General features: G+C 63.4%; 40 protein-coding genes and 1 pseudogene (1 of these 41 cut by a window edge). 27 read left to right on the top strand and 14 right to left on the bottom strand.

Going from position 1 to position 46,559, the window contains the following annotated elements; translation table 11 throughout:
• From R3E49_RS15160 to R3E49_RS15150, 3 genes and pseudogenes are all read left to right on the top strand, one after another.
• Window positions 1-495 (top strand): annotated as a pseudogene (locus tag R3E49_RS15160) (hypothetical protein); the annotation flags it as partial.
• Between the two features lie 3 nt (window positions 496-498).
• Window positions 499-1,401, top strand: a complete 903-nt coding sequence (locus tag R3E49_RS15155; RefSeq protein ID WP_371295812.1) for a hypothetical protein — start codon at window positions 499-501, stop codon at window positions 1,399-1,401.
• The gene (locus tag R3E49_RS15150) at window positions 1,377-2,225 is read left to right on the top strand and encodes a class I SAM-dependent methyltransferase (protein ID WP_371295811.1); all 849 of its coding nucleotides are present in this window, start codon (window positions 1,377-1,379) and stop codon (window positions 2,223-2,225) included. Before R3E49_RS15155 ends, R3E49_RS15150 begins: the two co-directional genes overlap by 25 nt.
• Before the next feature lie 11 nt (window positions 2,226-2,236).
• Here the strand turns inward: R3E49_RS15150 and R3E49_RS15145 are convergent, their stop codons facing one another.
• Window positions 2,237-3,013, bottom strand: a complete 777-nt coding sequence (locus tag R3E49_RS15145; RefSeq protein ID WP_371295810.1) for an SDR family NAD(P)-dependent oxidoreductase — start codon at window positions 3,011-3,013, stop codon at window positions 2,237-2,239.
• A gap of 102 nt (window positions 3,014-3,115) precedes the next feature.
• Between R3E49_RS15145 and R3E49_RS15140 the strand changes: the two genes are divergently transcribed.
• Entirely contained in the window at window positions 3,116-3,871 is a 756-nt protein-coding gene (locus tag R3E49_RS15140) for an SDR family NAD(P)-dependent oxidoreductase (RefSeq protein ID WP_371295809.1), read from the top strand.
• On the opposite strand, the gene dapE is transcribed toward R3E49_RS15140, so the two are convergent.
• From dapE to map, 8 genes are all read right to left on the bottom strand, one after another.
• Window positions 3,860-4,987: a succinyl-diaminopimelate desuccinylase gene (dapE, locus tag R3E49_RS15135; RefSeq protein ID WP_290744538.1), complete on the bottom strand. Its 1,128-nt coding sequence runs from the start codon at window positions 4,985-4,987 to the stop codon at window positions 3,860-3,862. The genes R3E49_RS15140 and dapE overlap by 12 nt on opposite strands.
• Window positions 4,988-5,002: 15 nt before the next feature.
• Entirely contained in the window at window positions 5,003-6,022 is a 1,020-nt protein-coding gene (gene dapD / locus R3E49_RS15130) for a 2,3,4,5-tetrahydropyridine-2,6-dicarboxylate N-succinyltransferase (RefSeq protein ID WP_371295808.1), read from the bottom strand.
• 42 nt (window positions 6,023-6,064) lie between these two features.
• A complete protein-coding gene (locus R3E49_RS15125) occupies window positions 6,065-6,421 on the bottom strand; it encodes an ArsC family reductase (protein ID WP_371295807.1) in 357 nt (118 codons plus the stop codon).
• A gap of 661 nt (window positions 6,422-7,082) precedes the next feature.
• Complete coding sequence (locus R3E49_RS15120; RefSeq protein ID WP_371295806.1) at window positions 7,083-8,459, bottom strand: RHS repeat-associated core domain-containing protein; 1,377 nt, start codon at window positions 8,457-8,459, stop codon at window positions 7,083-7,085.
• Window positions 8,460-8,483: 24 nt separating this feature from the next.
• The gene (gene nth / locus R3E49_RS15115) at window positions 8,484-9,140 is read right to left on the bottom strand and encodes an endonuclease III (protein WP_290744532.1); all 657 of its coding nucleotides are present in this window, start codon (window positions 9,138-9,140) and stop codon (window positions 8,484-8,486) included.
• A gap of 3 nt (window positions 9,141-9,143) precedes the next feature.
• Window positions 9,144-10,334, bottom strand: a complete 1,191-nt coding sequence (dapC, locus tag R3E49_RS15110; protein WP_371295805.1) for a succinyldiaminopimelate transaminase — start codon at window positions 10,332-10,334, stop codon at window positions 9,144-9,146.
• Window positions 10,335-10,340: 6 nt separating this feature from the next.
• The gene (glnD, locus tag R3E49_RS15105) at window positions 10,341-13,049 is read right to left on the bottom strand and encodes a [protein-PII] uridylyltransferase (RefSeq protein WP_371295804.1); all 2,709 of its coding nucleotides are present in this window, start codon (window positions 13,047-13,049) and stop codon (window positions 10,341-10,343) included.
• Window positions 13,036-13,809 (bottom strand): type I methionyl aminopeptidase, encoded by a 774-nt coding sequence (gene map / locus R3E49_RS15100; protein WP_371295803.1) that lies wholly within the window; start codon window positions 13,807-13,809, stop codon window positions 13,036-13,038. Before map ends, glnD begins: the two co-directional genes overlap by 14 nt.
• 389 nt (window positions 13,810-14,198) lie before the next feature.
• Between map and rpsB the strand changes: the two genes are divergently transcribed.
• From rpsB to R3E49_RS14995, 21 genes are all read left to right on the top strand, one after another.
• Window positions 14,199-14,948, top strand: a complete 750-nt coding sequence (gene rpsB, locus R3E49_RS15095; protein ID WP_371295802.1) for a 30S ribosomal protein S2 — start codon at window positions 14,199-14,201, stop codon at window positions 14,946-14,948.
• Between the two features lie 112 nt (window positions 14,949-15,060).
• Window positions 15,061-15,918: a translation elongation factor Ts gene (gene tsf / locus R3E49_RS15090; protein WP_371295801.1), complete on the top strand. Its 858-nt coding sequence runs from the start codon at window positions 15,061-15,063 to the stop codon at window positions 15,916-15,918.
• Window positions 15,919-16,061: 143 nt separating this feature from the next.
• Window positions 16,062-16,787, top strand: a complete 726-nt coding sequence (pyrH, locus tag R3E49_RS15085; protein ID WP_290744520.1) for a UMP kinase — start codon at window positions 16,062-16,064, stop codon at window positions 16,785-16,787.
• A gap of 30 nt (window positions 16,788-16,817) precedes the next feature.
• Window positions 16,818-17,375, top strand: a complete 558-nt coding sequence (gene frr / locus R3E49_RS15080; protein WP_290744518.1) for a ribosome recycling factor — start codon at window positions 16,818-16,820, stop codon at window positions 17,373-17,375.
• 13 nt (window positions 17,376-17,388) lie between these two features.
• Window positions 17,389-18,159 carry a polyprenyl diphosphate synthase gene (gene uppS, locus R3E49_RS15075; RefSeq protein WP_290744516.1) on the top strand — a complete coding sequence of 257 codons (771 nt, stop codon included), beginning with the start codon at window positions 17,389-17,391 and terminating at the stop codon, window positions 18,157-18,159.
• Window positions 18,152-18,988 carry a phosphatidate cytidylyltransferase gene (locus R3E49_RS15070; RefSeq protein WP_371295800.1) on the top strand — a complete coding sequence of 279 codons (837 nt, stop codon included), beginning with the start codon at window positions 18,152-18,154 and terminating at the stop codon, window positions 18,986-18,988. The genes uppS and R3E49_RS15070 overlap by 8 nt, the downstream gene beginning before the upstream one ends.
• Window positions 18,982-20,202 (top strand): 1-deoxy-D-xylulose-5-phosphate reductoisomerase, encoded by a 1,221-nt coding sequence (gene ispC / locus R3E49_RS15065; protein WP_371295799.1) that lies wholly within the window; start codon window positions 18,982-18,984, stop codon window positions 20,200-20,202. Before R3E49_RS15070 ends, ispC begins: the two co-directional genes overlap by 7 nt.
• Complete coding sequence (gene rseP, locus R3E49_RS15060; protein ID WP_371295798.1) at window positions 20,202-21,557, top strand: sigma E protease regulator RseP; 1,356 nt, start codon at window positions 20,202-20,204, stop codon at window positions 21,555-21,557. The genes ispC and rseP overlap by 1 nt, the downstream gene beginning before the upstream one ends.
• Window positions 21,558-21,626: 69 nt before the next feature.
• Window positions 21,627-24,224 (top strand): outer membrane protein assembly factor BamA, encoded by a 2,598-nt coding sequence (gene bamA, locus R3E49_RS15055; RefSeq protein WP_371295797.1) that lies wholly within the window; start codon window positions 21,627-21,629, stop codon window positions 24,222-24,224.
• A 27-nt stretch (window positions 24,225-24,251) separates the two neighbouring features.
• A complete protein-coding gene (locus R3E49_RS15050) occupies window positions 24,252-24,770 on the top strand; it encodes an OmpH family outer membrane protein (RefSeq protein ID WP_371295796.1) in 519 nt (172 codons plus the stop codon).
• Between the two features lie 6 nt (window positions 24,771-24,776).
• A complete protein-coding gene (gene lpxD / locus R3E49_RS15045) occupies window positions 24,777-25,790 on the top strand; it encodes a UDP-3-O-(3-hydroxymyristoyl)glucosamine N-acyltransferase (protein ID WP_371295795.1) in 1,014 nt (337 codons plus the stop codon).
• A gap of 24 nt (window positions 25,791-25,814) precedes the next feature.
• A complete protein-coding gene (fabZ, locus tag R3E49_RS15040) occupies window positions 25,815-26,243 on the top strand; it encodes a 3-hydroxyacyl-ACP dehydratase FabZ (RefSeq protein WP_027948594.1) in 429 nt (142 codons plus the stop codon).
• A 3-nt stretch (window positions 26,244-26,246) separates the two neighbouring features.
• The gene (gene lpxA, locus R3E49_RS15035) at window positions 26,247-27,017 is read left to right on the top strand and encodes an acyl-ACP--UDP-N-acetylglucosamine O-acyltransferase (RefSeq protein WP_371295794.1); all 771 of its coding nucleotides are present in this window, start codon (window positions 26,247-26,249) and stop codon (window positions 27,015-27,017) included.
• Window positions 27,017-28,171: a lipid-A-disaccharide synthase gene (gene lpxB / locus R3E49_RS15030; RefSeq protein WP_371295793.1), complete on the top strand. Its 1,155-nt coding sequence runs from the start codon at window positions 27,017-27,019 to the stop codon at window positions 28,169-28,171. Before lpxA ends, lpxB begins: the two co-directional genes overlap by 1 nt.
• Window positions 28,168-28,776 carry a ribonuclease HII gene (rnhB, locus tag R3E49_RS15025; protein WP_371295792.1) on the top strand — a complete coding sequence of 203 codons (609 nt, stop codon included), beginning with the start codon at window positions 28,168-28,170 and terminating at the stop codon, window positions 28,774-28,776. The genes lpxB and rnhB overlap by 4 nt, the downstream gene beginning before the upstream one ends.
• A 9-nt stretch (window positions 28,777-28,785) precedes the next feature.
• Window positions 28,786-32,274, top strand: coding sequence for a DNA polymerase III subunit alpha (gene dnaE / locus R3E49_RS15020; protein WP_371295791.1), 3,489 nt, complete (start codon window positions 28,786-28,788; stop codon window positions 32,272-32,274).
• Between the two features lie 152 nt (window positions 32,275-32,426).
• A complete protein-coding gene (locus R3E49_RS15015) occupies window positions 32,427-33,218 on the top strand; it encodes an SDR family oxidoreductase (RefSeq protein ID WP_290744496.1) in 792 nt (263 codons plus the stop codon).
• A gap of 16 nt (window positions 33,219-33,234) precedes the next feature.
• Window positions 33,235-34,449 (top strand): MFS transporter, encoded by a 1,215-nt coding sequence (locus R3E49_RS15010; RefSeq protein WP_371295790.1) that lies wholly within the window; start codon window positions 33,235-33,237, stop codon window positions 34,447-34,449.
• 10 nt (window positions 34,450-34,459) lie between these two features.
• Window positions 34,460-35,482: a TIGR03617 family F420-dependent LLM class oxidoreductase gene (locus R3E49_RS15005; protein ID WP_371295789.1), complete on the top strand. Its 1,023-nt coding sequence runs from the start codon at window positions 34,460-34,462 to the stop codon at window positions 35,480-35,482.
• A 70-nt stretch (window positions 35,483-35,552) separates the two neighbouring features.
• Window positions 35,553-36,683 carry a helix-turn-helix transcriptional regulator gene (locus R3E49_RS15000; RefSeq protein WP_290744490.1) on the top strand — a complete coding sequence of 377 codons (1,131 nt, stop codon included), beginning with the start codon at window positions 35,553-35,555 and terminating at the stop codon, window positions 36,681-36,683.
• A gap of 23 nt (window positions 36,684-36,706) precedes the next feature.
• Complete coding sequence (locus R3E49_RS14995; protein ID WP_371295788.1) at window positions 36,707-36,994, top strand: DUF1244 domain-containing protein; 288 nt, start codon at window positions 36,707-36,709, stop codon at window positions 36,992-36,994.
• Between the two features lie 170 nt (window positions 36,995-37,164).
• Here R3E49_RS14995 and R3E49_RS14990 read toward each other — a convergent pair whose 3' ends face one another.
• From R3E49_RS14990 to R3E49_RS14975, 4 genes are all read right to left on the bottom strand, one after another.
• Window positions 37,165-37,434, bottom strand: coding sequence for a hypothetical protein (locus R3E49_RS14990; RefSeq protein ID WP_371295787.1), 270 nt, complete (start codon window positions 37,432-37,434; stop codon window positions 37,165-37,167).
• 193 nt (window positions 37,435-37,627) lie between these two features.
• Window positions 37,628-40,759: an efflux RND transporter permease subunit gene (locus R3E49_RS14985; RefSeq protein ID WP_290744484.1), complete on the bottom strand. Its 3,132-nt coding sequence runs from the start codon at window positions 40,757-40,759 to the stop codon at window positions 37,628-37,630.
• The gene (locus tag R3E49_RS14980) at window positions 40,760-41,926 is read right to left on the bottom strand and encodes an efflux RND transporter periplasmic adaptor subunit (protein ID WP_371295786.1); all 1,167 of its coding nucleotides are present in this window, start codon (window positions 41,924-41,926) and stop codon (window positions 40,760-40,762) included.
• Between the two features lie 166 nt (window positions 41,927-42,092).
• A complete protein-coding gene (locus R3E49_RS14975; RefSeq protein WP_290744480.1) occupies window positions 42,093-43,775 on the bottom strand; it encodes an aminotransferase class V-fold PLP-dependent enzyme in 1,683 nt (560 codons plus the stop codon).
• Between the two features lie 165 nt (window positions 43,776-43,940).
• Between R3E49_RS14975 and R3E49_RS14970 the strand changes: the two genes are divergently transcribed.
• Window positions 43,941-44,399: an Lrp/AsnC family transcriptional regulator gene (locus R3E49_RS14970; protein WP_371295785.1), complete on the top strand. Its 459-nt coding sequence runs from the start codon at window positions 43,941-43,943 to the stop codon at window positions 44,397-44,399.
• Window positions 44,400-44,432: 33 nt separating this feature from the next.
• On the opposite strand, the gene sodB is transcribed toward R3E49_RS14970, so the two are convergent.
• Window positions 44,433-45,014, bottom strand: a complete 582-nt coding sequence (gene sodB, locus R3E49_RS14965; protein ID WP_371295784.1) for a superoxide dismutase [Fe] — start codon at window positions 45,012-45,014, stop codon at window positions 44,433-44,435.
• A gap of 281 nt (window positions 45,015-45,295) precedes the next feature.
• On the opposite strand from sodB, the gene R3E49_RS14960 reads away from it, so the two are divergent.
• Window positions 45,296-46,559 carry the 5' portion of an acyl-CoA dehydrogenase gene (locus R3E49_RS14960; RefSeq protein WP_371295783.1) on the top strand. 1,142 nt of this gene lie beyond the right edge of the window, so the window shows 1,264 of its 2,406 coding nt (coding positions 1-1,264); the start codon lies at window positions 45,296-45,298; the stop codon falls past the right edge of the window.

Here is a 46,559-nt window from a genome sequence, read left to right as displayed (position 1 = left end):
CAGCAGATTCTGATCGGGCACTTCGAAACCGCTGGGCGCGCGGTAGAGGGCGGGGCGGCAGTGGAGCGCATCTATGCGCCGGCCTTCATCAGCCAGTGCAACGAGGGGCTGGTTGCGCTCCACGGCATACAGTTTGCCGGCAAGACGCTGCAGGGCCTGCAATGCCGCCTGTCCGGTGCGGGCAGTGGCGATGATCGTCGCGCGGTGCGTCGCCTGCTGATCACCGACAAGCACGGACTGTCCCGCCACGCCTACAATCTCGAGTTCACTCTCGAGTTCGAGGACCGTACCCTGGCGCTGGGGCTGGCCGAGAGTGCCCTGGCGGAAGATCCTCCTACAGCCATCGCTGCACCACCGGCGGCCCTGAGCAGCCTCCACAACGGCACATCGCAGCATGCCACTGCGATACAGGAACCTACGCTACAGGAGCAGGTTGAAGAACTGGCGTCATTACTGCAGGACCGTTTCGAGCTCGAACCGCGGGAGAATGGCTGAATTGTGATGTCGTCCCCGGCCGAACAGCAACGCCGCGACATCACCGGGCAGGTGGCACTGGGTGACCCGTCTGCTGTGATGTCTGAAGTGCGCGCTATCCTCGAAGCGCACTGGCCGGACGGCGACTGGTCGCCGCTGGACACCCTCAGCGAACTGTTTTGCGTGCTGTATGCCGGTGAGCACCCCGAGTACCACGGTTGCGACGCGGGCTATCATGATGCCGAGCACGTGCTGGACGTCACCCTGGCGATGACGCGGTTGATGGCAGGGCGCGAAAAGCGCTGGCCCGGTCCCTGGGCGTTTGACGCCGACCTGGCCCTGGCCGGGGTCGCCAGCGCGCTGTTTCACGATGCAGGCTATCTGCGCCGCCGTGGGGATCGCCGGCACAGCACGGGCGCAGCCTACACGCGCACCCACGTGCCCCGCGGTGCCGCCCTGATTCGCGCGCAGTTCCCGGCGGTGGGGCTGGCTGAACTGGCGCCGGTCTGCTCCCGGCTCGTGCACTTCACCAATTGTCACCGCAAGCCCGAGTACCTGAACGTGCGCAGCCGTCAGGAATGGCAGCTCGGCGCCCTGCTGGGTACGGCTGATCTGCTGGCGCAGATCGCCGCACCGGATTACCTCGAAAAGTGTCGCCAGGCCTTGTACGACGAGTTCGTCGCCAGCGGCATTGCGGTGGGAGAACACACACCGGAGCCAGCCCGCTGTCACTATCGCTCGCGGGATGACTTGATTCAGCGCACTCCCGGCTTTGTGCACGGGGTTGCCGGTTCCCGTCTGGAGCGGGATTTTGCCGGCGCCTACCACTACGCCAGCAGTTATTTCGGTGGTGACAATCCCTACCTCGACGCGGTCGTCGCCAATTGCGCGCGGCTGGAGCAATGGCTGGCGCCGTCCCGGGCCTGACTGCCATGCAGCCACATCACAGCGCGCCCCTCGGCAAAATCGCGGTAGCCGCGCAGGACAGTGCGCAGCGTGATCGGGCGCAGGCACTGGCACAGCAGTTGGGTACGCACTGTGTGGAACCCGGGCAGGCACACGCTCCTCCCGCTGTGCAGGCACTGTTGTGGGTGGGCGCCGATGCGCTTTCCCTGCAGGCGGTGGCAGCAGGTGGTCGCTCCCCCGGGCCGATCAGCGTCGACTTTGGTGGCGCGGCCATGCGGCACCGGCGTCGGGGTGGTCAGAATGAGCTGCTGGGCAAGGCGGTGGGTATTGGCAAGAAGCCCGCGCTCGCGGTGCTTGATGCAACCGCCGGGCTGGGGCGCGACAGCTTCGTGCTGGCAGATCTCGGTTGCGCGGTTGTCCTCGCCGAGCGTGAACCTGTCGTGCTGGCGCTGCTGGATGATGGCCTGGAGCGCGCAGCGCGGGCAGAAGACGCCTGGCTGAACCGCGTCGCAGGGCGCATGACACTGCATCACGGGGAAGCCTCCACCCTGACGGCCGCAGTGCTGAATACACTGGACGTGATCTACCTGGACCCGATGTTTCCGGAACGCGACAAATCTGCAGCGGTGAAAAAGGAGATGGCGCTGTTCCAGACGTTGTTCGCCGGGGGCACGACAGCGGACGACGCCGCGCAGTTGCTCGACTGGGCCCTGGGCTGCGACGTCGCCCGGGTGGTGGTGAAGCGCCCCCTGCGGGCCCCTTGCCTGACTCTGCAGCAGCCCTCGCACACCATTGCCGGCAAGGCCGTGCGCTATGACGTCTACGTGCTACGCAGTCTGCGTTAGGCCCTCGGGGTTCAGTGGCGCGCGGCCATGCGGAACAGCCGGCGGGTGAACACGGACTGCAACAACGGGTCCAGCCAGCGGTAGAGACGCCCAGACAGGTAAACGGGTTTCCCGCGCTCCACAGCCTCCAAGCCCTCGCGCACCACCACGTCCGCGCTGTACCAGACGAATCCTGGCATGCCGTCTTTCATGTCCTGTAGCCCCGCTGTGCTGTGGAAATCGGTATGGGTGTAACCGGGGCACAGGGCGCACACCTGGACACCGCTGCCCTGCAGTGTGACTGCGAGGTCCTCCGACAGGGCGATCAGGTAGGCCTTGCTGGGGCCGTAGTTGCAGCCACCGGCGCGGGGAATGCGCCCGGCGACGGAGGCGACATTGATCACCCGGCCGAAGCCGCGCTCACGCATTGCGGGTATGAACAGATGGCAGAGTTGTGCCACCGACAGCATCATCAACTGGAAAAATGCCTGGTGATCTGCCCAGTCGCGATCCTGCAGGAGGTCGGAGCCGGCGATTCCGGCGTTGTTCACCAGATAATCTATCTCGATGCCCTGCGCCGACAGGCTGTTGTAGAGCGCGTCCGGGGCGGCGGGGTCCGACAGGTCCGCCACCTCCACCAGCGTAGTGCAGCCGTGCGCCTGCGCCAGCTCCGCGGCTAGGGCCTGCAGCCTGTCCCTGCGCCGCGCCAACAGCACCAGGTTGTAGCCCTGGGCTGCCAGCTGGCGGGCAAACTCTTCACCGAGCCCTGCGGATGCCCCGGTAATCAATGCGGTGCGCTTGCGCGTCATCGGTTTTCTCCTCAAGATGTTGGCCGTTGCCACCGGCATGGTACGCCACACCGCTCGCGCTGTCTGCGCGCCGCCCAACCTCAGGAACAGGGACATATTACGATGCAAAACACAGGGATCGCGCTGGTCACCGGCGCCACCTCCGGACTGGGCGCAGAATACTGCCGCCAGCTTGCCCGCCAGTGCAAAACCATCATTGCCGTGGGGCGGCGCGGCGATCACCTGCAGGCACTGGGTGCCGAGCTGGATGGGCTGACGCGCATTCATCCCGTGGTTGCGGACCTCAGCACGGTGGAGGGTGTAACGCGCACGGTGGAGGCACTGCGCCAGCAGGGCCCCGTGGATCTGCTGATCAACAACGCGGGCTTTTCGACGCTGGGCGACTTTGCCGACAGCACGCTTGAGGTCGAGCTGCAAATGGTGCGCCTGCAGATTGACGCGCCACTGGAGCTGGCGCGTGCCGCGCTGCCCTTCATGCGTGAGCAGGGCCGCGGGCAGATCATCAATGTGGCCTCTGTCGGCGCCTTCGTGGAACTGCAGAAAACCGCGGTGTACGGCGCGTGCAAGGCATTCCTGCTGGCCTTTTCAAGGTCGCTGCAGGCAGAGGTGGCGGGGCAGGGTATTCGCGTGCAGTGCCTCTGTCCTGGCCTCACGCGCACCGAGATTCACGATACACCGCATTTTTCCGGCTTCGACAAGGGGCGTTTTCCGGAATCGATGTGGATGGAGGTGGACGCGGTGGTGGCCGAGAGCCTCACTGCCCTGGCGGGTGACGAGGTGGTGGTGATTCCGGGGCAGGTCAACCGGGATATCGTGCGCGGCGCTGTGCAGCGACAGCTGCAGGCGCTACAGCACTAGGCGCTCCAGCACGCCCTGGTAGAGGCGGGCCAGCCGCGGCAGGTCCGCGGCGCGCACACACTCATTGCGTTTGTGGATGGTGGCATTCACTGGGCCGAGCTCGACGATCTGTGCCCCGGTCGGCGCGATGAAGCGTCCGTCGGAGGTGCCGCCGGCGGTGGACAGTTCGGTGTCCAGGCCGGTCTCGGCACGGATGCTCTCCACCACGGCGTCCACCAGGCTGCCGGCCGGGGTCAGGAAGGGCTCCCCGCTGAGCTGCCAGTCCAGGGTGTAATCCAGTTTGTGGGCCTGTAGCAGGCGTTCCGTGCGTCGTATCAGGTCGTCTGCCGTGACTTCCGTGGAGAAGCGGAAATTGAACATGACCTGGAGCTCGCCGGGGATCACGTTGGTCGCGCCGGTACCACTGGTGATATTCGATATCTGCAGGGAGGTCGCCGGAAAGAAGGCGTTGCCCTGGTCCCATACCTGACAGGTCAGGGCGTGCAGGGCGGGCAGCGCCCGGTGAATGGGATTGTCTGCCAGCTGCGGGTAGGCGATGTGGCCTTGAACGCCGCGCACCGTGAGTACGGCGCCCAGTGAGCCGCGCCGGCCGTTCTTCACCACATCGCCCAATTGCGCGCTGCTCGAAGGCTCGCCGACCAGGCACCAGTCGATTGTCTCACCCTGCTGCTGCAGGTAATCCACGACCTTGACTGTGCCATCGTGGGCCGGGCCTTCCTCATCGGCAGTAATCAGGAAGCCGATGCGGCCGCTGTGCCGGGGGTGGGCGCTGACAAAGTCTTCGCAGGCCACGAGCATGGCCGCGAGGCTGCCTTTCATGTCGGCGGCGCCGCGGCCATAGAGCATGCCCTCGCGCAGTGTGGGTTCGAAGGGCGGGCTATCCCAGCCGGATTCGGGGCCGGTGGGCACCACATCGGTGTGCCCGGCAAACACCAGCAGGGGGCCGCTGTCTCCGCGCACCGCCCAGAAGTTCTCGACGTCGCCGAAACGCAGCGGTGTGCAGCGGAAGCCCAGGCGGGCCAGGCGGTCCATCATCAGTGCCTGGCACCCGGCGTCTTCGGGCGTGACTGACTGGCGTCGAATCAGCTCACAGGTCAATTCCAGCGTGCGTTCCATGGTGCGGCCCCGTGGCTAGTTGTGCGCGTGCAGTTCGGCGTTGAGTTCTACCGCCGTGCGGTTGGTCAGGCACTCGACGGCACCGGTGGCGGAGTTGCGCCGGAACAATAACCCGGACTTGCCGGCCAGCTCCCGCGCCTTGAGGGTCTCCACCGCGTGACCGTCGGCGTCCAGCACCACCACCTTGGTGCCGGCGGTCACAAACAGGCCCGCTTCCACAGTGCAGCGGTCGCCGAGGGGAATGCCGATGCCGGCGTTGGCGCCGATCAGGCACTCGCGGCCCACGGAGATGATGATATTCCCGCCGCCGGACAGGGTGCCCATGGTGGAGCAGCCACCGCCCAGGTCGGACCCGCTGCCCACCGTCACCCCGGCGGATATGCGGCCTTCAATCATCCCGGGGCCGTCGGTGCCGGCGTTAAAGTTGACGAAGCCCTCATGCATGATGGTCGTGCCTTCACCCAGGTAGGCGCCGAGACGCACACGGGCCGTATGGGCAATGCGTACCCCGGTCGGTACCACGTAGTTGGTCATCTTCGGGAATTTGTCGACGCAGCTGACCTCCAGCGTGTCGCCGCGCAGCCGGGCGGCGAGTTGCCGTGCCGGGAGCTCGCTGATGTCAATGGCGCCCTCGCTGGTCCAGGCCACGTTGGGGAGTATGGCAAACAGGCCCTGCAGGTTGGTGCCGTGTGGCTTCACCCGTCGGTGCGACAGCAGGTGCAGTTTCAGGTAGGCCTCGGGCACTGAGCCGGGTGCGGCGTCCGCCTGCAGCAGCACCGCAACGGCGGGCGCCTGGCTGCTGGCCAGATGCGCGGCAATCTGCGCCTGTTCGGTCTGGCCCGCCGCCGCAAGCGCGGCTTCCAGGGCCAGCAACTGCTCGCGGGAGAGCGTGCCCGTGTTGTCGGGTGCGCCAAAGGCCGCAACCAGTTCGCTGGAGGGTGACAACACCGGGTGAGGGAAAAAGACCTCCAGCCACTCTCCGCTGCTGTTCTGAGTGCCCAGACCAAGGCCCAGGGCATATGCCGCATGGTTCATAAAACGTAATTCCTGACGAGGCCCGCCTGCGGCGGGGTGGGTTCAAAGAGTATGCCGCAGCAGCAGTGCTTCCCAGGCGGGCGCCGAAAAGCCGCAGTGGCGTTCGTGGCCGATGTCGAGCAGGGGCCGCTTGATCAGCGTGGGCTGCTGCAGAATGGCCGCCAGCGCCCGGTGGTCATCCATCTGCTCACGCTCTGCCGCGTCCAGCGCTTTCCAACTGGTGCTGCGTCGGTTGACCAGTGTTTCCCAGCCGAGTTCCTGCAGCCAGGACTGCACCTGGCTTTTGTCCAGGCCGTCGCTGCGCAGGTCGTGAAAGCGGTACTCGATCGCGTGCTGTTCCAGCCAGCGCCGCGCTTTCTTCACGGTGTCGCAATTGCTGATGCCGTAGACGGTAATCATGCCTGCCTCGCTGCGGCTCTGTGGGGTGCGCAAGGATAGCAAAAAAATTGTTCTTCCGCAGATTTGCGGCAAGCCATTTCATCATCCGTTCGCCCTCCAGGGAGCCTGCGATATGGAGGCGCGAGGATATGAAACACATGTAGTCAGTGACAGTGTAGATAGCCAGGTATGTTGGGGGTATGACGAGTAGCCTGGCGACCAGAAAGCAGAATCCAGTCAGGGCTGCCACGGAGAGCGAGACCTCCGTGTAGCTTAATTGGACCCGGCGATAGAATCGGCTCGCGTAAATGAAATTCTTTTTCGGTCTTTATCCTCTACCTCAACTGGCATACCCACCATATATGTGCTTTTCCCCGCAGGCGTCTAACCACGTAGCCCAAACGGTATGGTGTACAGTACAACCAAAAACATGAGTACAGCTACGAGCCGAAAAACAGGATTCCTTCCATGGTGTAAAGTCATGTTAAAATAGCTAATTTCCTTCTTCGAAATCCACAGGTAAACACCTATCCAGCCTCCCATACTCAATGTTATCCAAAGAACTGTCTTGCCAAGCGGTTGGCTGTGGACGTAACCATGTACCCCAAGTAAAAGACTGTAGATAAACCATAGGCCTCGGAATATCCAGACAAGCCATATACTCTCACCAGAGGTTTTCATCTCAATTTGACTCTATGTCTATAGTGGTCATACCGCTGATGTAAGAGAAAACTTGAGTAACTCTGTTCATCGCTGCCGGATTATTGCGCAGGATCGGGACACCATTCAAAGCCACTTTGATAAGCTGCTGAGTTGTCAGATACGCCGAGGCCACATTGGCCTTATCAGCCTCATCCGCAAAGTGCAGTGCGCCGATTGATACAACGGCGAAAACTGTCGCTCCAGCACCTATTACACCAACTTGGCTGAAGAACACACCAGCGCCGGCAAAGCCAACCGCCGCATTCCCCGACCGACGAGCCAAGTCCTCCCAGAACAACTGGTCCATCTGCACTTGCTGTAGGAAGCGTTGATAGTTGGCCAGGGTATTTTGGAGATTCTCCGCTGTCGTTGGAGCCGTGCATTCTAGGTTATTCTCGCCACATACCCGTGTTGACTGGGTGTCATCCCGCTCCACCTCAGCCACCGGATTCCCAGTATCTGTCATATTGTCCCCGGGTTCTGAGCTGGGAAAGGTGCTGCCGCTGCTACCAAGCACCAAACTCGACGAAGTGAACCCGCTGAAGAAGCTGGCAGTCGACGATACTCGTGAAGCAGTGACGCTGACATGACTCATCGGTCCTGGCAATTTAACGGGATCGACTTTCTGTATCTGCGCATCGTTACTCGGTGAAAATCCCGAGGGATCCGTATACCTCAGCGGATTATTCAGCACATAACTATAGCGGTTGTATCCTTGAGCATCCTCAGGCGCGAAGGTCAGCGGATCAGGACTCAACATCCGCCCAAGGCTCGGGCTGTATAACCTCCCGTTCATATGAATGATCCCCACGTCATCCAGATGCTCGTGGCCCGTGTAGCCGCGTCTCTCAAAGCTGGTGACCGGGCCGGGCTGCCAGGTGGTCGGGTTGCGGCGCAGGCCCCAGGCATCGTAGCTGTAGCGTGCAACGACCGCACCGGTGGCCTCATCGGTCAGGGCGGTGATGCTGCCCAGGTGGTCCCTGTGCACGTAGCGGTGTGTAACCGCGCCGTTTACGTCTTCCCGGATCATGATCACGCGTCCGTTGGCGCGGACGTAGTGCCGGTGTGTGTCGAAGCCCACGCCGCTTGAGTTGATGGCCTCGAAGTCTTTACCCACGTAGTGCGTGGTCTGGCCATTGTGTACCTTGCGGTAGCGGGCCCGATCGGGACCGTAGTCAAAGCCATAGGTCACCGAGGCGGTGGTGATCGCGACGGGTTTGTCGTAGCTGGACCAGGTGATCATGGGGCTGCCGTCCAGCGTATCGAGATTGCCGTTGGCATCATAGGCGGAGGTATGGGACGGCAGGCCCCCACCCACCACAGCAGACACGGCATGTGGCTGGGCCAGGTTGTACATCGACGGCTGCCGCCACGCACTTGTTCAGGCTTTATGAGTGCGTTTGGGGTGTTTACGCTCCGGGTAGCAGGTGCGGCAGATGTCGCACACACGGCCATCGCAGCCGCGTGCTGAGCAGAACTCGCGCCCGTAGAAGATGATCTGCAGGTGTAGCCGGTTCCAGGCCGCGCGGGGGAACAGTCGCTTCAGGTCGCGCTCGGTCTGGACCACGCTTTTACCGCTGGTAAGTCCCCAGCGCTGGGCCAGTCGGTGAATATGCGTGTCGACGGGAAAGGCGGGCACACCGAAGGCCTGCGACATCACCACACTGGCCGTTTTGTGCCCGACCCCCGGCAGGCGCTCGAGTGCCTCCATGTCGGCGGGTACCACACCCTGGTGTTCAGCCAGCAGGATTTCACTGAGGCGCTTGATGGCGGCGGATTTCTGCGGCGACAGGCCGCAGGGGCGGATGATCGCCCTGATCTCCTCGACGGTGAGCTGCGCCATGTCCTGCGGATTGTCGGCGCGGGCGAACAGCGCAGGCGTCACCTGATTGACCCGCTCATCGGTGCACTGGGCGCTGAGCAGGACGGCAATCAGCAGGGTATACGGGTCGCTGTGGTCCAGTGGGACAGGCGGCTCGGGGTAGAGTTCCTGCAGGCGTTGCTGGATAAAGGCAACGCGCTGGGCTTTTGGCAGCATGGCCTAGCGCTGCTCCAGCACGTTGACGATACGCTCGGCGGCTTCCACGCAGTCCTCCAGCGAGGCCACCAGCGCCATGCGCACCCGGTTGCTGCCGGGGTTGCCCCGGGGCGTCTCGCGGGCGAGAAAGCTGCCGGGAACCACGGTGATGTGTGCCTGTTGATACAGCAGCCGGGCAAACTCGGTGTCAGGCAGCGGGGTTTCCGGCCAGAGATAGAAACCGGCATCTGGCCGTTCCACGGTCAGGTGCCCCTGCAGAATGGGCAGCACCGCGTCGAATTTCTGCCGATACAGCGCGCGGTTGGCGCGCACATGGTCCTCGTCGCCCCACGCCGCCACGCTGGCCTGTTGGTGATGCAGGGGCATGGCGCAGCCGTGGTAGGTGCGGTAGCGCAGGAAGTCGGCGAGTACCTCGGCGTCCCCGGCCACAAAGCCGGAGCGTAGCCCCGGCAGGTTGGAGCGTTTGCTCAGGCTGTGGAACACCACGCAGCGCCGGAAGCGGTCGTTCCCCATCGCCGCGCAGGCCTGCAACAGGCCCGGTGGGGGGCTGCTCTCGTCAGCGTAGATTTCCGAGTAGCACTCGTCGCTGGCAATAATAAAGTCGTGCCGCTCCGCCAGTTCCACCAGCGATTGCAGCGCTGCCACACTCATCACCGCGCCGCTGGGGTTGCCCGGGGTGCAGATGTAGAGCAGTTGGCAGCGCTGCCATACGGATTCGGGAACCGCGGCAAAATCGGGCAGGTGACCCGTCGCGGCGCTGGCGTTCACGAACTCGGGCTGTGCTCCGGCCAGCAGCGCGGCACCCTCGTAAATCTGGTAGAACGGATTGGGGCTCACCACGGCCGCGCCGGCGCCAGCGGTCACCACCGCCTGGGCGAAGGCAAACAGCGCCTCGCGCGTGCCGTTCACGGGCAGGATTTCGGATTCCGGGTCCACCCCCGGCAGCTGAAAGCGCTGTTGCAGCCAGCCGGCAATGGTCTCGCGCAGCAGTGCCTCGCCGCGGGTGACGGGGTAGTTGGCCAGCAGCGGGAGGTTCGCTGCCAGCGTGTCCAGCACGAACGGCGGCGAGGGATGGCGCGGTTCGCCGATGGACAGGGGAATGTGCGCCAGGTCGCCGGGTGGCTGCAGGTCGGCGAACAGTGCACGCAGTTTCTCAAAGGGGTAGGGGTGCAGCGCACCGAGCAGGGCGTTCATGGGGCGCTAGTGGTCCTCGAGTTGATCGTCAAGCTGCACTTTGATGGCATTCTGGATGGCGGTACAGAGCGCTTCGTCCTGCAGCGGCCGCTGCTCGGCATCGGTGATGAAGAACACGTCTTCAACCCGTTCGCCCAGGGTCTGGATCTTGGCGGCCTGCAGTTCCACGCCATGCTCGACGAAGATCCGGCCCACCCGTGCGAGCAGGCCGGGGCGGTCCCGGGAGGATACCTCCAGCACCGTCACCTGTTTGATCTCGTCCAGGAACATGCTGGTTTCAGTGGGCACCGGGAACGATTTGATCTGTCGTGGCGTGAGACGCTGGATATTGGGGGCGCGGTCGAAGTCCGCCGCCGCCAGGGAGCGCGCCAGCTGGTCGCGGATGTGCCGCAGGCGGGCGCTGTCGTCGGCGATGGGGCTGCCATCGGAATTGAGCACGAAAAAGGTGTCCAGGCTCATGCCGTCCCGGGCGTTGTAGATGCGTGCATCGTGCACGCTGAGCTCCAGCTGCTCCAGCTCGGCACAGACCCGCGAAAACAGCTGCGCGTGGCTGCGCGCGTGGATGAAAATCTGCGTCGCATTGGCCACGCTGGAGTCGGAGCTGTTGCGGATCAGGACCAGGGGCTGGTCGCGCTCATAATGCCCGGCAATCGCCTCGGTGTGCCAGGCGATGTCCTCGGGTTTCTCGCGCAGGAAGTAGTCCTCGCCCTGTTCGCGCCACAGGTCTTCCAGCTCTTCAACGGTGAAACCGCGGTACTCCAGCAGGTCTGCAGCCGCCTTGCGGGTCTGCTCAATCCACACCTGCTTGTCCACCGGGTTTTCCAGCCCGCGCCGCAGCGCCCGCCGCGTCCCCGTATACAGCTGTCGCAACAGGCTGCCGCGCCAGGCGTTCCACAGTGTGGGGTTGGTGGCGTTGATGTCGGCAACGGTCAGGGTGAACAGGTAATCGAGCCGGTTCAGGTCGCCCACATGGTGGGCGAACTGCTGGATCACCTCCGGGTCGGAGATGTCCTTGCGCTGGGAAACGGCGGACATGGTCAGGTGGTTGCGCACCAGCCACACCACCAGTTCTGCATCCTCCTCGCTCAGGCCGTGCTCCGCACAGAAACGCGCGGCATCCACCGCGCCCAGCTCCGAGTGATCGCCACCGCGCCCCTTGCCGATATCGTGATACAGGCCGGCGATGTAGAGCAGCTCGATCTTGGGCAGTCGCCTGGCAACGCGGCTGCTGACCGGGAAGCGTTCGTCGAACTCGGGTTTCTGAAAGCGGCGCATGTACTGGATGACTTCCAGGGTATGCGCGTCCACCGTATAGGTGTGAAACAGGTCGTGTTGCATCTGCCCCACGATCTTGCCGAACTCGGGCAGGTAGTTGCCGAGGATGCCGTAACGCGCCATGCCGCGCAGCAGTCGCGTCATGTTGTGGGGCGAGCGGAGGATCTCGAGGAAGCTGGCGCGGTTTGCCGGGTCTGCGCGGAAGGCGCTGTTCACCAGGTGTCGATGCTCGCGAATCAGGCGGATGGTGGCGGTACCCACCCCGATGATGCCCGGCTCGCGCCCGGCGAGCACGAAGACTTCCAACAGCGCGTTGGGCTGTGTGCTGAAAAGGTCGTCGCGCAGGGACTCGATGTAGCCGTTGCGTACCTGAAACCGCTCGTTGAGGATGCGCACCTCGTCCAGCTGGTCGGCCCTGAGGATGGCGTGGTCGAAGTTCTGTATCAGCAGCTCGTTCAGCTCACCCAGCGCCAGCGCCCAGCGGTAGTAGGTCTGCATGAACTGCTCGACGGCGAGCTTCTTGCCATCCTTGAAACCCCAGAGTGCCGCCAGGGTGCGCTGGTGGTCGAACAGCAGGCGATCTTCCTCGCGCCCCGCGACCATGTGCAGGGCGTAGCGCACCTGCCACATGAAATCCCGACCATGCAGCAGCATGCGGCGCTCATCCGGCGTGAGAAACTCCCCCGTGTCCATGTTCTCCAGAGAGTCGACACCGAAATGGCGTTCCGCTATCCAGGCGATGATCTGCAGGTCGCGCAGGCCGCCGGGTGAGCTCTTCACGTTCGGTTCCAGGTTGTACTCGGTATCGGCGAATTTGGCGTGGCGGGCCCGCTGCTCCTCAAGCTTGGCGCGGAAGAAGTCGGCGCTGGGCCACATCTGGTCGGGGCCGGTGCGCGCCCGAACGGCTTCCATGAGCGCCTGCGGCCCGCGAATCACCCGCGTTTCCATTAGGTTGGTGAGTATGGTGATGTCCTTGCGTGCCTTGCTACAGCACTCGCTGACGGTGCGCACACTGTGCCCGATATTCAGTCCCAGGTCCCAGAGCTGGGTGAGGAAGCGTTCCAGCTGCGCGTGGCAGGGCTCGCTGTCCTCTCCCAGCAGCACGAGGATGTCGATATCCGAGTGGGGGTGCAGCTCGCCGCGGCCGTATCCTCCCACGGCGACCAGGGCGGGCTCGACCCCGGACCAGTCGCTGCTATCCCACAGCGTGCCCAGCAGTACGTCCATGAACCATGAACGCAGGCGCAGCAGCTCGCCCACCCGGGTGCCGGCGCTGAACTGGGCGTCCAGATAGTCAGCGGCTGTTTTCAGCGCCTGTTTGCCGGCCTGCAGGGTGTTGCCCGCGGCGACGGCGGTGGCAAAGGCCGCCGGGTCGAAGAGTTCCGCGGGCAGCTGTGGGCTTTGGGCGTAGGCCGCGCCAGCGGAATCAGAAGCTTTCATCGCTGCGCCGTGTGAAGATTTCGCAGCCGTCGGCGGTCACCCCGAGGGTGTGCTCCCACTGTGCCGAGAGCCTGCCGTCACGGGTGGTGACCGTCCAGCCGTCCTTTGCGTTGAGCTTCGTGTGGCGTCGGCCGGCGTTGATCATTGGCTCAATGGTGAAGGTCATGCCTTCCTCCAGCACCAGGCCGGTGCCCGGCTTGCCGTAGTGCAGCACCTGGGGGTCTTCGTGGAACACCTTGCCGATACCGTGACCACAGTACTCCCGCACCACGGAGTAGTAGTTTTTCTCTGCGTGCTCCTGGATGACCGCACCAATGTCACCCAGCGTCGTGCCCGGGCGGACCAGAGCCAGTGCCTTGTAGAGGCATTCCTGGGTGACCTGTATCAGGCGTTGGGCATGGGGTGCCACCTCACCGACTTCCACCATGATACTGGTATCGCCGTGGTAGCCATCCTTGATGACGGTGACGTCGATGTTGACGATGTCGCCGGACTTCAGCTTTTTGGTATCCGAGGGGATGCCGTGGCACACCACCTCATTGATGGAGGTGCAGATGGAGCGCGGGAAGCCGTGGTAGTTCAGGGGCGCGGGGATGGCCTGCTGCACCCCGGTAATGTACTCGTGGCAAATCCGGTCGAGTTCGCCAGTGGTAATGCCGGGCTCGACCCGGGGTCGGATCATCTCCAGAACCTCGGCGGCCAGGCGCCCGGCCACGCGCATCTTTTCGATTTCGTCCGCTGTCTTGATCGTAACTGCCATGCATTACCTGTCGTTTTCTGTAGGGGACGAGTGCCGGTCGGCGTTGCCGATGCACCCGCGGGTAGCGGGGTATTCTACAGGATTCGCGCTCCCTGTGAGTAACCGCCGGCTGTGAACCGCCCGGGGCAGCTGAAAGGGCGCCACGCGGCGTCCGCGGACGCGTAGACGGGGTCGCGCGGGTCGACGCGGCGTCTGCCTCGCCGCTTCCCAGAGAGGCGCTCTTGTGGTATAAAGCGCGCCTTCTTTGCGGGGAGTCCTGAGACTCAGGCTGCCGCGGAGAAGAAAACCTAACGTCGCACACATATCGACACCTGCGTCAGGGTGCCGGCTCCGGCCGGTTTGGCGCAAGGGATATGTGGAGGCCTAACCCGATACAAAAGGTATTTACCATGTCGCAAGTAAGCATGCGCGACCTGCTGCAGGCAGGCGCTCACTTTGGTCACCAGACCCGTTACTGGAACCCCAAGATGGATCGCTACATCTTCGGTGCCCGGAACAAGATCCACATTATTAACCTCGAGCACACCGTTCCTGCCTTCAACGAGGCACTGAACCTGGTGCAGCGCCTGGCAGCGAACAAGAACAAGATTCTGTTCGTTGGCACCAAGCGCGCCGCCGGGAAGATCATCAAGGAGCAGGCCGATCGCGCCGGCATGCCTTACGTCAGCCACCGTTGGCTGGGCGGTATGCTCACCAACTACAAGACGATTCGCGCCTCCATCAAGCGCCTGCGCGAGCTCGAGGCACAGCAAGCCGACGGCACCTTTGCCAAGCTCACGAAGAAAGAAGCGCTGATGCGCAGCCGTGACATGGAAAAGCTGGAACGCAGCATCGGCGGTATCAAGGATATGGGTGGCCTGCCGGACGCCCTGTTCGTTATCGATGTCGACCACGAGCGTATCGCCATCACCGAGGCCAACAAGCTGGGTATTCCAGTGATTGGCGTCGTCGACACCAACAGCAACCCCGATGGCGTGGATTACGTGATCCCGGGTAACGATGATGCGATTCGCGCCATCAAGCTCTATGTGTCTGCTGTCGCGGACGCCTGCCTCGCGGGCAAGGCTGACGGTGGCGACCAGAACGTCGTGCGTGACGAGTTCGTCGAAGTTGCCGCTGCCGAGCCAGCGGCCGAGTAAGCCTCACACTCCGGGAGGCCGCCGCGGCCCATCCCGGAGTATCCCGGCCTCCCGAGCGGAGGCAATCGTTCAGGAATTCACGGCCCCTCGAGGGTTGTAGCAGGAGGAAACCATGTCTGCAGCATTGGTCAAGGAACTACGTGAGCGCACCGGCCTGGGCTTGCTCGAGTGCAAGAAGGCACTCGCAGCCGCTGACGGTGACATTGAAAAAGCCATCGAAGAGCTGCGCAAATCCAGCGGCATGAAGGCGGCCAAGAAGGCCGGCCGCACCGCGGCTGATGGTGTTGTGTCCACGCGTATCGCCGAAGATGGCAGCTACGGCGTGATCGTGGAAGTGAACAGCGAAACCGACTTCGTCGCGCGGGACGAGAACTTCCTGGGCTTCGTCGCCCGGGTGGTGAACGCGGCATTTGAACAGCGCGAAACCGACGTGGCCGCGTTGATGGCGGGTGAGCTGGAAGCGGCTCGCGAGTCGCTGGTACAGAAAATCGGTGAAAACATCAGCGTGCGCCGGATCAGCCTGGTGACGGCGGATGCCGGTGTTGTCGGTGCCTATGTGCACGGCAACAACCGCATTGCCGTTCTGGTGGAGCTCAAGGGCGGTGACCAGGATCTGGCCAAGGACGTTGCCATGCACGTGGCCGCGGTCAACCCGCAGGTGGTTTCCGCCGAGGATATGCCGGCCGAACTCATCGAGAAAGAGCGCGAAATCTACACGGTGCAGGCGCAGGATTCCGGCAAGCCGGCAGAGATCATCGAGAAGATGATCGGTGGCCGCATCAAGAAGTTCCTTGCCGAGAACAGCCTGGTTGAGCAGGCTTTCGTCAAGGACCCGGATGTCACCGTGGGCAAGCTGGTGTCGGCAGCGGGTGCATCGGTGGCGTCCTTCATCCGTTTTGAAGTGGGTGAGGGCATCGAGAAGGAGCAGGTCGACTTCGCGGCAGAGGTTGCAGCCCAACTCAAGGGCTGAGCGTCTCTCAGGTCGCTGAAAACGGGGCTACGGCCCCGTTTTTTGTGGGTATGGGTGAGGGGGCAGCCGGACTTTCTCGGGTGCGGCACTAGGGTGCGGCCGGTTTGTCCTGTATTATGCACGCAGTTCGGGAGACAACCGTTATGCCACAGGCTTCAGGCGACAAAAAGTATAAACGGATACTGCTCAAACTCAGTGGCGAGGCCCTGACCGGTAGTGAGAAGTTCGGGATAGACCCGCGCATACTCGACCAGCTGGCGCTGGAGATCGGCCAGTTGGTCGGTATTGGCGTGCAGGTGGGCATCGTTGTCGGTGGCGGCAACCTGTTCCGTGGCGCCGCGCTGCAGTCGGCAGGGCTTGATCGCGTCACCGGTGACCACATGGGTATGCTGGCAACCGTGATGAACGCGCTGGCGCTGCGCGATGCCTTGGAGCGCTCGAATATTGCAACGCAGGTCATGTCCTCCATTCCCATGAGTGGCGTGGTCGATCATTATGACCGGCGCAAGGCGATTCGCGCGCTGAGCAATGGCGATGTGGTCATATTTTGTGCCGGGACCGGCAACCCCTTCTTTACCACGGATTCGGCCGCCTGCCTGCGGGGCATCGAGGTCGATGCCGAGCTGGTGATGAAAGCGACCAAGGTGGACGGCGTGTATTCAGCTGACCCCATGAAATTCAGCGACGCGGTGAAATACCAGCAGCTGAGCTATGACGAAGTGCTGGACAAGAAGCTGGAGGTGATGGATCTCACAGCCATTTGCCTGTGCCGGGATCACCGCCTGCCTGTGCGGGTCTTCAAAATGGAGGATCGTGGCGCGTTGCTCAGCATCGTGCGCGGCGGCCAGGAAGGGACCCTGATCCAGTAGCCATATTGCAGCGCAAGGAGAGACATAAAGGTGATTGAAGACATCAAAGCCGAGGCCCAGGAGCGAATGGAAAAGAGCGTTGAGGCCCTGGTACATCATTTCAACAAGATTCGCACGGGTCGCGCCCATCCCAGCATTCTCGATGGTATTCGCGTCGAGTACTACGGCTCCGAGTCCCCCTTGAACCAGGTGGCGAATATCAGCGTGGAAGATGCGCGCACACTGATGGTGACAGCCTGGGACCGCTCCCTGACCCCCAAGATTGAGCGCGCGATTCTCAAGTCGGACCTGGGCTTGAACCCCTCCACGGCTGGCGACGTCATCCGCATTCCCATGCCCATGCTGACCGAGGAGACCCGCAAGGGGTACACGCGGCAGGCGCGGGCGGAGGCCGAAGCGGCGCGCGTATCCGTGCGCAACGCCCGGCGCGATGCCATGAGCATGCTGAAGGAGCTGGTCAAGGAGAAAGACATTAGCGAGGATGACGAGCGCCGCGGTCAGGAAGTGGTGCAGAAACTGACCGACAGCTTCACGGACCGCATTGAGAAAATGCTGGCTGAGAAAGAAGCTGACCTGATGGAAATTTGAGTCGTCTGGCCGCATGCCCAGCCGCGAATCGCCAGGCCAGCCGGAGGCCACTCCGGTTCCTCGTCACGTTGCCATCATCATGGATGGCAACAATCGCTGGGCGCGGCGCCAGTCGCTCCCCGGGCACGCAGGGCACCGCGCCGGCGTCGAGGCGGTTCGCGGCGTCCTGCGCTCCTGCCAGCAGCACCGCATCGAGGTCCTCACGCTGTTTGCGTTCAGCAGCGAAAACTGGGGGCGTCCGCGGCCTGAGGTGCGGGCCCTGCTCGCGCTGCTCTCCCGGTATTTGCGCAACGAAGTGCGCGACCTGCACCGGGATGGTGTGCGCCTGCGTTTTATCGGTGAGCGCAGCCGATTCAGCGAGCGGCTGCAGCGCCTGATGGCGAATGCGGAGCGCCTGACCCGCGACAATACGGTCGCCACAGTGGTGCTGGCTGTGGACTACGGTGGCCGCTGGGATATTGCCCAGGCGTCGCGTACGCTGGCGGCCCGGGTGCAGGCGGGCGAGTTGGCAGCGGAGGACATCAATGAGGCATCACTGGCGGAGGTGATGGCACTGAGTGACCTGCCAGCACCCGACCTGTGCATTCGCACCGGCGGCGACGCCCGCATCAGCAACTTCATGCTCTGGCAGTTTGCCTACAGCGAGCTCTACTTCACCAGCACCCTGTGGCCGGATTTCGGTGAACTGGAGTTCGCCCGTGCGCTTTCCGACTATGCCCGTCGCGAGCGCCGTTTTGGTGTGCGTGAGCCTGATGCGCTGGCATCGGGAGTGCAGGATGCTTAAGCAGCGAATTGTGACGGCGCTGGCCATGGCAGGCCTGTTTCTTGCCGCGGTGCTGTTTCTGCCGCTGCTGTGGCTGGCCTTCATGCTGGGGGTCGTTGTCTGCCTCGGTGGCTGGGAATGGGCGCGGCTCGCGGGCTGGCGCTCATCGCTGTCCCGCGGCCTGTTCGTGCTCACGTTGGGCGTGCTGCTGGCTGCGCTGTTCGTGTATGCCGAGCTGGGCCTGGCGCCGCAACGGGAGCAGGTGCAGCCCGTGCTCGGCATCGCCTGCCTGTGGTGGTCGTTTTCCCTGCTCTGGGTGAAAAGCTATCCGGCCAGTGCCGTGCTGTGGCGCAGCCGCGTGATGCGCAGCCTCATGGGACTACTGATTCTCGCCTCGGCCTGGCTGGCCGCGGTGTACCTGCTGGCATTTCCGCGCGGCGGCCTGCTACTGGTGGTCATGGTGGTCATTGTGGCAGCGACGGATATCGGTGCCTATTTCTCGGGCACCCGCTTTGGTCGCCACAAGCTCGCTGTGCATGTGAGTCCCGCCAAGACCTGGGAGGGTTTCTGGGGCGGTGTCGCCTGCGCCACGCTGCTTGCGGTCGCCCTCTGGTCCGTGTTGCCGGCGCGCATGGCGCACATTTCCCTGGCTGCGGTCATCGCCGTGGTGGTGACAACAGCGCTGGCCTCTGTGGTCGGTGACCTGACGGTCAGCATGGTGAAGCGCGAGAGCGGCGTGAAGGATAGCGGTTCCCTGCTGCCCGGACACGGGGGCCTGCTCGATCGCCTGGACAGCCTGTGCAGCGCAGCGCCGGTGTTTGCGCTCGGCCTGCTCCTGGCGGGGTGGTAGTCGTGCCTGGCATACAGCAGGTGGCCGTGCTTGGCAGCACCGGGTCGATTGGCGTCAGCACACTGGATGTCATCGCCCGCCACCCGCAGCGATTTCGCGCCTGGGCCTTGGCCGCCCACCGTTCCGTTGACACGCTGGCTGCCCAGTGTGAGGCGTTTCATCCGCGCTACGCGGTCATGGTCGATCCGGATGCTGCAGAGGCGCTGCGCAAACGCCTGGCGGGTGCCTGTGATACCGAGGTGCTGGCCGGTGCGGAAGGCCTGCAGCGGATAGCCGCACACGCCGACGTCGATGCCGTCATGGCGGCGATTGTCGGAGCCGCGGGTCTGCCCTCCACCCTGGCGGCGGCCGAGGCGGGCAAGCGCATCCTGCTGGCGAACAAGGAGTCGCTGGTCATGGCCGGCCATCTGCTGATGGCGGCGGCGCGCAAGGCAGGCGCGGTGATCCTGCCAATCGACAGCGAACACAACGCCATCTTCCAATGCCTGCCGCAGGGCAGGGATGCGACGCCGGGGCTGGAGGGGGTCAGCAGGATTCTGCTCACCGCGTCCGGCGGCCCGTTTCGCAACTGGACTGCCGAGGCCATTGCGGCGGCTACGCCGGCAGAGGCCTGCGCCCACCCCAACTGGTCCATGGGACGCAAGATATCCGTGGACTCCGCGACGCTGATGAACAAGGGGCTGGAGCTGATTGAAGCCTGCTGGCTGTTTGATGTTGCGCCGTCGCGTGTCGAGATCGTGGTACACCCGGAGAGCATCGTGCACTCTCTGGTGCAGTATGTGGATGGGTCCGTGCTGGCCCAGCTGGGTAACCCCGATATGCGGACGCCAATCGCCTACGGACTGGGTTGGCCGCAGCGAATTGACGCCGGCGTGGCGCCCCTGGATCTGGTGGCGCTGTCCCGGTTACATTTTGAGGCTCCGGATGAGGGCCGCTTTCCCTGTCTGCGCCTGGCGCGGGAGGCCGCCGCCGCGGGAGGCACCGCAATGGCCGTGTGCAACGCGGCCAACGAAGTCGCAGTGCAGGCCTTTCTCGCCGGGGGTATCGGTTTCAACGCCATACCGGCGGTCATCGAGGCGGCGCTCGCGGCCATGCCGGTGGTTGAACCCACTTCGCTCAGCGTGGTCGAAGCTGCGGACCGTGAAGCCCGCGAGATCGCGGCATTGCATGTCGCACGCTATAGTAGTCGACCCCTCGCCGGCGGAGAGAATTAATGGATCTGGCCTACACCATCGGTATCACCCTGCTGACACTCGGCGTGCTGGTGGCGGTGCATGAGTTCGGCCATTTCTGGGTGGCGCGACGTTGCGGTGTGAAAGTACTGCGCTTCTCGATAGGGTTTGGCAAGTCCATCTACACCTGGCAGGATCGGCATGGCACCGAGTTCTGCATCGCCCTGATCCCCCTCGGCGGCTATGTGAAGATGCTGGACGAGCGGGAAGGGGAGGTCGCCGCTGGCGAGCGGGAACTGGCGTTCAATCGCAAGCCGGTGCTGCAGCGGATCGCGGTTGTCGCGGCGGGCCCCATCGCCAATTTCCTGCTGGCTATCGTCGCCTACTGGTTCCTGTTCATGGCCGGCGAAAGCGGCTATGCGCCGGTTATCGGCGCGGTCAAACCCGGCTCTGTGGCGGATATCGCCGGGCTGGAGGCGGGGCAGGAAATCGTCGCTGTTGACGGCAAGGAAACGCCGACCTGGCAGGCCTTGAGCTTCCGCCTGCTGGATCGCATCGGCGATACCGGGACGGTGCAGTTCAGCGTGAAGTATCCGGACTCGGGCATGATCTATGAGTCCGAGGGCCAGCTGCAGCAATGGCTGGGAGACGATGAGTCCCCCGATTTGCTGACCGGTCTTGGCATCACACCCTATGCGCCCTCCGTGCCACCGGTGGTCAGCGAGGTGGTCGCCGACAGTCCGGCGGAGCGCGCCGGTCTGCTGCCGGGGGACCGCGTGCTGAGCGCCGACGGTACGCCCATGGCCGAGTGGCTGGAGTGGGTCGCCTACGTGCGCGACCGGCCGGGCCAGCCGATTGCCCTGGAGGTGCAGCGGGGCAATGACACAGTAGCAATGCAGATTGTGCCGGATGCAGAAACTGACAGCGCGGGCGAAACGATCGGTCGTGTGGGTATCGCCGTGTCAATGCCAGCGTTGCCCGAAGGCATGCTGCGCGAGTTTGAGCGTGGCCCCGTAGCGTCTCTGGGAGCGGCATTTGTGCGCACGGGGGATCTGGTGGGCTTTACTCTGAGCTCGATCAAGAAGATGATCCAGGGATTGATCTCGCCAAAAAACTTGAGTGGCCCCATCACCATTGCTAAAGTGGCGTCCGCCTCGGCGAAGTCGGGGCTGGAGTCCTACATCGGCTTTCTGGCCCTGCTCAGTGTCAGCCTCGGAGTTTTGAATCTGTTGCCCATTCCGGTGCTTGATGGTGGCCATCTGCTGTATTACACGGTGGAGCTCCTGGCGGGGCGGCCAGTGCCCGAAAAAGTGCAGATGCTGGGTTACCAGCTGGGCCTGTTTCTGATTCTCGGGGTCATGGCACTGGCTCTCTATAACGATTTCGCGCGCCTGTAGGGTTGGGCAACCCGGGCATTGACACATCAAGGACCTTGGGGTCGGGCCTCACCAGTGGTTGGGACTATTTTGAAAAGACGCATTAATCTGCTACTGGCACTCGCCTTGCTGCTGCTGGCTCCCCTGGGCCAGGCGCAGGACGCCTCCTTTATCGTTGCGGATATCCGCGTGGAGGGGCTGCAGCGAATCTCGGCTGGGTCGGTCTTCGCTGCCATGCCGCTCGCGGTGGGCGACCTGGTAAACGCCGAGGCTATCCGCGCCGCCTCTCGCAGCCTGTTTGCCACGGGAAATTTCGACGATATCCGCATCGGCCGTGACGGCAACGTGCTGGTGGTCATCGTTGCCGAGCGCCCGAGTATCAGCGAGATCAACATCGAGGGGAACAAGGCGATCGAGACGGAGGCGCTGCTTGACGGCTTGCGCGGCGCCGGACTGGCCATCGGCCAGGTGTTCCAGCGCTCTACCCTGGAGGGCATGCAGCTTGAGTTGCAGCGCCAGTACGTGCAGCAGGGCCGCTATGACGCCAACATCGAAACCGAGGTGTTGCCGGAGCCGCGCAACCGCGTCGCGATCAACATTGACGTCGATGAAGGCACCGTTGCTGCCATCAAGCACATCAATGTGGTGGGCAACGAGGTCTTCAGCGACGAGGAACTCACCGATCTGCTGGAGTTGCAGACGACCGGATGGTTTTCGTTCTTTACCAACGACGACAAGTATTCCCGCGAAAAACTCACGGGAGACCTGGAAAAGCTGAGCTCCTACTACCTCGACAGGGGCTACTTGCAGTTCACAATCAACTCGACACAGGTGTCGGTGTCTCCCGACAAGCGTTCGGTGTACATCACTGCCAACGTGACCGAGGGTGAGAAGTTTACCGTCAGCAGTGTCGACCTGTCCGGTGACCTGGTACTGCCCGAGAGCGATCTGCGGCGCTTCATCCTGGTGGGAGAGGGCCAGACCTTCTCCCAGCAGATGGTGACGTCGACCGAAGAATTCATCACGCGGCGGCTGGGCAACGAGGGGTATAACTTCGCCAAGGTCACCGGCATCCCGGAGATCAACGAAGAGGACAACACGGTCGGCCTCAAGTTCTTCGTCGATCCGGGCAAGCGCACCTACGTGCGGCGAATCAGTTTCGAAGGCAACCAGAAAACGGCAGATGAAGTGCTGCGCCGCGAAATGCGCCAGATGGAGAGCGCCCCGGCCTCGGCTTCCGCCATCGAGCAGTCGCGCATTCGTCTGGAACGTCTCGGCTACTTCAGCAAGGCGACCGTAGAGACCCCTGAGGTCGCCGGTCATGACGACCTCATCGACGTCGACTTCACGGTGGAAGAGCAGTCGTCGGGCAGCATCGGCGCCAGCTTCGGTTACGCGCAGGATGCGGGGCTGATATTCGGCCTGAACCTGCAACAGGACAACTTCCTGGGCACAGGACGGCGCATCGGCATCGGCCTTAACTCCTCGCGCTACCAGGATCTGTACAACTTCAGCTACACCAACCCGTACTTTACCGAAGACGGTGTCAGCCGCGGCTTCAACGTCTTCTACCGTTCGACCGACCTGTCTGAGATCAACGTGGCACGCTACACCACCGATACCCTCGGTGCGGCGCTCAACTTCGGCTACCCGATCAAGGAGACCCAGCGCCTCGGGTTCAGCTTCGGCGTCGCCAATACGGACATCACCGCCGGCCGTTTCGCGGTGCAGGAAATCAAGGCCAGCCCGCGCCTGGTAGAGGGCGTTGAGGGTTTCTTTGAAAGCAACCTCCTGCCCGACGGCACGTTCTCGGCCCCGGAGGTGTTCCGTCCGCTGGAGGAACTGCCCGATGGCGCCCTCACGATTCCGGAGGAGCCTGGCTTCCTCGACCTGAACGGTGACGAGTACCTCAACTGGACCACCTCACTGAGCTGGAATCAGTCCACCCTCAACCGCGGCATCCTGGCAACCCGCGGTGCGTCACAGTCGCTGGTCTTCGAGGTGGCGGTGCCGGGCTCGGATGCCCAGTTCTACAAACTGGTCTACCGCGGCGAGAAATTCCTGCCCATTACCGAGGAGTGGATCGTGCGCTTCCGCACGGAGCTCGGCTACGGTGATGGCTACGGCGACACCACCAACCTGCCCTTCTTCGAGCACTTCTTTTCGGGCGGTTTTGGCTCGGTGCGCGGCTTTGAAAGCAATACACTCGGTCCGCGCGGTACCCCGGCCGCCCTTTACGACATCAATCAGCCGGTCACCGGTATTGATGAGAACGGTAACCCTACGGAAGTGGGCGGCCCTGACGGCACCCAGTTTGGCTACCGCATCGACCCGGATACGGGCAAGCTGACCTTCAGCGTGCCGGATACTACCCCGGACCCGTTCGGCGGTAACGCCCTGATCGAGGGCAGTGTGGAGCTGTTGTTCCCGCTCCCGTTCCTGAAAGATCGTAGCAAGCTGCGCTCGGCCTTCTTCTTTGACGTGGGCAACGTGTTCAACACCAAGTGCTCCAGCAACCAGCTGAACTGCTTCGACATCGATGCGGGTGAACTCCGCTATTCAGTCGGTGTCGGTGTAACGTGGATAACCGGTTTCGGCCCCATGAGTTTCAGCCTTGCCAAGCCGCTCAACGAGTCCCCCGAAGATGAGCGCGAAATTTTCCAGTTCACACTGGGTCGGGGTTTCTGATCATTTTTTCTGACGTTGGAGTGTATTGTGTCTAGAGTCTTTAAAACCGTATGTTTCACTGCTGCTCTGCTGCTGCCGACTTTCGGTTGGGCGCAGGGCAAGATCGCCGTGGTCAATCTGGAGCAGGCTATTCTGCAAACCGACCACGCACAGAAGCGCCTGACCGCCGAGCGCAACAACGATGCCTACAAGTCGGACAAGGCCGAGTTCGACCGCCTGAAGGACGAGTTGGACAAGATGGTCAAGGATTACCAGAAAGACTCCGCGGTGATGAGCCAGGATCAGCAGCTCTCCGCACGCCGTAACCTGGCCAGCAAGCAGGCGGACCTGGAGCACGTAGCGGGCAAGTTGCAGCAGACCGAGCAACAGGTCGGCCAGCAACTGCTGCAGGAGATGTCGCCCAAGGTGCAGGAGGTTCTGCAGGAACTCATCACCACGGAAGGTATTGGCCTTCTTCTGCAGCGCGGTTCCGTTATCCATGCGGATGCCGGCTACAGCATCACCGCCAAGGTGACAGACAAGCTTAACCAGGCCTTCACCGAGTAAGCCAGCATGCGCACCCTGGGAGAGCTGGCTGCATTCCTGGGGGCCGAGCTGCGCGGTGATCCGTCGCTGTCAGTGACGGGCATAGCGCCGCTGGGACGTGCCAGTGCGTCCCAGCTGTCGTTTCTGGCCAGCGCGCGCTACCTGGGCCAGTTGCAGCAGACCCGTGCTGCGGCGGTCATCCTGCGTCCCGACCAGGCTGAGCGCTGCCCCGTCGCCTGTTTGCTGGCCGACAACCCCTACCTGGCGTTCGCTCGTGCCACGGCACTGTTCGTAGACGAAACGCCCGCTGAAGCCGGTGTGCATCCCAGCGCGACAGTGTCAGCACAGGCAAGGCTGGCACCCGGCGTTTCGGTGGGTGCGAATGTGGTGATTGACGCCGGCGCGGACATCGGGCCCAACGTGGTGCTGGGTGCCAATTGCGTGATCGGTGAACGCTGCCGGATCGGTGCGGGCACCCGCCTGCACGCCAGCGTGGTGCTCTATCGGGACGTGACGATTGGTGAGCACTGCACGCTGCACGCCAATGCGGTGCTGGGGGCCGATGGTTTCGGCTTTGCGCCGAGCCCCGAGGGTTGGCAGAAAATCCACCAGCTTGGGGGTGTGCGCATCGGCAACCGCGTCGAGATCGGCGCCTGCACGACCATCGATCGCGGTGCACTGGAGGATACCGTCGTCGAGGACGGTGCCATCATCGACAATCTGGTACAGATCGCTCACAACTGTCACATCGGCAAAAATACCGCGATAGCGGGTTGCACCGGATTGGCGGGAAGCACGATTATAGGGGCGAACTGCACGCTCGCGGGTGGTGTTGGTGTTGTCGGTCACGTTGAGATCTGCGACAACGTGCATATCACAGGCATGACCATGGTCACCAAGTCGATCACCGAGCCGGGTTCCTATTCCTCGGGAACGCCAATGGCCTCCACCCGGGACTGGAAGCGCAGCGCTGTGCGGTTTGCGCAGTTGGACAGCATCCAGAAGCGCCTTGCGGGACTGGAAAAACAGCAACAACAGTGATCGTGGGGGACCCGCAGCTTGATCATGGATATTTCCGAAATTCGCAACCACCTACCGCACCGCTATCCGTTTCTGCTGGTGGACAGGGTGCTGGAGCTGAACCTGGGCGAGTCCATCGTCGCGTGCAAGAACCTGACTATCAATGAGCCCTTTTTCAACGGCCACTTTCCGGAGAAGCCGGTTTTTCCGGGCGTGATGCTGCTTGAGGCCATGGCGCAGGCGGCGGGCATCCTGGGTTTCAAGTCGATGAACAAGACACCGGCCGACGGTTCCATGTACTACTTTGTCGGTGCCGATGATCTGCGTTTCAAGCGCCCCTGTGTGCCGGGGGATCAGGTGATGTTGCGCGCAAAGATTCTGTCGGACCGGCGCGGCATCTGGAAATTTGCTGTCAGTTCCGATGTTGATGGTGCCCTCTGCGCCTCCGCCACCATTCTCTGCGCCGACCGCTGACCCATGATTCACAGTCAGGCCATTGTAGACCCCTCAGCCCGCGTCGCCGACGATGTTGAAGTAGGTCCGTGGACACTGATAGGCCCGGATGTCGAGATAGGCCCGGGGTGCAAGATTGAGTCACACGTGGTGATCAAAGGCCCAACGCGCATCGGTGCGGGTAACCACATCTATCAGTTCTCGACGATTGGCGAGGCGACCCCGGACCTGAAGTACCGCGACGAGCCCACCTATCTGGTGATCGGCGACAACAACATCATCCGCGAAAATGTGACGATCCATCGCGGCACCGTGCAGGACCGGGCGGAAACAACCATCGGCAACAATAATCTGATCATGGCCTACGTGCACATCGGTCATGACTCCTGCATCGGCAACCACACCATTCTGGTCAACAACACCGCGCTGGCTGGCCACGTGAAGGTGGGTGACTGGGCGATACTCAGCGGTTATACCCTGGTGCATCAGTTCTGCAAGATCGGTGCACACAGCTTCAGTGGTATGGGTACCGCCATCGGCAAGGATGTGCCCGCTTACGTCACTGTGAGTGGAGCGCCCGCCGAGGCCAAGACCATCAACATCGAGGGGCTGCGCCGGCGCGGATTCTCCTCCGAGGCGATCAGCCAGCTCCGGCGCGCTTTCAAGATCGTCTACCGGCAGGGGTTGACACTGGAACTGGCCATCCAGCGGCTGGAAACCATGTTGCGCGATACCCCCGAGGTGCAGGTGATGATCGACTCCATACGCGCCTCGGAGCGCGGCATCGTCCGCTAGTGCCAGGCAAGCGCCTGCGTGTTGGCATTCTTGCTGGCGAGGCCTCCGGTGATATCCTGGGCTCGCGGCTGTTGTCGGCGCTGCGCCGTCGCTACCGCGACCTCGAGGTGGAGGGAATTGGCGGGCCGCTGATGCAGGCGGAGGGCCTGAACAGCCTGTTTCCCATGGACCGCCTGTCGGTCATGGGCTTTGTCGAGCCGCTGAAGCGCCTGCCGGAGCTATTGCGCATCCGGCGCAGCGTATACCGGCATTTTCTCGCCAATCCTCCCGATGTGTTCATTGGCATTGATTCACCGGACTTCTGCCTGCGCCTGGAGTCGAAGCTGCGTCGGGCGGGTATCAAGACCGTGCATCTGGTCAGCCCCTCGGTCTGGGCCTGGCGCCAGGGGCGTATTCGCAAGATCCGTCGTGCCGTAGACCGGATGTTGTGCCTGTTCCCCTTCGAAACGGCGATCTACCATCAGCACGGTATAGCGGCCGACTTTGTCGGACACCCGCTGGCGGACGAGATACCGCTATTCACCGATCGGGACAACGCCCGTGCCAGCCTGGGGCTTGCGCAGGAAGGCCGCCTGCTCGCCCTGCTGCCGGGCAGCCGAGGCGGGGAAGTGGCGGCGCTGACGCCCCTGTTCCTGGAGGTCGCGCGCCGTCTCGCCGCAGCAGACCCGGAACTGCAGTTTGCTCTGCCCGCCGCCAACGCTGAGCGTGAGGCGCAGATACGCGGCTTGCTGGAGCCCTCCAGGGGGCTTCCGCTAACGCTGGTTCACGGACGCTCGCGGGAGGTGATGGCGGCGGCGGATGCCGTCCTGCTGGCGTCCGGCACGGCGACGCTGGAGGCGCTACTGGTGCAGCGACCCATGGCCGTGGCCTACCGTATGGCGCCCCTGAGCTGGGCGCTGGTATCGCGGCTGGTGCGCATTCCCTTTGCGGCATTGCCCAATATCCTGGCGGGGCGCGCGCTGGTGCCGGAACTGATTCAGCAGGATGCGACCCCCGCCAGGCTGGTCGCAGCGGTACAGCCGCTGCTGTATAACGCGAAGGTGGCCGCAGAGCAGCGACAGGCCTTTGCCGCTATTCACCAGTCACTGGCGCTGGGCTTCGGCGAGCGCTGCGCCGATGGCATTGAGGCGGTGCTGGACGACCGTGCGCGATGAACGACCTGCTGGCGATTGACGTCGATGCGCCCGGCGTAGCCGGCGTGGACGAAGTCGGTCGCGGACCGCTGGCAGGTGACGTCGTGGCGGCCGCCGTGATCCTGGATCCAGCGCTACCGATTCCCGGCCTGCGCGACTCCAAGAAGCTCAGCCCGCGACGCCGCGAGGCCCTCGCGCAACAGATACGCGATCATTCGGTGGCATGGGCGCTGGGGCGTGCCTCGGTGGCTGAGATCGATACCCTGAACGTGCTGCAGGCGTCGCTGCTCGCCATGCGTCGCGCGGTGGAGGCGCTGGACCCGCAACCGGTCAGCGTGCTGGTCGATGGCAACCGCTTGCCGGTCTGGTCCTACCGGGCAGATGCGGTGATTGGTGGGGACGACCGGGTGGCCTGCATCGCGGCGGCCTCCATTCTGGCCAAGGTACAGCGGGATGCTGAACTGGTTGAACTGGACCAGCGCTATCCCGGCTACGGATTCGCGAGCCACAAGGGTTACCCCACGGCCCAGCATTTGCAGGCTTTGCAGCGTCTCGGGGTGACGCCGGCACACCGTCGCAGCTTTGCGCCGGTCAAAAAACTGTTGCCGGAGACGCACCAGGGGTAAACTGACCCCATGACCGATTTTGTACATCTCAGGCTGCATACCGAGTATTCACTGATAGACGGCATGGTGCGCGTCAAGCCGCTGGTCGAGCGCGTTGCAGCGCTTGGCATGGCCGCGGTAGCGGTCACTGACTGCAGCAATTTCTACGCACTGATCAAGGTGTACAAGGCCGCCCTGGCAGCCGGCGTCAAACCGATTTTCGGCGTGGATTTGCGCGTGCTCGATGAGGACGATCCCGAGCGCGCCTACCCGCTTTGCCTGCTCGCCATGAACGATACCGGCTACCGCAACCTCACCGTGCTCATCTCGCGCGCCTACACCGAAGGTCAGTATCTCGGGGAGCCCTATGTGCACAAGGCCTGGCTGGCGGAGCGCAGTGACGGCATCATCGCCCTCTCCTGCGGTGCAGCCGGTGATGTCGGGCAGGCACTGCTGGCAGAGCGGGCCGCGCAGGCCGAGTCACGCGCGGCCTACTGGATGGGGCTGTATCCCGGTCGCTATTACCTGGAAGTGCATCGCACAGGGCGTGAGGGCGACGAGACGCACCTGCACGCTGCCGTGGAACTGGCCGGGCGCCTTGCCTGCCCGGTGGTCGCAACCAACGATGTACGTTTCCTGGATGCCAGCGAGTTCGAGGCGCACGAGGCGCGGGTGTCCATCCGCGAGGGGCGTACCCTCGACGACCCGCGGCGGGTGCGGGCCTACACCGACCAGCAGTACCTGCGTTCGCCCGAAGAAATGGCGGCGCTGTTCTCCGACCTGCCAGAAGCACTGCAGAATTCCGTGGAGATCGCGCGGCGCTGTAACCTGGTACTGGAGCTGGGCAAGCCCTATCTGCCCGACTACCCGGTGCCCGCTGGCCTGACCATGGATGCCTATTTCAGGCAGCTCTCCCACGAGGGCCTGGATCGTCGCCTGGCGCGACTCTTTGACACCGCCAGCCCCGATTTCCCCGAACACCAGGCAAGCTACCGGGCGCGCCTCGACTTCGAGCTGGATACCATCATCCAGATGGGTTTCCCCGGCTATTTCCTGATTGTTATGGATTTCATTCGCTGGGCCAAGCAGCATGAGATCCCCGTCGGTCCGGGGCGGGGTTCCGGTGCCGGCTCACTGGTGGCCTACGCATTGGAAATCACCGACCTCGATCCGTTGCAGTACGACCTGCTGTTCGAGCGCTTCCTCAATCCCGAGCGGGTGTCGATGCCCGACTTCGATGTCGATTTCTGTATGGACCGGCGCGACCGGGTTATCGACTACGTGGCTGACACCTACGGCCGTGAAGCCGTGTCGCAGATCATTACCTTCGGCACCATGGCGGCCAAGGCCGTGGTGCGCGATGTGGCGCGGGTGCAGAACAAGCCCTACAGCCTCGGCGACAAGCTGTCGAAGATGATTCCTTTCGAAGTCGGCATGACGCTGGAAAAGGCGCTGGAGCAGGAGGAGGTGCTGCGCGACTTTCTCGCCGAGGACAATCAGGCGCTGGAAATCTGGGATATGGCGGTACAGCTGGAGGGCATCACGCGCAACGTGGGCAAGCATGCCGGCGGCGTGGTGATTGCCCCCTCCCGCCTGACCGACTTTTCCCCGCTGTACTGCGATGAAGCCGGAGGAGGTCTGGTCACCCAGTACGACAAGGGCGATGTGGAAGATGCCGGCCTGGTCAAATTCGACTTCCTCGGCCTGCGCACCCTGACCATCATCGACTGGGCGGTGCGCATGATCAACGCCGTGCGGGCGCAGCAGGGTGAGGAGCCGCTGGACATCAGTGCAATCCCCCTGGACGATGCCGCGAGCTTCAGACTGCTGCAGGCAGCGGAGACCACGGCGGTATTCCAGCTGGAATCGCGCGGCATGAAAGACCTGATCAAGCGCCTGAAGCCGGACTGTTTCGAGGACATCATCGCCCTGGTCGCGCTGTTCCGCCCGGGGCCATTGCAATCGGGCATGGTGGACAACTTCATCAACCGTAAACACGGGCGGGAGACAATCTCCTACCCGGACCCTGAATACCAGCATGTGTTACTCAAGCCCATCCTGGAGCCCACCTACGGCATCATCCTGTACCAGGAACAGGTCATGCAGATTGCCCAGGAGCTCGCGGGCTACAGTCTCGGTGAAGCCGATCTGCTGCGCCGCGCCATGGGCAAGAAGAAGCCGGAAGAAATGGCCAAGCAGCGTGCCGTGTTTGAGGAGGGGGCGCGCAGCAAGGGCATTGACGGCGAGCTGGCCATTCGTATTTTTGATCTGGTGGAGAAATTTGCCGGCTACGGCTTCAACAAGTCGCACTCCGCGGCCTACGCCCTGGTGTCCTACCAGACCGCCTGGTTGAAAACCCATTACCCCGCTCACTTCATGGCGGCGGTCATGAGCTCGGAACTGCAGAACACGGACAAAATCGTGGTGTTTGTCGAGGAATGCCGGGCCATGCAACTGGCGCTCCGGCTGCCCGATGTGAACGAGGGCCAGTACATGTTCACGGTGGACAGCAGCAACGAGATTATCTACGGGCTCGGTGCGATCAAGGGGCTCGGTGAGGGTCCGGTGGAGAACCTGCTGCGCGCGCGCGAGGAGGGCGGCCCCTTTCGCGACCTGTTCGACTTCTGCGCGCGCACCGACCCGCGCAAAGTCAACCGGCGGGCGATCGAGGCCCTGATCCGTGCCGGTGCCTTTGACCGGCTCGGCACAGACCGCTGGGTGTTGCTCGCGGCGTTGGACGATGCACTGAAAACCGCCGAGCAGAGTGCCAGCAATCGCGAGTGTGGTATCGCGGACCTGTTTGGCGAGGTCGTGTCCGATACGACCCGCACAGCGGGCGATGTCTATGCCGCGTTCCACGCCGTGCGGCCCTGGTCGGTGCGTGAGCGACTCACTGGGGAAAAGGACACGTTGGGGCTGTACGTCACAGGTCATCCCATCGATGAGTACGCGGAGGAGGTGCGACGCTTCGCACCAACGCTGATCGCGGATTTGCGCGCCGACAAGCAGGGCAGCCAGATGCTGGCCGGACTCATCGTCGCCAGCCGCACCATGAAGACCAAGCGCGGCGACACCATGGCGATTCTGCAGCTGGACGATCGCAGCGCGCGCATCGAGGTGACGGTCTACCCGGAAACCCTCAGCGAAAAACGCGAGCTGCTGGTTAAAGACCAGATCGTGATTGTCGAGGGCAACGTGGCACACGATGACTATTCTGGCGGTCTGTCGGTGCGGGCCAAGGACGTACACAGCCTGCAGGCGGTGCGCGAGTCCCACGCAGCGGAGCTGACCATCGAGGTCAGCCAGGCGGCCCTCGATGACGCCCTGGCAGACCGGCTGGCGCAGGCGCTTGCCGCAGCCGGGGGAGGGCGCTGTCCGGTCTCGGTGTGGTATGAACAGCCCGCTGGTCGCGCGCGCATTCGACTGGGTGAGCGCTGGTCGGTCACGCCCAGCGACGAGCTCCTGCAACAGCTGCGCGACTGTGTGGGCCAGGAACAGGTGGCGCTGCAATACGGCTGATCCCGCTGTCCGCGTGGCAATGGAAGCCGGTTCGAACTGCTGCACTGCCCGGCAGTCTCTCACCGGTTTCGTTTGCTCTGGCTTCGCTGCCTGCCCAGAATGACCCAGTTGCTGAACAAGCACTTCCCACATAACAACAGAGGAACAGGTCCATGCTGCTGCAGGATAAGGTTGTCATCGTCTCAGGTATTGGTCCCGGACTGGGTCAGGAATTGTCTACGTTGGCCGCAAAGGAGGGTGCCAGCGCGGTGGTACTCGCGGCACGCACGCCCGCCAAGCTGGATACCGCAGAGGCGGAAATCCAGGCGCTGGGCCTGGGTACCCGGGTGCTCAAGGTGGTCACCGACATCGCCGACAATGCACAGTGCCAGGCGCTCGCCGAGGCAACGGTGGCGGAGTTTGGTCGCATCGATGTGCTGTTCAACAGCGCCTACGATCCCGGCAGTTTCGAACCCATTGCGGAGGCCGACCTGAATGGCTGGCGCCGCAGTATGGAGGTCAATTTCTTTGGCACCATGCAGCTGACACAGGCCTGCATTCCCGCCCTGCGTGCGGCGGGGGGTGGTGCGATTGTCATGATTGCCACTATGGTCGAGCACAAGCCGCTGGCGACCCAGGGTGGCTACGGGGCCTCCAAGTCCGCCCTGCGCGCGGCCACCAAGCACCTGGCGCTGGAACTGGGGGGCGACAATATCCGCGTCAACAGCTGCCACATGGGCTGGATGTGGGGGCCCGCTGTCGAGGGGTACTTCGACTGGCAGTCCCAGGCGTCGGGTCGCAGCAAGGACGAGTTGATCGCCGAGGTCACGCGCAGCATTCCGCTGGGCCATATCCCCGACGACGGCGACTGCGCCAAAGCCGCGGTATTCCTCGGCTCTGACTACGCGCGCGTGGTGACGGGAGCTGCGCTGGATGTCAATGGCGGTGAGTTCATGCCGATCTGACAGGGAGAACGGGCTGGTGTTTTACGGTTGGTGGTTGGTCGGCGTTGCGTTCCTGGTGCTCATGGTCAGCAACGGCAGCATCATGTATTCCTACAGTGTGGTTGCGGTGCCCGTGGGCGAGGCTTTCCAGGCCAGCCGGATGACCATGATGCTGGGTATGACGGGGATGACGCTGGCCGGTGGTCTGATCTCGCCGTTTCTGGGCGGTATGATCGACCGCGGATCACTGCGCGGGATGATGTTCATCGGTGCGCTGGGTCTTGCGTCGGGCTATCTGTTGTTATCCTTCACCACCGCCAGCTGGCAGGTGCCGCTGGTCTATGCCGGGCTGATGGTGCTGGGCATCAACCTGCTCGGCCCGTTGACGACCTCAACCCTGCTGGCGCGCTGGTTTACGCGTCGTCGCGGCATGGCCCTGGGTGTTGCCGCAGTCGGCACCTCGGTCGGTGGTTTCGTATTCCCGCCGTTGGTGCAGTGGCTGATCGATACCTACGAGTGGCGCAACGCGCTGCGTATCCTCGGCGTGGGCACGCTGCTGGTGACCCTGCCAGCGGTGTGGATGGTGGCCAACCGTCCCGGCGATCGTGGCCTGCACCCCGACGGTGATGCGCCGCCCTCCGGCCCCGCATTTGCGCCGCCGCCTTTGTCCACGGCAGCGCTGCTGCGCGAGCGGAATTTCTGGCTGGTGGCGATGGCGATGGGCCTGCTGTTCGGCGTGTATTCGGCGGTGCTGGCAAATCTGGTACCGTTCGCGTTGGGTGTGGGCTCTCCGGCCGAGCGGGCGGCATTTCTGGTGTCCGCCATCGCCCTGGCGGGCATTGTGGGCAAGCTTGGCTTCGGCACCATCGCCGACCGTCTCGACCTGCGCGTGGCACTGGGTGCATCCATGATGCTGGTGATGGTGGGCGTGGCCTGCTACCTGTTGGGTGACACCTACACGTTGCTACTGGCAGGCAGCGTCAGTCTTGGCCTCGCCGCCGGCGGGATGCTGCCGGTCTGGGGTTCGCTGCTGGCGGTGTTGTTCGGGGCGGCCAATTACGGGCGCGTCATGGGCCTCATGAACCCGGTGATCATGCCATTGACGCTGGTGGGGCCGCCTCTGGCGGGGCTGATCTACGACACCAGTGGCAGCTATGCAGGTGCATTTGTCGGGTTTATCGGCGCTCTGCTCATCGGACTCGCGCTGCTGCCCCTGATTCGCCTGCCTGCGGCTGGCGATCACAGCGCCTGAGCGCAGCACCGTGTTCAAGGTTTATGCAACGACACCGGAATCCATGGGCCCCTGTGGCATTGCCGCGCATGCGGCCCGGGCTGAGGCCATGGGGTTTGATGGGTTGCATGTCCCCGATGCCATCCACGACGGTCTGTTGCTGGCAGCGCTGGCGCTGCAGGCGACGCGACGTCTGCGTGTGGGCACCTCGGTGCTGGTGGCGTTTCCGCGCAGCCCGATGACCGTCGCGGTGGCCGCCTGGGATTTGCAGCAACTCTCTGGTGGACGCTTCGAGCTGGGTCTCGGCACCCAGATCAAGCAGAACATCGAACAGCGGTATTCGGCGCGTTGGGATTCACCCGTGCCACAGTTGCGCGAGTATGTGCAGTCATTGCGCGCTATCTTCGACAGTTTCCAGCACGGTACACCCCTGCGCTTCGAGGGTGAGCATTACCGGTTTACCCGCTTGCAGCCCTTCTTCAATCCAGGCCCTATCGCGCATCCGGACATCCCACTGCTTTGTGGCGCGGTGGGGCCCGCCATGACGCGCATGGTGGGCAGGATCGCGGATGGTATGATCACCCACCCCACGAATACGCCCCCTGAGTACCTCCGGACAGTGTGCTTGCCCCGCCTGCGCGACGGTCTGGAGCGCGCCGGACGTGATCCCGCAGCGCTGCGGCTGATTCTGGGGCCGCTGGTGGCCACCGGCGTCGATGAGCAGGCGGTGGCGCAGCAGTGGGAAGAACAGCGCCGTTTGCTGGGGTTCCTGTATTCAACCCCGGCCTACTGGCCGAGCCTCGAGCTGTTTGGCTGGCAGGCGCGCGGTGCCGAACTGCAGGCACTGACCCGGGAGGGGCGCTGGCAGGATCTCCCCGCCGTCGTCACCGACGAGATGCTCAGTGCCTTCGTGCCACGGGGTTCTTACGCGGAAATCGCGGAGGTGCTGCGCGCACGCTATGCCGGGCTTGCCGACAGCATCACTTTCCCGATGCCGCAGGACACTGCCCAGGATACACAGGCCGCCGCCGCCATTGCCAGATTGCGAGCTTGAGGTTTTGGGGGCTGTTTGACCGCCTCGCTCGCGGGCGGGACAATGCGCGCAGACCCGGCTGGAACCCACCATGCGCGAATATCTGATTTCGGCCCCCATGAATGAGCTGCTGCTGGCGCTTTCGCGAGGCCCGCTAGCAGACCCTCCCTGGCAGGCGTTTCTGCGCCTGCTGGGGGAGGCGCTGGATGCCGACTACGTCACGCTGATCCTGCGCGCACCGCGCGAGGGGGATAGCGGGCTGGTCATCAATTCCGTGGTGCTCTCCCCGGACGCGGTGAACGCCTATAACGAGAGCTACTTTGCCCTGGACCCCTTCGTGAACCTGCCGCCGGGTGAGGTCTTCACCGTGGATGCCTTTATGCCCCCCGGCGAGTACTACCAGTCAGCCTATTTCCGGCAATACGTGGAGCCCACCGGTATCAGGCATATTATGGGTGCAGATCTGGGTGATGAACTCGGCAATACCGCACGCCTGCGCTTTGCCCGGGTCGCAGGACGGACCAATTTCGCGGCACCGGAGCGCGAGCTCGCCCGCTGCCTGTTGCCCCATATTCAGCAGACGATCCGTCTGCACGCGCGCATCGCGCGGGTGGAGAGCGAGCGTACGCTGTTCGCGGCAGCGGTGGACCGCATGGCGCTGGGTGCGTTCATTCTGGACCGGCGGGCGCGGATTCGACACAGCAACAGCGCCGGCGAGCGCCTGCTGGCTGAAGGCCGCTGGCTGACGCAGCACGAGGGGCAGCTGCGCCTGGTGCATCGTAGCGACCAGCAGGCATTCCGGGAGTGCCTGGATGATGTCATGCAGGCGCACCTGCGTGGGGAGCCAGGCCTGGTCAAGGCCCTCCGGCTGGACAGTGGCAGCAGTCCGGGCCCCGGCCTGCTGATGCGGCCACTGCCGTTGGTGGCAGCACCGGATGGCAGCCGCAATCCGTCCGTAGCCGTTTTTGTGTCGGATCCGGAATATCAGCGCGAAGCACCGGTGGATGTGTTGATGACCCTGTTCGGGCTGACCCGTGCCGAGGCCACCCTGAGCCTGCTACTGGCGGGGGGCGCAACGCTGGACGAAGCCTGCGTGCGCCTGCACATTTCCCGCAACACCGGGAAATCCCATCTCAGCGCCATCTTTTCGAAGACGGGTGTCACCCGGCAGACGCGTCTGGTACAACTGATTCTGAGCAGTGTCGCCCCAATGGGCGACTAGGTCATTCTGGAGGCTACTTTTTTATGTCACAGGAACACGCTATCGAGGCGGCGGCTTTTCGTCGCCTGCTATCCCATCTGGATCAGCGCAAGGATGTGCAGAACATCGATTTGATGAACCTTGCCGGGTTCTGCCGCAATTGCCTCGCCAACTGGTATGCCGAAGCGGCGGCAGAGGAGGGTGTGGCCCTCAGCCGCGACGAGGCGCGGGCGCGTATCTACGGCATGCCCTATGACGAGTGGAAGGCGCGCTACCAGACCGAGGCGACGCCGGAGCAACTGGCAGCGCTGCAGGCCGTTCGCCGCGACTGAAGCCTGCCTAGCAGCCTGTCGGACCTAGGCTCATCTGCTGCGGCTGATGGGAATCGGTCCAGAATCCCGCTCGTTTTCGTTAAATAGTCACCACTATTCGCCTCAAACGATCGACATTCTGTCCTCGATTCCCACACGCCTCGCGACGATGCCCTAAGTCCGACAGGCTGCTAGAGCTCCCGGAGCTGGCGTAAGTAACCGAACCGGGTGCTGTAGGGTTCCAGCGCGCGATCGGCAGTGGCCTGCAGCAGGCTGGCGATGGAGCCAATGGGCTGGCGGGGATCGCTGGGCGCGGCGAGCAGGTGGTGCCCGAGCTCCTGCAGTCCGGAGCCGATCACCGAGGCGCTTTCCACCGTAGCCTGAATAAACAGCATCTCCGCGACTACAACGTCGCCCACGGTGCGCCGAAAGCGTTCTTCTGCGTTAAATTCGCTGTTCATTCTGCGGATCTCCCTGAAAGCTCAAGCCCTGTTGCGGTGCGCCGATGCACCATCGCCGTGCGTTGCCAGCCCCTCAGCACCCTGTGGAGGCCCGAAAGGCCCACCGTCTCCGGATTGCAGCAAAGTCTGTGCCAGCTGGCGGAGCGCAGCATAGCGGCATAGTGTGACAAAGCAATGTACGAAGCCGGGATTTTTACCGCTCTGGCTGGGTGGCGACGTTCTGCGGTGCCTGGGGTCGCTCGCCCAACCCGGGCAGCAGGCGTCGGGCGAGCCCTGCACAGTCTTCCCCGATCAGGTAAAGCGCGGGCACCATGAGCAGCGTGACCAACAGCGCAAACAGCACGCCGAAGGCCAGCGACAGGACTGCGGGTTTGAGGAATTGTGCGTCGGTGGAGCGCTCCGCCATGATGGGCAGCAGGCCCACGAAGGTAGTCACTGTGGTCAGCAGAATGGGCCGGAAACGGGCGACCCCTGCCTCCAGCACAGCGTCAGCCGCGGATGCGCCGCGCTCACGCAAGCGGCGGATGTAGTCCACCAGCACCAGGTTGTCATTCACCACCACACCCGCCGCGGCGCCGATGCCGAAGTACGAGAACAGCGCCATGGGGGTTGCGAACAGCAGGTGTCCGTAGACGGCGCCCATGAAGCCGAAGGGAATCGCCGTCATGATCAGCAGGGGCAGCGCGTAGGAGCGGAAGGCCACGGCGATCAGCGCATACATGGCGAAGAGCGCTACTGCGTAGAGGGCGATGATTTCGTCAAAGAACGCCTGTTCGGTTTCCTGCTCACCACCGCGCAGGATCACCAGGTCCGGATAACGCTCCTGCAGTACGGGCAGGAAGTTCTCCTTGAGGTCCTTGTTCATGTCGCTGACCAGCTCCGGCGCGGCCTCCGCTGAGATGCGCACCATGCGCTCGCCGTCCTGGCGCTGGATCCGGTCCACAGCGTTGTTGACCTCCACATCTACCACGGCGAGCAGGGGGATTTCACGTCCGTCCGCGGTCCTCACCCGGAAGCTGTCAAGGCTTGCAAGCTGTGCGCGCAGTTCCGCAGGGTAGCGCAGCATCACCCGGACATCACCGTGCTCCCTGGGCAGGCGTTGAATTTCCTCGCCATAATAGGCCTGGCGTACCTGGCGCGATACATCGGCAAGGCTGATGCCCAGTTTCTCGGCGCCCGGACGCAGGCTCAGGTGTATTTCCTCACTCCCGGCCCGCAGGCTGTCGCGCACGTAGTAACTGCCCTGATAGCTGCGCAGTTGGGCCTGCAGGTCGTTGCTCGCAGCGCGCAGGACGTCCAGGTCCCGGTGCCGCAGCACCCAGGTGATGGCCGCGCCCTGGTCGTTAAGGGTGTAGCTGACTTCGATCTCTTCCGCATCCGGGATGTCGCCCACCAACTCGCGGAAACGCTCGGCGGTCTCGCGGGCAGACAACGCCCGTTCTTCCGGTGGCGACAGGCTGACGATGGCGATGACACTGTCGCGTCGGGAGCGCGTATACCAGCCCTCCACCAGGGAGCCGCTGCCACCCTCGGCGGCGGCCTGTGACTCCACTTCGGCAATCAGCTGCTTCTCGGCTTCCTGCAGCCGCGCCAGGACGGCCAGTGAGCGGGAGTAGGGGGCACCGCTGGGCATCACCACATTGATGTGAACCTGTTCGTTCTGCACCTCGGGGAAAAAGGTGAACTTGACCCAGCCGGCACCGAACACGCCAAGGCTGAGGATGAAGGCTGCGGTGAACAGGCTGGCGGTCAGGTAACGGTAGTCGGTCCCCAGCGCAAGCAGGCGGCGATAGCGGGTGTTGGCAAAAGCGACGATACCCTCTTCGAAGCGTCGCTGGCGCAGCCGCCAGGGGCCGAGGTGTTCACGGTGTTCCAGGTGGCGCAGGTGGGCCGGCAGTATGCAGAATGCCTCGATCAGGGAGATGGTCAGCGCCGCGGTAATGACGATGGAGAACTGGCGCGTCATGTTGCCGCCTTCGATGTCCACGAAAAACCAGGGCGCGAAGGCGATCATGGTGGTGAGCACCGCGAACACCACGGGGCGCGCGACGGCATAGGCGCCGTCAATCGCCGCGTCGATGCCGCCGCCGGCGTGGGCATGCTGGTGAATGCTCTCGCCCACGACAATGGCATCGTCCACCACAATGCCCAGTACCAGCAGGAAGGCGAACGTGGACATGACATTGAGCGAGACATCGTTGGCTGGCAGGACCGCGAAGGTGCCCACAAAGGCGACTGCAATACCGGCAGTTACCCACAGGGCAACCTTGGGGCGCAGTGACATGATCAGGACGAGAAATACCAGCATCAGCCCCAGCCAGGCCGAACTGCCTATCAGGTCCATGCGGCTTTCATAGATGTCTGCAGTATCAAACCAGAGGGTAAGGCTGATTCCCGCGGGGAGCGTGGGGCGCGTTTTCTCCATCCACGCCTTGACCGCCGCGCTGGCCTTCACGACCTGCATGTTGTCGGTTGACAGGATCTGTATGAGGACCGCGGGCTCGCCGTTCAATGTGGCCAGAATTTCATTTTCTTCGTAGCCGTCAATCACCCGGGCGACATCGCCGATGCGCACGGTGGCGCCCTCTGCATTCTGGCGCAGCACGATCTGGCTGAAGTCCTCGCTGTTGTCGGCAAGATTGCGCGCGCGCAGCCGCACATCACCCGTAGCGGTCCTGACCTGGCCAGAGGAGAGGTTGATGGAGCTGCCACGGATCGCGCTGGCGACCTCATCGAAACTGACGCCGAAGCGCAACATGGCGGCCTGGGACAGCTCGATAGTGACTTCCTCGCGGCGCGTGCCGAACAGCTCGACCAGTGAGATCCAGGGGAGTGCGGCCACCTCGTCGCGCAGGTCCTCGGCCAGTCGCGTGAGCTCACGTTCGCTGACCTCGCCGTGCACGGCCACGCGGATCATCTCTTCGCGGAAGTCGCTGCGTTTCACCCGCGGGGGCTCGATGTCCCGCGGCAGCGCAGTCACTGCATCCACACGATTCTTTACATCGTTCAGGAATTGCTCGAGGTCCACGCCGGGCCAGGTGCTGACCTCCAGCCTGGCAAGACCCTCGGAGGCCGTAGAGGAGACGCGTTTGACATTGTCGAGGTCATCGAGAGACTCCTCGATACGCAGTACGACCTGCTCCTCGACCTCCTGCGGGGCTGCCCCCGGCCAGGTGACCTCAATCTCGACCTGGTTGATCTCAAAGCGGGGAAAGGCCTCGCGCTCCATACTCACGAAACCGAGGGCGCCAGCGAGCAGGATGCCCACCATCAGCAGGTTGGCAGCGACCGGATTGTGTACCCACCAGCCGATAAACGCGCGCATTCAGCCGTTCCCCGATTCGGCGATTGCCGACAGTGCCATGCCCTGCACCGGGTTGCGGATGGCCGAGGTAATCACCTGTTCGCCGGGTTGCAGACCATTGCCGATCACTACGCGCGTGGCGCTGCGCGACAGCACCTCGACATCCCGGGTAGCCAGCAGGCCACTGCTATCCAGCACATGCACTTTGTTTCCCGGTCGCAGGGCGGCGGGGGGAATCAGCAGGGCGGCGTCCAGTGTGCGGCCGGGGATGGTCGCCTCTACGAACAGCCCGGCGGCCAGCGGCATGCCCTCTGCCGACGCCCCACGCCCGTAGGGTTCCTGGACTTCGGCCATGGCGTACAGCATGCGAGAACCGGGATCGATGGCGGCATCGAGTCGCCGTAGTTGCCCCTGCCACTGATGCTGTCGACCGGCCACGATAGCGCTGAGGATCACCGGAGGCTCCTGCCCTGGCGCTGCGGTGTAGCCGATGGGCAGGTCGAGGGCTGCGAGCTGATCGTCACTGAGTGGCAACCGGATCTCCACGCGGTTGGTGGCAAATGCCCGGCCCAGCGGTGTGCCCGGGGTGACGTACTGGCCGACATTGACCAGGGTGCTCAGCAGGCGCCCGTCGAATGGCAGGTGAACCCGGGTGCGCTGGAGATCGAGTTCAGCCTGCTCAAGGCGGGCGCTCGCCGCTTCCAGCATGGCCCGGGCCTCTGTGAGCTGTGGTTGCTTCAGGGCCAGCGGGGAGGCGTTCGGTTCGTTGCGCAGTTGCTTGCGCGCCACATCGGCATCGGCCAGGGCCTGCTGCACCCTCACCTCGGCCTCGGCCACGGCGGCACGGGCCTCGCTCAGCGCGAGTCGGTAGTCGGTATCTTCGATCTGCAGCAGAGTCTCGCCGGCGGCGACGCGGCCGCCCTCGGTAAACTCCGGAGATACCGCGACAATCCGCCCGCCTACCTGTGTCACCAGGTCGAGTTCGGTTGCAGCCCGCACTTCACCCTGTGTCCGGACACTCAGCTGCGTCTGCTCGGCACGCACCGTAGCGGTGAAAACGCTGATCGGACGCACCGGTGTTGTGTCCTGTTCGGGCTCCGGCGCGGCGGCGTGCAGCGCTGCGTAGCCCGCGAGGGCGGCAGCGATGACCAGCACCGGGAGTAGTGTGCTTTTCATTGTTATTGGCATGGCATGCACCTGTGCTTCGCGAATACCGGGTTCTGGCACCTGCATGCCAGCAGCTCGGGTAAGCAACCCTCTAATCAGACGGTTTGTCACGGCGTTGACGCAATGCGATTGTAAATTTTTCACACATTCGCGAGGCTTGTGCCCGCAGTGTGGCGATTCCCGCCAATCAGGCTTCGCTGGCAGTGTTCCACCGGCTGCGCCGCTCGCCGGGTTGAATTTCCTGCGGTAACACGAACCAGCGCAGTGCTTCGTTGCTGTCGCTCAAGATCAGCGGCGCAGCTGTTGGATTGGCGAGTGGTTCCTGCAGTAGGCGTTCTGCCTGCTGCAAGTGGGTATCCAGTGGCCTGGCGGCTGTCTCGGGCGGCCGCGGTTGCGTGTTCAGCCAGCTGAGACCAGTGAAGGGCGGCGGCGTCTGCTGCTGCGCGCGGTGGTGGCGCCAGACCCCGTGGCTCGCGTGCCACGCGTACTGGGGCAGCATACGCCATCCGTGCTCTGCGACCAGTTCAAAGGCACGCAGCAGGTATTCCAACTCCGCTTCGTCAATAAAGTAATTGAAGTTCACGCGGACCCAGCCTGGCCGCATCAGGCTGTCGCCATTGGTGATTGCGGTCTCGAACTGCTGGCTGCGTTCGCTGTCGATGCCCAGCAGGCTATGGGCATAGGGCCCGGCGCAGGAGCAGCCGCCGCGTACCTGAATGCCAAACAGGTCGTTGAGCAGTGCCACCACGAAACCGTGGTGCAAATCACGCTGACCGTGGCGAAACCGCAGCGAAAAAATAGGCAGGCGCGCAGCAGATGACGGGCCGAGTACCTCGAGATTGGCACAGTTGCGGAAGCGTGCGAGAGCACGGGCCGCGAGGTCTGCCTCGCGGGCCGCGATGGTATCCGTCCCGACGGCCTGCTGCAGGGAAAATACCAGGCCGGCGCGGATGGACTCGACGATGGCCGGCGTGCCGCCCTCCTCACGGCGCTCAATATCCCGGGCGTAGACGTGGCCCGTGGCATTGACCCAGCTTACGGTACCGCCCCCGACGGTGGCCGGCACCCGGTTCTGGAACAGCGCGTTCTTGGCAACCAGGACGCCGGGGGTGCCCGGGCCGCCGACGAATTTGTGGGGCGACAGGAAAATGGCGTCCAGCGGATCCGCGCCGTTCATGTCGATGGCGACGTAGGGTCCGGCGGCAGCATAATCCCAGAAGGCGAGTGCGCCGTGCTCTTTCAGCAGGCGAGTAATGCCCGTGACATCGCTCTTGATACCCGTGACGTTGGAGGCGGCGGAGAAGCTGCCAATCTTGCGTTTGCGCGCGGCGTATTTCTGCAGGGCTGCGGCGAGGCAGGCCTGGTCAATGCCTCCTGCAGCGTCGAGCGGAATGACCTCGACGGTGCACAGGCTCTCGCGCCAGGGCAGTTCGTTGGAGTGGTGCTCATAGGGGCCGATGAACACCACCGGCCGGTCTTCCAGCGGGATAGCCTGCGCGAGCGAGTAGCGGTCGGCGAGATCAGCCGGTAGCCGCAGGTTCAGGATATCAATGATCTTGTTGATGGCGGCTGTCGCGCCGGACCCACAAAAAATGACCCTGTCCTGAGCGCCCGCGTTGACCGCGTCGCGAATCATGGTGCGAGCCGCTTCCCGCAGCGCGGTGGTACGCGCGCCTGTGAATGCAGTTTCTGTATGTGTGTTGGCGTAGAAAGGCAGCACTTCGTCGCGGATGTAGTCTTCAATGAAGCTCAGGCTGCGGCCCGAGGCGGTGTAGTCGGCATACACCAGCGGCTTTTCACCGAAGGGCGTGGCAATGCTGTGCTGTCTGCCGATGACGGCATCGCGTATGCGGGCAATGAGAGAAGACATGGGGTTGCTCCTGGCAGGTGGTGGATGGGCCCGATCGAGGTAGCCAGTGTACGCCCGTAGTGCCGGTACATTGTCCGAAAATGTGCGTAAAAAAACGAATAGAAGGGAATAGTATTCCGATAATTGGGCATAATACGAAATTATTTTCCTTTACTGGAGTTGTCCATGGTCGTGCTCGATAATCAGGATAAACAGCTGCTGAGTCTGCTGCAGGGGGATGCATCGCTGTCGGTCGGTGACCTCGCCGAGCGTGTGGCGCTGTCCAAGTCGGCATGTTGGCGCCGGTTGCAGAAGCTTGAGGAGGCAGGTGTGATACGGCAGCGCGTCACGCTGCTCGATCCGGCCAGTATCGGCCTTGGGCTCACGGTATTTATCACCATTCGCACCAACCAGCACAATGCGGCCTGGGTGGAGCAGTTCCGACAGATTGTGCAGGAAGTGGAGGGCGTGCTGGAGGTTTACCGGCTGGGCGGGCAGCTCGATTACCTGTTGAAAGCGGTGGTTGCGGATATGCCCGGCTACGACAGGTTGTACCAGCGCCTGATCGCTGCCGACCTGTTTGACGTCTCGGCAAGTTTTGTCATGGAGGAAATCAAGGCGACCACGGCGTTGCCGCTGGGGTAAGAGGCCGCCGGTCGCTGACCGGCGGCCCCGGGGTCAGGCAAAGTTCTTGTTCACGAAGTCCCAGTTAACCAGGGCCCAGAAGGCGTCCAGGTACTTCGGGCGCGCGTTGCGGTAATCGATGTAGTAGGCGTGCTCCCACACGTCAACAGTGAGCAGCGGTGTCACGCTGCTGTCGGTGAGCGGTGTTTCGGCGTTGCTCGTGTTGACAATTGCGACGGTGCCATCGCTGTTTTTCACCAGCCAGGTCCAGCCGGAGCCAAAATTGCCGACGGCGGCATCGGTGAAGGCCTTCTTGAACTCGGCAAAGGAGCCGAAAGCGGCGTTGATTGCAGACGCGACCGCGCCTGTGGCTTCACCGCCGCCATTCGGGCTCAGGCACTCCCAGTAAAAACTGTGGTTCCAGACTTGAGCAGCGTTATTGAAAATGCCGCCGGAACTGGTCCGGATCACTTCCTCCAGCGACTTGCCTTCAAACTCAGTGCCGGGAACCATGCCATTGAGCTTTTCGACATAGGTGTTGTGGTGTTTGCCATAGTGGTAATCGAGCGTCTCGGCGGAGATATGGGGTGCGAGAGCGTCGCGCGCGTAGGGCAAAGCGGGAAGTTCAAAAGCCATGTTGTTGCCTCCGGAATGTTCAGAAGTCGTGGGTTGTCCATCGTCCAGACGGTGTTTTGTGTCGTCGGCGCATCACTGAAACGCCGCCGCTGTTATTGGAGGAGGTCCAGCGAGGTGCGCGATTATAGCGTTTTTGCCCTGCTGCTGGCCAGTTTGCGGCGAGCAGCGCGTCGCCACGGCGCAGGCGCGGTCATTGTGCGTGGTTGCCCGAATGCATTATGGTAGGTCGAGGGCCTGAACTTCTCGCACCGGCCCGGTGCGCTTGCATGAGGTGTCCTGCCATGTTGCTGTCGATTGTCCTGTTTATCCTGCTCCTGTTGACCGTGTTGCTGTTGCGTCCCTCGCTGGCCGCGGGCTCGCTGCTGGTCGGCCTTGGGGCTTTCGTCCTGTCGCTGGGCGAGGGCGGGATGTGGCTGGTTTTCCTGCCCACGCTGGCCGTGCTCCTGCTGCTGAATGTTGCATCCTGGCGCAGGGAGTACCTGGTTGCCCCGGTATACCGGCTGCTGCGCAAGGCCATGCCGCCGATGAGCAGCACCGAACGTGAGGCTCTGGAGGCGGGCACTACCGGGTGGGACAAGGCGCTCTTCAGCGGGCAGCCCGATTGGCAGGCCTTTGCCGCCCTGCAGCCGCCGGCGCTGACCGAGAGCGAGCAGGCGTTTCTGGACAACGAAGTAGAAACCCTGTGCGGGATGATCTCGGAGTGGGATGTACACCAGCGGCAGGATCTCTCCCCGGAAGTCTGGGAGTATCTGCGTGACAAGGGGTTCTTTGGTTTGATCATTCCCGAGGAATTTGGCGGACGTGATTTCAGTCCCTATGCCCAGAGCCGCATCATGGCGAAGATCGCCAGCCGCTCCATCACCGCCGCAGTCACTGCCATGGTGCCGAATTCGCTTGGGCCGGGTGAACTGTTGGTCAAGTACGGCACCGAAGCGCAGAAACAGCGCTGGCTGCCCGGTCTCGCAGACGGCAGCGAGCTGCCCTGTTTCGGGCTGACCGGCCCCGAGGTGGGTTCGGACGCCGGGGCCACCCCGGATGTCGGTGTGGTCTGCAAGGGCGAGTTCGAAGGCGAGGAGGTGATCGGCCTGCGCCTCAATTTCCACAAGCGCTGGATTACCCTGGCGCCGGTGGCCACCGTGGTGGGGCTGGCCTTCAAACTGCAGGATCCGGAGGGCCTGCTGGGTGACCCGGACAAGTCAGATTATGGCATCACCTGTGCTCTGTTGCCGGCGAATCACCCCGGTGTTGAAATCGGCCGCCGGCACAACCCTGGCGCGCCGTTCATGAACGGCCCCATCATGGGCGAGGACGTGTTCATTCCCGTCGACTGGATTATCGGTGGGCCCGCAATGGCCGGCAAGGGCTGGCGCATGCTCATTGAGTGCCTCGGCGCCGGGCGGGGCGTGTCCCTGCCAGCGCTGTCCACCGCGAGCGGTGCGATGTGTTACCTCATGGTTGGCGCCTACGCACGTATACGCAGGCAGTTCAACATGGAAGTGGGCAAGTTCGAGGGCGTACAGGAGGCTACGGCTGAAATAGCGGCGG

It is taken from the genome of Haliea sp. (genome assembly GCF_041395985.1).
In the GTDB taxonomy this organism is placed as follows: domain Bacteria; phylum Pseudomonadota; class Gammaproteobacteria; order Pseudomonadales; family Halieaceae; genus Haliea.
Note: the sequence above shows the minus strand (reverse complement) of the source record. Positions and strands in the feature narration are given on the sequence as shown.

Excerpts from the sequence above, each read along its gene's own strand:
- R3E49_RS15150 (WP_371295811.1), top strand. The coding sequence starts at position 1,377 with ATGGCTGGCGCCGTCCCGGGCCTGACTGCCATGCAGCCACATCACAGC.
- R3E49_RS15145 (WP_371295810.1), bottom strand. The coding sequence starts at position 3,013 with ATGACGCGCAAGCGCACCGCATTGATTACCGGGGCATCCGCAGGGCTC.
- R3E49_RS15140 (WP_371295809.1), top strand. The coding sequence starts at position 3,116 with ATGCAAAACACAGGGATCGCGCTGGTCACCGGCGCCACCTCCGGACTG.
- dapE (WP_290744538.1), bottom strand. The coding sequence starts at position 4,987 with ATGGAACGCACGCTGGAATTGACCTGTGAGCTGATTCGACGCCAGTCA.
- dapD (WP_371295808.1), bottom strand. The coding sequence starts at position 6,022 with ATGAACCATGCGGCATATGCCCTGGGCCTTGGTCTGGGCACTCAGAAC.
- R3E49_RS15125 (WP_371295807.1), bottom strand. The coding sequence starts at position 6,421 with ATGATTACCGTCTACGGCATCAGCAATTGCGACACCGTGAAGAAAGCG.
- R3E49_RS15120 (WP_371295806.1), bottom strand. The coding sequence starts at position 8,459 with ATGTACAACCTGGCCCAGCCACATGCCGTGTCTGCTGTGGTGGGTGGG.
- nth (WP_290744532.1), bottom strand. The coding sequence starts at position 9,140 with ATGCTGCCAAAAGCCCAGCGCGTTGCCTTTATCCAGCAACGCCTGCAG.
- dapC (WP_371295805.1), bottom strand. The coding sequence starts at position 10,334 with ATGAACGCCCTGCTCGGTGCGCTGCACCCCTACCCCTTTGAGAAACTG.
- glnD (WP_371295804.1), bottom strand. The coding sequence starts at position 13,049 with ATGAAAGCTTCTGATTCCGCTGGCGCGGCCTACGCCCAAAGCCCACAG.
- map (WP_371295803.1), bottom strand. The coding sequence starts at position 13,809 with ATGGCAGTTACGATCAAGACAGCGGACGAAATCGAAAAGATGCGCGTG.
- rpsB (WP_371295802.1), top strand. The coding sequence starts at position 14,199 with ATGTCGCAAGTAAGCATGCGCGACCTGCTGCAGGCAGGCGCTCACTTT.
- tsf (WP_371295801.1), top strand. The coding sequence starts at position 15,061 with ATGTCTGCAGCATTGGTCAAGGAACTACGTGAGCGCACCGGCCTGGGC.
- pyrH (WP_290744520.1), top strand. The coding sequence starts at position 16,062 with ATGCCACAGGCTTCAGGCGACAAAAAGTATAAACGGATACTGCTCAAA.
- uppS (WP_290744516.1), top strand. The coding sequence starts at position 17,389 with ATGCCCAGCCGCGAATCGCCAGGCCAGCCGGAGGCCACTCCGGTTCCT.
- R3E49_RS15070 (WP_371295800.1), top strand. The coding sequence starts at position 18,152 with ATGCTTAAGCAGCGAATTGTGACGGCGCTGGCCATGGCAGGCCTGTTT.
- rseP (WP_371295798.1), top strand. The coding sequence starts at position 20,202 with ATGGATCTGGCCTACACCATCGGTATCACCCTGCTGACACTCGGCGTG.
- lpxD (WP_371295795.1), top strand. The coding sequence starts at position 24,777 with ATGCGCACCCTGGGAGAGCTGGCTGCATTCCTGGGGGCCGAGCTGCGC.
- fabZ (WP_027948594.1), top strand. The coding sequence starts at position 25,815 with ATGGATATTTCCGAAATTCGCAACCACCTACCGCACCGCTATCCGTTT.
- lpxA (WP_371295794.1), top strand. The coding sequence starts at position 26,247 with ATGATTCACAGTCAGGCCATTGTAGACCCCTCAGCCCGCGTCGCCGAC.
- rnhB (WP_371295792.1), top strand. The coding sequence starts at position 28,168 with ATGAACGACCTGCTGGCGATTGACGTCGATGCGCCCGGCGTAGCCGGC.
- dnaE (WP_371295791.1), top strand. The coding sequence starts at position 28,786 with ATGACCGATTTTGTACATCTCAGGCTGCATACCGAGTATTCACTGATA.
- R3E49_RS15015 (WP_290744496.1), top strand. The coding sequence starts at position 32,427 with ATGCTGCTGCAGGATAAGGTTGTCATCGTCTCAGGTATTGGTCCCGGA.
- R3E49_RS15000 (WP_290744490.1), top strand. The coding sequence starts at position 35,553 with ATGCGCGAATATCTGATTTCGGCCCCCATGAATGAGCTGCTGCTGGCG.
- R3E49_RS14995 (WP_371295788.1), top strand. The coding sequence starts at position 36,707 with ATGTCACAGGAACACGCTATCGAGGCGGCGGCTTTTCGTCGCCTGCTA.
- R3E49_RS14990 (WP_371295787.1), bottom strand. The coding sequence starts at position 37,434 with ATGAACAGCGAATTTAACGCAGAAGAACGCTTTCGGCGCACCGTGGGC.
- R3E49_RS14985 (WP_290744484.1), bottom strand. The coding sequence starts at position 40,759 with ATGCGCGCGTTTATCGGCTGGTGGGTACACAATCCGGTCGCTGCCAAC.
- R3E49_RS14980 (WP_371295786.1), bottom strand. The coding sequence starts at position 41,926 with ATGCCAATAACAATGAAAAGCACACTACTCCCGGTGCTGGTCATCGCT.
- R3E49_RS14975 (WP_290744480.1), bottom strand. The coding sequence starts at position 43,775 with ATGTCTTCTCTCATTGCCCGCATACGCGATGCCGTCATCGGCAGACAG.
- R3E49_RS14970 (WP_371295785.1), top strand. The coding sequence starts at position 43,941 with ATGGTCGTGCTCGATAATCAGGATAAACAGCTGCTGAGTCTGCTGCAG.
- sodB (WP_371295784.1), bottom strand. The coding sequence starts at position 45,014 with ATGGCTTTTGAACTTCCCGCTTTGCCCTACGCGCGCGACGCTCTCGCA.